The sequence below is a fragment of the Methylocystis sp. H4A genome, from assembly GCF_015709545.1.
Classification (GTDB): Bacteria; Pseudomonadota; Alphaproteobacteria; order Rhizobiales; family Beijerinckiaceae; genus Methylocystis; species Methylocystis silviterrae.
This window is the reverse complement of the sequence record NZ_JADNQY010000027.1, coordinates 263,213-319,608: the sequence shown is the minus strand read 5'-3', so window position 1 is coordinate 319,608 and position 56,396 is coordinate 263,213. Positions and strand designations below refer to the sequence as shown.

Sequence of the window (56,396 nt, the reverse complement as noted above, 5' to 3'; positions counted from 1 at the left end):
TCGCCGGCGGCGAACGCCGCCTCGATGATGGCGTCCTTGGAGAAGTAGCCTGACGTAAAGGGAAACCCGGTCAGCGCCAGCGTGCCGATCGTCATCATCGCAAAGGTGAAGGGTATGTCCTTGCGCAGCCCGCCCATGTTGCGCATGTCCTGCTCGTGATGCATCGCGTGGATGACCGAGCCCGCGCCCAGAAACAGCAGCGCCTTGAAGAAGGCATGCGTGAAGAGATGAAAGATGCCAAGCGAATAGGCGCCGACGCCTTCGGCGACGAACATATAACCTAGCTGCGAACAGGTCGAATAGGCGATCACGCGCTTGATGTCGTTTTGAACGAGACCGACCGTCGCGGCAAAAAAGGCGGTCACCGCGCCGATGATGGTCACGAATTCGAGAGTCGCGGGCGCATATTCAAAAATCGGCGAAAGGCGCGCCACCATGAAGACGCCGGCCGTCACCATCGTCGCAGCGTGAATGAGCGCCGAGACGGGCGTCGGGCCTTCCATCGCGTCCGGCAGCCAGGTGTGCAGCAGGAATTGCGCCGACTTGCCCATCGCGCCGATGAAGAGCAGGAAGGTGGCGAGCGTCAGCGCGTCGACATCCATGCCGAAGACATGGATCGTCTTGCCGGCAAGCCCCGGGACGGCGGCGAAGACCTCCTCAAAGCCAAGCGACTTCGTCAGCTGGAAGACGAGGAAAATCCCGAGCGCGAAGCCAAAATCGCCGACGCGGTTGACGACAAAGGCCTTGATCGCGGCGGCGTTGGCCGAGGGCTTTTGATACCAGAAGCCGATGAGCAGATAGGACGCGAGACCGACGCCCTCCCAGCCAAAAAACATCTGCACGAGATTGTCGGCCGTCACCAGCATCAGCATGGCGAAGGTGAACAGCGACAGATAAGCGAAGAAGCGCGGGCGATCCGGATCCTCGTGCATGTAGCCGATGGAATAGAGATGCACGAGGCTCGACACCGTGTTGACGACGACGAGCATCACCGCAGTCAGCGTGTCGACCCGCAGCGCCCAATCGACCTTGAGGTCGCCCACGGTCATCCAATTGCCGATGATCGGCGCATAGCCGTGATCGTGTCCGAGCGCGACGTCAAAGAAGACGATCCACGACAGCACGGCGCAGATCATCAAGAAGCCCGTCGTGACCAGCTCCGAGGCGCGCACCCCGATCCAAGGTCCGAGCGCGCCTGCGATCAGAAAGCCGACAAGCGGAAGAAAGACGATGGCGTAAATCATCGCTGGGGTCAGCCCTTCAAGGAATTGATGTCTTCGACGGCGATCGTGCCGCGGTTGCGATAGAAGGTAACGAGAATCGCGAGGCCGATCGCCGCCTCCGCCGCCGCGACGGTCAGCACGAAGAGCGCGAACACCTGACCCGTCAAATCGGCGAGCGACTGCGAGAACGCGACAAAGTTCAGATTGACCGCAAGCAGGATCAGCTCAACCGACATGAGAATGACGATGATGTTCTTGCGGTTGAGGATGATGCCGGCGACGCCGAGCGTGAACAGGACCGCCGCGACGACGAGGTAATGCGTAAGGCCGATGGTCAGCATGGATGTCCTCGTTAGACGCCGGTCCGAAACGGAACTTTCTTGATCTCGATCACATTTTCGCGCGTGCGCGCGTTCTGCTCGTCGATCTTCTGCCGCTTGATATTGGGCTTGTGATGGAGCGTCAGCACGATGGCGCCGATCATGGCGGTGAGCAGCACAAGCGCGGACGCCTGAAAGAAGATCACATATTTCGTATAGAGGATTTGGCCGAGCGCCGCAGTGTTGCTCATTTGCGGAATGATCGGATTGGCGGCGGCATCGGCGGCCGAGGGCGCCGAACTCCATCCGAGCGCAACGAAACCCAATTCCGCGAGGACGACGACGCCGACCCCGACGCCGATAGGAAGATATTTGGCGAAGCCCTGCTTCAGTTCGGCGAAGTCAACGTCGAGCATCATGACGACGAACAGGAACAGCACCGCGACCGCGCCGACATAGACGACGATCAGGATCATCGCCAGAAACTCCGCGCCGGCGAGCAGAAACAGCCCCGCGCCATTGCAGAAGGCGAGGATGAGAAAGAGCACCGAGTGCACCGGATTGCGCGCGAAGATCACGACGCCGGCCGAGGCGATCATGATCGTGGCGAATAGGTAGAAAAATACGGCCTGCACGTTCTTCGTCCTTACTGCGCCGATGCGGCGTGTTCGTTCGCGTCTCTTCGTGTTACCTGTACTGCGCGTCCATCGCGATGTTGCGCGCGATCTCGCGCTCCCAGCGGTCGCCGTTCTCGAGCAGACGCACCTTGTTGTAGTAAAGCTCCTCGCGCGTCTCGACCGAGAATTCCGAATTGGGCCCCTCGACGATGGCGTCGACCGGGCAGGCCTCCTGGCAGTAGCCGCAATAGATGCATTTGACCATGTCGATGTCGTAGCGCGTCGTGCGGCGGGTGCCGTCGTTGCGGCGCGGTCCGGCTTCGATGGTGATCGCCTGCGCTGGACAGATCGCCTCGCAGAGCTTGCAGGCGATGCAGCGCTCCTCGCCATTGGGGTAGCGGCGCAGCGCATGCTCGCCGCGGTAGCGCGGCGACTGCGGATTCTTTTCGTGCGGATAGTTGAGTGTCGCCTTCGGCTTGAAGAAGTAGCGCATCGACAGCAGGAATGCGCCGACGAATTCGGTGAGGAAGAGCGACTTGGCGGCTTGATCGAGTTTCATGACGGCCTCAACTGCCTGCCGGTCCCGCCGGCCAGAACTGCAGCACGGCGGCGACGATGACGACCATGGCGAGGGAGATCGGCAGGAAGACTTTCCAGCCCAGACGCATCAGCTGATCGTAGCGATAGCGCGGCACGAAAGCCTTCACCATGGCGAAGAAGAAGAAAAAGAAGCTCACCTTCAGCGTGAACCAGATCACGCCCGGGACGTAGGTGAACGGCGCGATTTTGATCGGCGGCAGCCAGCCGCCAAAGAACAGGATCGTCAGCAGCGCGCACATGGTGACGATCGCCACATATTCGGCGAGCATGAACAGAACGTAGGGCGTCGCGGAATATTCGATCATGAAGCCGGCGACGAGCTCCGACTCCGCCTCCACGAGATCGAACGGCGGGCGATTGGTCTCGGCGAGCGCCGACACGAAGAAGATGACGAACATCGGGAACAGGCGCAGCCAATACCAGCCGGCCATGCCGTAGGACGTGTCCTGCGCGTGGACGATATCGGTCAGATTGAGCGAGCCGGCGCAGAGCAGCACCGTGATGATGACGAAGCCGATCGAGACTTCATAGGACACCATCTGCGCCGCCGAGCGGAGCGCCGACAGGAACGGATATTTCGAGTTCGACGCCCAGCCGCCCATGATGACGCCATAGACGCCGAGCGAGGACAGCGCGAAAATGTAAAGGATCCCAACATTGATGTCGCCGACCGCCCAGCCGTCGGCGACCGGAATGACGGCCCATGCGGCGATCGAAAGCGTCGCCATGATGAAGGGCGCGAACAGGAAAACGCCCTTGTTGGCGACGTCCGGAATCACCGGCTCCTTGAGCGCGAACTTGAGAAAGTCCGCGAAGCTCTGCAGAAGCCCCCAGGGTCCGACGACATTCGGTCCGCGGCGCAGCTGCACCGCCGCCCAGATTTTGCGGTCCGCGAGGATCACATAGGCCACATAGATCAGCAACGCGACCGCGAGCAAAACGCTCTTCACGAGCGCGAGAACAAGCGGATATGCGATGAAGAAATCCGAAATGGCGCTCGCCCAACCGTCGCTCACGTCCAAAGCTCCTATTCCGCCGCCTGAGCAAGCCGGCCCTGCGCCAGCGCCGAACATTCCGCCATGATCGCCGACGCGCGGGCGATCGGATTTGTGAAGTAGAAGTTTTGGATCGCCGGCGCGAAGGAATCCTTCATCGCCACCGCCGGATGGTTGGCGAGAGCGACGACCTGCGCGGATTCGCCCGGCGCAATCTCATCCACTTCCGCGAAGTGCGGGTGGGACTCGATGAGCAGCCGGCGCAACGCCGCAAGAGAGTCGAAGGGTAGCGGATTGCCGATCGCGCCCGAGAGCGCGCGCAACACCGCCCAATCTTCTCGCGCTTCTCCTGGCGGGAAGACGACGCGGAAGGCGCGCTGCACGCGGCCTTCCGTATTGACGTAAAGCCCGGATTTTTCCGTATAGGCGGCGCCGGGCAGGATCACGTCGGCGCGATGCGCGCCGCGATCGCCATGCGTGCCGATGTAGACCACGAAAGCCCCGGGTTCGATGGCGATTTCATCGGCCCCGAGGTTGAAAATGAGATCGAGCGCGCCGGCCTTCGCCATGGCGCGCGCATCCAACCCGCCCGCGCCCGGCGCGAAGCCGAGATCGAGCGCGCCGACGCGCGCGGCGGCCGTATGCACGACCGAGAAGCCGTTCCAGCCGTCGCCGAGACCGCCGAGTTTCTGCGCGGCCTGAGCGGCGAGCGTGAGCGCCGCCTCGCCGTCGTCACGCGACAGAGCGCCCTGCCCGACGATGACGAGCAGCTTTTCAGCCGGCTTTGCGGAGCGGATGAACTGCAGAAGCGATTCCGGGCCGGCGCCGAGATAGTCATAGTCGTAGGTGAGATCGGCGCGCTCGCCGACAAGCGAGATCTTGAAGTCGCCTCTGAGCCAGCGCTTGCGGAGTCGCGCGTTGAGAACAGGCGCTTCCTTGCGCGGATTGGCGCCGATGATGAGCGCGGCGCCCGCCTGCTCGATCCCCGCGACCGTCGCATTGAAGAGATAAGAGGCCCGGCCGAATTTCGGATCGAGTTTGGCCCCGTCCTGGCGGCAATCGAGATTGGGCGTTCCAAGCTGCTCGGCAAGCAGCTTCAACGCGAAGGTCTCTTCGACCGCGGCGAGATCGCCGACAAGCGCGCCGATGCGCGACGCGGACGTCGCCTTCGTTTTGGCGGCGACGGCGGCGAGCGCCTCCTGCCAGGAGGCCGGACGCAGCCGACCGTTCTCGCGAATATAGGGGCGATCGAGGCGCTGCGTCTTCAGACCGTCGACGATCTGGCGCGCCTTGTCGGAGATCCACTCTTCATTCACGAGGTCGTTGATGCGCGGCAGAATGCGCATGACTTCACGGCCGCGCGAGTCGACGCGGATCGCCGAGCCAAGCGCATCCATGACGTCGATTGTCTCGGTCTTCTGATATTCCCAGGGTCGGCCACGGAAGCTTTGCGGCTTGGGCAGCAGCGCGCCAACCGGACAGAGATCCGCGACATTGCCCTGCAGCTCGGAGGTCATCGCGCTTTCGAGATAGGTGGTGATCTCCATATCTTCGCCGCGGCCGATTGCCCCCATGTCTCCGGTGCCGGCGACCTCCGCCGTGAAGCGGACGCAACGCGTGCAATGGATGCAGCGGTTCATCTCGGTCTTGACCAGGACGCCGATATATTTGTCCTCGACCGCGCGCTTGTTTTCATGAAAACGCGAGCTGTCGACGCCAAACACCAGCGCCTGATCCTGCAGATCGCATTCGCCGCCCTGATCGCAGATCGGGCAATCCAGCGGATGGTTGATCAGCAAGAACTCCATCACCCCTTCGCGCGCCTTCTTCACCATCGGCGATTTGGTGAGCACTTCCGGCGGCGCGCCGTTCGGACCGGGGCGCAAATCCTTCACCGACATGGCGCAGGAGGCCTGCGGCTTCGGCGGCCCGCCCTTCACCTCGACGAGGCACATGCGGCAGTTGCCGGCGATCGACAGGCGCTCGTGATAGCAAAAGCGCGGAATCTCGGCGCCGGCCTGCTCGCAGGCCTGCAGCAGCGTGAACTCTCCCGGCACGTCCACTTCGACGCCATCGACGAGAATCTTGGTCACTTCGCTCTCTCCGAAGTCTCGATAGGTTCGATCATCACTCGGCCGCCACGCGGATCGGATCGGGATGCGGATTGGCCGCATATTGATCGATGCGACGTTCGATCACGTCGCGGAAATGGATGATGAGCCCCTGGATGGGCCAGGCCGCGGCGTCGCCGAGCGCGCAGATCGTGTGGCCTTCGATCTGCTTTGACACATCGAACAGCATGTCGATTTCTTTCTTGTGCGCGCGGCCTTCGACCATGCGCTGCACGACCCGCCACATCCAGCCGGTGCCCTCGCGGCACGGCGTGCACTGGCCACAGCTCTCGTGCTTGTAAAAGTAAGAGAGGCGCGCGATGGCGCGGATGATGTCGGTGGACTTGTCCATGACGATCACCGCCGCCGTGCCAAGGCCGGACTTCAACGCCACCAGGCTGTCGAAATCCATCGGACAGTCGACGATCTCATGCGACGGCACGCAGCGCACCGATGAGCCGCCGGGAATGACCGCGAGCAGATTGTCCCAGCCGCCGCGCACGCCGCCGCAATGGGTCTCGATCAATTCGCGGAACGAGATCGACATCGCCTCTTCGACATTGCACGGCCGATTGACGTGGCCGGAAATCGAAAAGAGCTTGGTGCCGGCGTTGTTGGGTCTGCCGATGCCGGCGAACCAGGCTGCGCCGCGGCGCAGAATCGTCGGCGCGACGGCGATCGACTCGACGTTATTGACCGTCGTCGGGCAGCCATAGAGGCCGACATTGGCCGGGAAAGGCGGCTTTAAGCGCGGCATGCCCTTCTTGCCTTCGAGGCTTTCAAGCAGCGCCGTCTCCTCGCCGCAAATATAAGCGCCCGCGCCGTGATGGACGTAGAGATCGAACGGATAGCCGTGGACGTTGTTCTTGCCGATCAGCCGCGCGTCATAGGCTTCGTCAACGGCTTTCTGGAGCGCGATGCGCTCGGCGATGAACTCGCCCCGAATGTAAATGTAACAGGCATGCGCGCCCATGGCGAAGCTCGCGATGAGCGCGCCTTCGATCAGCGTATGCGGATCGTTGCGCATGATCTCGCGATCCTTGCACGTGCCGGGCTCCGACTCGTCGGCGTTGATGACGAGATAATGCGGCCGCTTGGGATCGATTTCCTTCGGCATGAAGGACCATTTCAGGCCCGTCGAAAACCCGGCGCCGCCGCGCCCGCGTAGACCCGACGCCTTGATCTCATTGATGATCGAGTCGCGGCCCTTGTCGAGCAGCGCCTTGGTGTTGTCCCACTGCCCGCGCGCGCGAGCGCCGGCGAGCGAACGATCGCCGATGCCGTAAAGGTTCGTGAATATGCGATCTGAATCAGCGAGCATCGGCGTTCCCCGCGCTTTCGTCGTGCGCGTCGTTTTGGTTCCGGCGTTCACAAGCTTTCAACTCGGACAACCCCGAGACGTCGGCGCTGTCGAGCGGCGGCGTCTGGACGCCGCCAATGAGGCGCACGAGCGACGCGCCTATGTCGCGCACAGCGTCGACCATCTCGCTGATCGTTTCGGCAATCATGCTCATCGCAACTATTTCCCTTCGCCGTAAAGCGAGGTCAGGCTCGTGAGCTTGCCGACCGGCTCCGAAGAGACGCGTCCGATCTGCGAGCCGGTCTTCACCGGTCGACCCGCGGCGAGATTGTCGAGAAGCTTCTCGAAATTCTCGGCCGTCAGATCCTCGTAATAGTCGTCGTTGATCTGCACCATCGGCGCGTTGCAGCATGCGCCGAGGCACTCGACCTCGAGCCAGGAAAACAGCCCGTCGTCGGTCACGCGCCGCTGAGGGCCCACCCGGCGATGCAGCACGTCAATGATCTCGTCCGAACCGGCGAGCAGGCACGGCGTCGTGCCGCAAAGCTGGATAAAATATTTGCCGACGGGCTCCAGATTGAACATCGAATAGAAGGTTGCGATTTCGAGCACGCGGATCTTCGCCATGCCGAGCGCATCCGCGACTTTTTCGATCGCCGCCTGCGACAACCAATTGTCATGCTGCTTTTGCGCCTGCCACAGCGCCGGCACGACCATCGAAGCCTGGCGGCCATCGGGATATTTGGCGATCTGCTTCTCGAGCCACGCCTTGTTTTCCGGCGTGAACTCGAAGCTCTCTGTCTGTTTTTCGGCGAGACGACGGACGGACATTAGCGATCGACCTCCCCGAACACGATATCGAGCGAACCCAGAATCGCCGAGACGTCGGCGAGCATGTGGTTCTTGCAGAGAAAATCCATGGCGGACAAATGCGCGAAGCCCGGCGCGCGAATCTTGCAGCGATACGGCTTGTCGCCGCCATCGGAGACAAGGTAGACGCCAAATTCGCCCTTGGGCGCCTCGACCGCGGCGTAGACTTCGCCCTGCGGCACGTGGAAGCCTTCGGTGAAGAGCTTGAAGTGATGGATCAAGGCTTCCATCGAGCGCTTCATCTCGCCACGCGAGGGCGGCGTGATCTTGTGATTGGGCGCCATCACCGGGCCGCGGTTTTCGGCGCGCATGAGCTTTTCGACGCATTGTTTCATGATCGAGGTCGACTGCCGCATCTCCTCCATGCGGATCACGGCGCGGTCATAGCAATCGCCATGCTTGCCGACCGGAATTTCGAACTCCATCTCCTCGTAGCATTCGTAGGGCTGCGCCTTGCGCAGATCCCAGGCGGCGCCCGAGCCGCGCACCATCACCCCCGAGAAGCCCCATTTCCAGGCGTCTTCCAGAGAGATGACGCCGATGTCGACGTTGCGCTGCTTGAAGATGCGGTTGCCGATGAAGAGTTCGTCGAGATCTTCGACGACCTTGAGGAACGGGTCGCAAAAGGCGCCGATATCCTCGACAAGCTGGTCGGGCAGGTCGCGCGCCACGCCGCCGGGCCGGAAATAATTGGCGTGCATGCGCGCGCCCGAGGCGCGCTCGTAGAACACCATCAGCTTTTCGCGCTCTTCATAGCCCCACAGCGGCGGGGTGAGCGCGCCGACGTCCATCGCCTGCGAAGTGACGTTGAGCAGATGCGACAAGAGGCGGCCGATTTCGGCGTAAAGAACGCGAATGAGCTGGCCGCGGCGCGGAACGTCGACGCCGAGCAAACGCTCGATGGCGAGGCAGAAGGCGTGCTCCTGGTTCATCGGCGCGCAATAGTCGAGCCGATCGAAATAGGGCACGTTCTGCAGATAGGTGCGCGACTCCATCAGCTTTTCGGTGCCGCGATGCAGGAAGCCCACATGCGGGTCGACGCGCTCGACGACCTCGCCGTCCAACTCCAGAATCAGGCGCAGCACGCCATGCGCCGCCGGATGCTGCGGTCCGAAGTTGATGTTGAAGTTACGTAGGCCCTGCGATTCGGGCTTCGCTGGCGCGGGGGTTTGATCGTTCATCTCGACGCGCTCACTTGCTCGCCTTCTCGTCGCCGGGAAGGTCGTAGTGCACGCCCTCCCACGGCGAAAGGAAATCGAAGTTGCGGTATTCCTGACTGAGCCGCACCGGCTCATAGACGACGCGCTTCTGCTCGTCGTCGTAGCGCACCTCGACGAAGCCCGTCATCGGGAAATCCTTGCGCAGCGGATGACCGTCGAAGCCGTAGTCGGTCATGATGCGGCGCAGATCGGGATGGCCGGAAAAGATCACGCCGAAGAGATCGTAAGTTTCGCGCTCGAACCAGTCCGCGCCGGGATAGAGCGTGACGAGCGAGGCGACAGGCGTTTCTTCCGACGCCGGCGTCTTGATGCGGATACGGCGATTGTATTTGGGCGAGAGCAGATGCGCGACGACCTCAAAGCGCTCGGCCCGCTGCGGGTAATCCGCCGCCGTCACGTCGATGAAGCACACGAAAAGACAGTCGGGGCTGTCGCGCAGATGGGCGGCGACCTCGAGCCAGCGGTCGCGCACGACGGTCAGCGTAAGTTCGCCATAGGCGACCTTCACCTCCGTCACCGCGCCGAGCAAGGCGCCGCTGATTTTAGCGCCGAGAGCTTCCAACTCAGCCGACATTCTAAATTCCTTGGCCTGCCGCTCTTCCCTCGTCCTTCGAGACGGCGACTGCGCCGCCTCCTCAAGATGAGGGAATTGCTTGACCCGACCTCATCCTGAGGAGCCCGCGCAAGCGGGCGTCTCGAAGGACGAGGGCGGACAACTCCTCAATTTCGCGTCGTTAGCGCTCGATCGTGCCCGTGCGCCGGATTTTTTTCTGCAACAGCAGCATGCCGTAGACGAGCGCCTCCGCCGAAGGCGGGCATCCCGGCACATAGATGTCGACCGGAATGATGCGATCGCAGCCGCGCACCACTGAATAGGAATAGTGATAGTAGCCGCCGCCGTTGGCGCAGGAGCCCATCGAGATCACGTAACGCGGCTCCGGCATCTGGTCGTAGACCTTGCGCATCGCCGGCGCCATTTTGTTCGTCAGGGTGCCGGCGATGATGATGCAGTCGGACTGACGCGGGCTCGCGCGCGGCGCAAAACCGAAGCGCTCCAGATCATAGCGCGGCATCGCCGCCTGGATCATCTCGACGGCGCAGCAGGCGAGACCGAACGTCATCCACATCAGCGAGCCGGTGCGCGCCCAATTGATGACGTCGTCCGTGGCGGTGACGAAAAACCCCTTGTCGGCGAGTTCGTCGTTGAGATGCAGAAAGAACGGGTCATCCGAGCCGACAGGCTTGCCGGTGCGCGGATCGATCAGTCCTTTGGCCTGCGGCGCGATCAGAGTCTGGCGCGCGCCTTCCTTCTCGATCAGTCCCATTCCAGAGCTCCCTTGCGCCACTCGTAGACGAAGCCGACGGTGAGCACGCCAAGGAAGGCCATCATCGACCAGAAGCCGAAGGCGCCCGCTTCCTTGAAGGCCACCGCCCAGGGAAAGAGAAAGGCCACTTCAAGATCGAAGACGATGAAAAGCAGAGAGACGAGATAGAAGCGCACGTCGAATTTCATGCGCGCGTCATTGAAGGGGTTGAAGCCGCATTCGTAGGCGGAGAGCTTTTCGGGGTCCGGCGCCTTGAACGCAAGCAGGAAGGGCGCAACGAGCAATGCGCCGGCAATCACGGCCGAAAGGGCGATGAAGATCACCAACGGCAGATATTGTTCGAGCAGCGGCATGAGTCTGGTCCGACTTCGGCGGGGCGAGGGCCGGTCGCGGGAGCGTTTCCTTGGCGTTATTCCTTAGAACGACTCCAGGCCGCGCGTTCCGTAACAAAGGCCATTGTGCAAAGCAAGAGAGGAAGCGCCCCGTCGGCAAATTGGCCGCAGCCTTTTGACGAGGCGCCTCTATATTGCGCGTCGCTCAGTCAGGAGTGGAATGGCGCGACACGGTCGCCGCGGCGTCGAACTCCTGAAAGCGCGCGGACCGTCTGGCCATCGCTTCGGCGTCTTCGCCCCAGGCGCGCATCTGCCAGTCTTCGTCAACGTTGGCCGCCTCCCAAGCCTTGCCGGCGTCTATTTCGTGTCGGGCGGCTGCTAGCGCAAGGACCGCGGAGCCTGATAGCGTCGTCATGACGTGCACCGCCGCGAGCCTGAGCGGCGCGCCGGCGCCCTCCCCCACATAATCGCGCACGGCGCGCGCAAACGCGTCGAGCGCCTCCTGCGGCTGTTCGATGAACATGACGCCTTCGGCGAGCGCGAGCTTGGCGCCGAGCGTGTCGCGCGCGAAGGCGACGAGCGGGTCCCAGGCCGCCGACTGAGCAGCCGCGAGGCTCTCCGGCTGGCCGGCGCGGTAGCAGATGAGGTCGGAGGCGGCATATTTGGCGACATCGGCTTCGACCTCGGCCATTTGCGCCGCCACGCCGTCGAGCGCGGTGTTCATAAGCTTGGTGAGCGGCATCGTCGCCGGATTGATCGTCTCGCCCTGCTTGGCCCATTCGGCGGCGATCGCTTCCGCCAGTGGCTGTGACGGCGCGACCAGTGGACGCCTTGCCGGCGTGTTGACCGGCCGACGGTCAAGGAAAATCCCGTAGCCGCCCTCGGCGGGCGCCGCGACAGCCTCCTTGTAGAAGCGCTTTGGCAAGGGACGCGCCGGTTCGCGCGCGGCCTTTACCGGATCGCGCTCCTCCGGCGAGACGAAAAAATCGGCGTCGAGGCCGGTCGGCTCCTTTGACATTTGTCATCCTTGCCAAGAGGCGCCTAAGGAAACGCCGCCCGCCGAGCTTTTCCCGGCCCCTTACGCGTCCGGCGCGTCCTCGATCGGATCATGACGCTTCACGTCGAAGCCGAAGAGTTCCCAGCTCTGCTGCATATGATCGGGCAGCGGCGCGGTCACGTCCAGCGTTCCGCCCCTTGGATGTGGCAGGACGAGCCGGCGGGCGAGGAGGTGGAGCTTGCGCTCGAGCCCCTCCGGCACCGCGCGCAGAGGATCACGACGGCGGACCTCGTCCTCCGGGCGATGGCCATATTTGGGGTCGCCGAAGATCGGGTGGCCGATCGCCTCCGCATGCGCGCGCAACTGATGCGTGCGTCCGGTGAGCGGCTTCATCGACAGCCAGGCGCAGCGCGGCGCGACCTTGTCGACGATCGCGTAATAGGTCAGCGAATGCTGCGCCTCGGCCTCGCCATGTTTGGCGACGCGCATTTTCTCGAGGTCTCTTGCGCCGCCTCTGGATTTTTCCATGCCGGCGCCTTTCGCCAGATAAAGCGAAATTCGGCCCTGCACGGGCTTCGGCACGCCTTCGACAAGCGCCCAATAGATCTTCTTTGCCTGCCGGGAGCGGAAAATCTCGCCGAGGTCGGCGGCCATCCGCCGGTTCTTGGCGACGAGCAGCACGCCGGAGGTGTCGCGGTCGAGGCGATGCACCAGCACGGGCCGCGTATCGCCCTTGGCAAGCGATTCCAGCATCCCGTCAATATGCCGCGTCTGACCTGAGCCGCCCTGCGTCGCCAGCCCATAGGGCTTGTTGAGGACGAGCACATCCTTGTCCTCGAACAGCGTCATGTCGGCGAGCGCCAGCGCGTCCTTCGGGTCGGCGCGCTTCACCGCCGGCGCCGTGGGCGCCTCGATCTTCAAAGGCGGCACCCGAATCTTTTGGCCTTCTTCGAGCCGCGTCGAGGTTTCGACGCGCTTGCCGTCGACCCGCACCTCGCCCTTGCGGCAGATTTTAGCGAGATGGGACAAAGCGAGCCCGGGATAACGTCGCTTGAACCAGCGATCGAGGCGCATCCCCGCCTCGTCCTCGGTGACGAGGGCGGTGGAGACGCCGCCCGCGGCGGCGGGCGGCTGCGAATCTGGACTGAGGGACATGGCCGCCTTATCCGCCAAAGCCGCCTCTGTGTCGATCACGATAGGGCGGCGCCGCTCGGCAATCCAGGCGCCACACAAAGCCGCACCCGCTCCGCCAAGGCTTGAAGCGCGCTGTTTCAGGCGCCTATGATGCCGAAGGATTTTAGGCGCATCGGCGGCGGAGCGCTTCACAAATGAATAATCTGACGACGCGCTCGAACCCCAGCGCGCCATTCGAAAAACGACCCCTGCTCAGGCCTCGCTGGCTGTATCCCGTCGCAACCGCTTCGGTCGTGGGGATATTTTTCGCGTTCTTCGCTTCAGGCGTTTACTGGCCGCAGTCGCTGGTCGTCGACCTTGGCGGCATAAATGCAGACCTCATTCCCGAAGGCGTTTCGCTCGAGGCGGGAGATCCGGCGCCCGAAGGCGATTCGCTTGACGATCCCTTGCCGATCGAAACGGCCTCCCTCACCGAGGAGGGGATGGACGAACTGATCTTTGACGAGCCGCCGCCGCCGCTGATCATGGAGCCCGATGCGGCGCCGACGCCCGCCAAAAAACAAAAGGCCGAGAAGAAAGAGAAGGTCGAGAAGCCGAAGAAGGTCGAACAAAAGGCCCGTGAGCGCCGAGAGGCCGTAAACGATGGCCGAGGCGCGGCTGAGAACGCCCGGCGCTACGGGCGACCCGGAGGCTCCGGCCAAGGGTCGGGATCGGCGCGCGTCGCCGGCCGTTTCGGATTGCCGGGAGGCAGCGGCGACGTTTCGGGCGCTTCGCAGGCGACCTGTCTTGCTCAAATCTACGCTTCAATTCGCGGACATACGCCCGCCGTGACGAGCCTTGGCCCCGGAACGGTCAATGTCACCTTCTATGTGAATTCCGGCGGCGGCATCTCAAGCATTTCCGCGTCTGGCGGAAGCCCCGCGCATGCGGCGCTGGCGCGGCGCATCGTCGCCTCTTCGCGCGGGCCAGGCAGCTGCGGAGCCGTGTTCGCGCGGCAGGGAATCACGTTTCAATAAGACTTAGGGCTTCACGAGCCTCAGGAGAGCGTTGCAATGGATTTTGCGCCCATGTCGCTTGCGCCCATGTCGCCCCTCGGCATGTTCCTTTATGCCGGACCTGTCAGTAAACTGGTCATGGCGCTGCTTCTCGCCGCGGCGGTCTGGACCTGGGTGCTCATCATCGACGGCGTCTTTGTTCTGCGGCGTCTCTCGAAGGCGCTGGATCGCGTGCGCGCCGGCGGCGACATTGGCGTCCTTTGGCCGATCGCCGAGGCCGCGCGCGAAGCGTCGCAAGCCGAATTGCCCAACGAAACCATTCATCAAAAGCGCGAACGAATCTTGCAGCACATGAACCGCGCCGCGCGCGAATTCATGCTCGACGCCGAAGGCGGGCTCCCGGTTCTGGCCATCGTCGCCTCGGCGGGACCCTTTGTCGGCCTATTCGGGACGGTTTGGGGCATTATGTCGAGCTTCTCGGGGATCGCGCAGACTCAAGACACGAGTCTTGCGGTCGTCGCCCCCGGCATCGCGGATGCGCTCGCCGCGACGGCCTATGGACTCGCCGCCGCCATTCCGGCCGCGATCGGCTATAACCGCATGGGCATGGCGTTCGGCGGTCTCAAAGAGAGAATGAGCCGCTACATCCTGACCTATGCGACGTCGATCGCTTAGAGCAGGTTCCGAAAAGGTTGACGGACTTTTTCGATGAGAACCTGCTCCAACATTTCGATTGTGAGCGATTCCTTATCGATCACATGATTCCATGTGATCGGGAAACACTCTAGCGGCGGAGACGCGCGCGCCATCTTGGCCGGCGGGACGTCCTCATCTAGAGTCGCATCGTTTCTGATTGAACGAGGGCCAGGATGAGCGATCGGTCGACCGAGCAGGCGGCGCTCGAAAGAGCCAATCTTGACGCCCGAATCGCCTTCGTGGCCGCGAGCTTTCTCCTGGCGTACGCCTTTGCGGCGCTTCTCGACCGCGTCGGCGCGCCGGAGCGCTTTGTCGGCGCGGCGCCGCCCTATTTCACCATCCTCGGCCTCGCCACGCTCGGCTTCCTTCTGCATTCGATGCGCGCGTCGGTCTATTACACCGCCGGCCGCGGACTGCCCGCCGCCTACGCCGGCTTCGCCAACGCCGCGGTCGTGCTCGCCCTGATGCTGCCGTTCGGCGCGCGGCTGGCGGGAGGCAGCTGGGCGATCGGCGCCGTCGGCGGCGTCTTCATCGGTCTCGCCGCGGCGGGGCTTTATGTCGGCCCACTGTTGCGCAAAACCGGCGTTTTTTCGATTTCCGAGCTTCTGTGCGCACGTTTTACAAGCGCCGCCACGCGCGTCGGCTTCATCGGCGCGGTGGCGCTATCTTCGACGCTGCTGGCCGCCGCCGGCGGCCTGATCGCGGTAAACGCGCTTGTCGAACTCACCGGCGCCAACCGGGGCTTCGCGGCGTTTCTGATCGCCGCGGCGAGCCTCATCATCGCTGGTCCGGGCGGACTTTCAGGCGTCATGTGGGCGGCGGCGGCCGCCGCCGGCGTGGCGACGCTGGGCTTCGGCTGGCCCATCGCCGCGCTCGGGCTCCATGACGCGCTGCCGAACGGGCTGATTTTTGGCGGCGCCGCTTCCACCGAGGCCGCCAAACTGCTGGAGAGCTGGGGGGTGACGCCGGCGCCCATGGGCCTTCCGGTCGAATTCGCCGCGACGCTCGCCGTGGCGCTGGGGATCGCGACGCTCGCGCCGGTGCTCGCGGCCTCGGTGGCGACCGGGGACGGACGAAGCGCACGGCGCGCCGGGGTCGCCGCCCTCTTCTGGACCGTCGTCATCGCCTTGCTGGCGGCGGCGGCGATCGCCGCTTCGGCGCTGTCGCTCGCCCGCGCCACGGCGGGACAGCCGCCCGAACGCCTGCCGCAAGCCATCTATCAGGCGAGCGAGCGCGGACTTGTCAGCGTCTGCGGCTATTACGTGCGCGGGCCGTCGGAGGCTCAGCGCGCCTGCGCGGCGAAAGGGTACGCGCCCGGCGCGCCGCTCGCGGCGGCGGAGATTCGCCCGATCGATGGCGACTTTTTGCTCGGCGCGCTGCCGCAGGCGGCGGAGCTCGGCGCGGCGTCTTCGGGGCTCATCGCCTCAGCGCTTGTCGCCATCGGCCTGGCGCTCGCCACGGCGGGCCTGCAAGCCTGCGCGACAGCCTTCGGCCATGACGCGCTCTACCGGCTGCGCGGCGAGATCGACCTGACGAGCCGGCGTCTCGCCGTCAACCGCGTCACGCTCGTGATCGTATCGACTCTGGCTTACGTGACCGCCGTCACCGGCGTCTTCACGCCAGGCGCGCTCGTCGCGGCGGCGCTCGCCGTGTCCGCGGCCTGCCTCGCGCCGTCGCTCGTCCTGGCGTTTTGGTCGCGCGCGGGCGATCGCGAAGCGCTCGTCGCGCTCTGCGGCGGCGCGGTGGGCCTATTCAGCGCCTTGGCCGCGGCGGGATCGCCCAATCGCATCGAAATCTATGCGCTCTGCGCGCTTGCGGGCATAACGCTTGGCGGCGGGCTTGGACTGTTGTCGGGACTGACCTCGAAAAGCGACAAGCCTGCGGCGCGCGCCTTCATTACCCGCATGTTGCGCGGCGACGCCCAGATGCTCCAGCCGGACAAGGGGGCATAGGACTCAAGGCTTTGTGCTGAAGAAGAGAATGTCCCAGATCGAAAGGACGATTCCATAATTGCTGTGTGATTTACGATCTCGGCGTCCAGTATGACGTGACCGAGCTTGTCCGTGCGGAAGCGGAAATCAACAGGCTGGGGCAGCGCCTGAAGGCGCTGGAGAAGGCGTAAGCCCCTATCCATCTCCTGCATTTCTGCTATAACGCCTCGGCACGCCCCGGTCCGCCGGGGCGGCTCCGTTTTCGCGCGACCCTGCTGGACGACATCCCGGCCTTGGCCGCGGAGCGCGGATCACCCCGGAAAAACAAGGACAATCCGATGTCGATCACGGCGGAGCGCAAGCAGTCGCTCATCAAGGAATATTCCACCAAGGCGAACGACACGGGCTCGCCCGAGGTGCAGGTGGCGATTCTCACCGAACGAATCACCAATCTGACCGAACACTTCAAGACGCATGCGAAAGACAATCACTCGCGTCGCGGGCTCCTGAAGCTCGTTTCCCAGCGCCGCCAGCTCCTCGACTATGTGAAGGTGCGGGACGAACCGCGCTACAAGAGCCTGATCGAGCGGCTCGGCATCCGCCGCTAACCAGCTGAGCGAAAGCGGCGCGACGATGCGCCGCTTTCCCCAAGATGGGCGTCCAGAGGGGCGCTCGACACGACCAACGCGTAAAGTCATGGCAGGATCGCCGGACGCTGCGTCGACGCTTTACCAAACACCGCTGCCGCAGCTTCTCGCCGTCTTGCTCATGACGAACCGCAGGTTCATCAGAGAAAGGCCAGCATGTTCCAGATTCACCGCGAAGAACTCGATTGGGCCGGGCGTAAGCTCGTGCTCGAGACCGGCAAGGTCGCCCGGCAGGCCGACGGCGCCGTGATGGCGAGTTGGGGCGAGACGACCGTGCTCGCGACAGTGGTTTCCGCCAAGACGGCCAAGCCCGGCCTGGACTTCTTCCCGCTCACCGTCAATTATCAGGAAAAAGCCTTCGCGGCGGGCCGCATTCCCGGCGGCTATTTCAAACGCGAGGGGCGCCCGTCGGAGCGCGAGACGCTCCTCTCCCGACTCATCGACCGGCCGATCCGTCCGCTGTTTCCCGACGGCTATCGCAACGAGACGCAGGTGGTCGTCACCGTGCTGTCGCATGATCTGGAAAACGATCCGGACGTTCTCGCAATTGTCGCGGTCTCGGCGGCGCTGACGCTCTCCGGGGTGCCCTTCATGGGGCCCATCGGCGGCGCGCGCGTCGGCTTGGTCAATGGCGCGCTGAAACTCAATCCGACAATCGAGGAAATGAAGCTTTCCGAGCTCGATCTCTTCGTCGCCGGCACGCAGGACGCCGTGCTGATGGTCGAGTCGGAAGCGAAAGAGCTGTCAGAAGAGACGATGCTCGAGGCCGTGATGACCGGCCATCGCGGCTTTCAGCCGGTGATCGACGCGATCATCCGCCTCGCCGAGCGCGCCGCCAAGGACCCCCGCGACCTCATCGTTCCCGACACCACGGATGTCGCGAGCGCCGTCGCCCAGATCGCCGAAGCCGAGCTGCGCGAAGCCTATAAGCACACTGTCAAGCAGGAGCGTTATGCCGCCGTCGACGCCGTGAAGGCGAAGGTGACCGCAGCGCTCTTCCCGGAAGGCGGCGAGTCCAAGTTCTCCAAGGAAGAAGTGGGTGCGGCCTTTAAGGAGCTTCAGGCCAAGGTCGTCCGCTGGAACATTCTCGACACGGGCATCCGCATTGACGGCCGCGACGTCAAGACCGTACGCCCGATCGTCGCCGAGGTCGGTGTTCTCCCGCGCACGCATGGCTCGGCGCTCTTCACGCGCGGCGAGACTCAGGCGCTTGTCGTCGCGACTCTCGGAACGGGCGAAGACGAGCAATATGTCGACTCGCTCGAAGGCACCTATAAGGAGCGCTTCCTGCTCCATTATAACTTCCCGCCCTATTCGGTCGGCGAGACCGGCCGTATGGGTTCGCCCGGCCGACGCGAGATCGGCCACGGCAAGCTCGCCTGGCGCGCCATCCGGCCGATGCTGCCGGCCCCCGCGGAGTTCCCCTACACGCTGCGCGTCGTTTCCGAGATCACCGAATCGAACGGCTCCTCGTCGATGGCCACTGTCTGCGGCACGTCGCTCGCATTGATGGACGCGGGCGTGCCGCTGAAGGCGCCGACCGCCGGCATCGCCATGGGCCTCATTCTCGAGGGCGAGCGCTTCGCGGTGCTCTCCGACATATTGGGCGACGAGGACCATCTCGGCGACATGGACTTCAAGGTGGCGGGCACGTCGAACGGCGTCACCTCGCTGCAGATGGACATCAAGATCGCCGGCATCACCGAAGAGATCATGCGCGTCGCTCTCGCCCAGGCGCGCGACGGCCGCCTGCATATCCTCGGCGAGATGGCGAAGGCGATCACGGCTTCGCGCGCCGAGCTTGGCGAATTCGCGCCGCGCATCGAGACGTTGAAGATTCCGACCGACAAGATCCGCGACGTGATTGGCACCGGCGGCAAGGTCATTCGCGAGATCGTCGAGAAGACCGGCGCCAAGATCAATATCGAGGACGACGGCACGGTGAAGGTCGCCTCCGCCGACGGCAATTCGATCAAGGCGGCGATCAACTGGATCAAGTCCATCGCCTCTGATCCCGAGGTCGGCTTGATCTACGAGGGCACGGTGGTGAAAACCGCGGACTTTGGCGCCTTCGTTAACTTCTTCGGCGCCAAGGACGGGCTCGTTCACATCTCGCAGCTCTCCAAGCAGCGCGTGAACAAGACGACCGACGTCGTGAAGGAAGGCGACCGCGTGAAGGTCAAACTTCTCGGCTTCGATGACCGCGGCAAGGTCCGCCTCTCGATGCGCGTCGTCGACCAGGAGACCGGCGAGGATCTCGAGGCCAAGGAAAAGGCTGAAGCCGCCGCGGCGAACGGCGCAGAATAGAACATTCATCGGGCGGCTTCTCGAAGCCGCCCGTTTTTCTTGGCGCGGAAACGGCCGAACGAATTCATGAATGTTATTTGCGCGGCCGCCGCGGACCGCGGATGTCCCTTCCCGGCCTCCTTGCCAAGCCCGCGGCGCGCCCTGTCTATAGGTTGAACGCAGCGACAGGGGCGGACATGAACGAGGAGTTGGAAACGGCGGCGCTCGTCGAACAGGATCAGAACCTTTCAATAGACATTTTTGTTCTCGCCAGGCTGGCCGTCACGCTTGCGTTTATTTCCGCCGCGATTCTGATTTCTGCGCCCTTTCTGCCGGCGCTCACCTGGGCGCTTGTGCTCGCGGTTGTGTTCATTGGGCCGCATCGCCTGCTGGAGCGCTTCCTGCCGCCTTCCGTCGCGGCCGGCGTCTCCATGCTGATCGTCGGGCTCGTCATCGTTGGACCGCTGCTGCTGATGATTGAACGGCTCGTCAGCGAGGCCGCCGCAGGCGTCGGCTACGTTCAGAAAACGGTGCAGCAAGGCGACTGGCAAACGATGCTCGACGCCCATCCTTGGCTCGGCAGCTTCCAAAGCTGGATCGCACGCAGATTCGATCTGCAAGCGACGTTCTCGCAGCTGGGCGCCTTCGTCACCAATGTCGCCACGAACTTTCTGCGCGCGTCTACCGGTCAGGTCATCACCACTGTTCTGGCCTTCTACCTCCTATTCTTTTTCCTGCGCGACCGCGCCGTGGCGCTGCAGACGCTCGCGCGACTGTCACCCTTCTCGAACATCGAAACAGGCAAGATCATCGTGCGCGTGCGCGATACGATCCATGCAATCCTCTTTGGCACGCTGGCGGTGTCGGCGCTGCAAGGCCTGCTTGGCGGATTGATGTTCTGGGTGCTGGATTTCAATTCGCCGGTGCTGTGGGGGTTGATCATGGGGCTTGTGTCGATCGTGCCGGCGCTCGGCTCTTTCCTCATCTGGATCCCGGCGACGATTTACCTTTTGATCGAGGACCGTTGGGTTGAAGCCATGATTCTTGGGCTGTGGGGCGGCGTGGTGATTTCCAGCATCGACAATCTGGTTCGGCCGCTGCTCATCGGCGATAGCATGCGCCTACATACGGTGCCCGCGTTCATCGCCATGCTCGGCGGCCTTCAATTGTTCGGCGCTTCGGGCATCGTCCTCGGCCCCATCGTCATGGCGCTCAGCCCGCTGTTGCTGGAATTCTGGAGACGTCGCGTCGGACCCGATCAGCCGGCTTAGAGCGCTTCCCGATCACATGGAATCATGTGATCGATAAGGAATCGCTCAAAATCAAAATGCTGGAGCAGGTTCTCATCGAAAAAGTCTGTCAACTTTTTCGGAACCTGCTTGCCTCGGCGCCGCCGGATCTACGCCAGCGCGCGTTGAAGCGCGTTCGCAAGCGCCGATTCATCGGCTTCGAGCACGCTGGCGTTCTGCGTATAGATCAGAAAGCAGCGCAGCCGCTTGCCAGGAAAGAGCGGCGCGACAGCGGCGCGATAAAGCGCGAGCTGGCGCAAATGCGCGTCTTCGAGCTTGGCGCGCGGCCGTCCCGTCTTGAATTCGGCGATGAGCGCCTCGGTCGCCGTTTCGGCGAGCCGGTCGATGCGGCCGGAGACGACGGCGCCGTTCTCGAGCGTCGCGACGACGTCGACCTCAGGAGTCGACTCTGCTCCAAAGAGCGGCGCCAGTCGCGGGTCGGCGAGGATCGCAAGCGCCGACTGCGCCAGCGCCTCTCGCCTGTCCTCGTCCAGAAAGCCGCCGCGCGCCGAAAGAAAACGCCGGGCGACGCTTTGCCGATGTTCCGTCGCGCAGGCCGGCAGATGCTGCAGCAGCGCATGGACGAGACGGCCGTGCAGCAGACGTTCCGCTTCGCCTCGACGCGCAGCGACGCCATCCGCGCCAATGGCGATGAGGTCTGCGCCGGCGAGCGCGCTCGAGGGATGCAGCGGCGGCGTCGGCGCGACTTCAGGCCACGCTTTGGTCTTGGCGAAGGCCGGAATGTCCACGGCGGCGGCCGGCGGCGCTTTTCTCGGAAGATCGAAGCGCGGCGGAATCGCGCCGCGGCGCAGAATCGTCGATGTCGCATCGAGCGGGTCGGGCACAATCTCGCAGTTCGGTTCGAGCGCATCACGAATGGCGTCGTACCAGCAGCCGTCAGCGCGCCCGCTCACGCCATGAGCGCCGCAAATATACAGCCGCTCCTCGGCGCGGGTCAGCGCGACATAGAGCAGGCGCTGGCTTTCCTCGCGCTCGCCGCGCCGATGCGCCTCGCGAGCTTGCTGAAGCGCGATCGGGTCGCTGTCCTTGCCGATCGACCAGAGGAGCGCCGCATCGTCAGCCTCGCCGGGCGCGTAGAGCTTCGGATCGTGCTTTCCGGCGGGCGCGCCGCAGGTGTCCGGCAAAAACACGATCTTCGCCTCCAGACCTTTCGCGGCATGAGCGGTCATCACCCGCACGGCGCCGCCGGCAGATTCCATATCGCGCTTGATGGAAAGATCGAGCGACTCGGCCATCGCCAGGAAGGCGGTCAGCGACGGCGGCTGTTCGCGTTCGAAACTCGCGGCGAGCTTTAAGAATTCGTCGATCGCGTCCTCGGCTTCGCCGCCCAGTCTCGCCATGAGCCGCGCGCGTCCGCCGTCAAGGCCGAGAACGCTGCTGTAAAAATCGAACGGCGCCAGACCGGCAGCGTCGCGTCGCAAGCGTCGCAGCCGCGCCGCGGCCTCCCGGCAGCGCGCGTCTTCGGACTGCTCAAGCGCTTCGATCAGTGACGCGCGGCGGCTTGGCGCGAGCGCGATGAGATCGTCGTCGTCGAAGCCGAAGAACGGCGACTTCAGGACGCTCGCCAGCGTCAGATCGTCTTGCGGCAACAGCGCCGCGCGTCCAAGCGCGACGAGATCGTGGACGGCGATGTGGTCGGCGAGATTGAGCCGGTCGGCGCCGGCTACGGGGACATGTTCGTTTTTTAAAGCGCGAATGATCGCCTCGAAGAGCGGACCACGCTTGCGCACGAGAATCAATATATCGCCGGGTTCGACAGGGCGCAGCGCGCCGCCGTCTTCGACGCATTCGCCGTTCTGAGGCGCAAGCAGCGCCCTGACCTTGCGCGCCAGTCTTTCCGCGAGACGCTCATTGGGGTCGCTCGCGTCGACATAGTCGAGCGGCAGGCGCCAATCGCTCGGGTCCTGCGCTTTATCCGCGCCGATCGGCTCCCAGATTTCGATGAGCGCCGCGACGTCGGATTTCCACGCCTCGTGCCTTGGCGCCGGCTCCTGCGGATCGCAGCACAGGCCGAGGCGATTCTCTTCAATCGCGAAAATGTCGTCGACCGCTTGCAGCACGCCGGGCGAAGAGCGGAAGGATTGCGTGAGCCTCACCTCTTCGAAACGGCGTTCGACGCCTTCAAATCTTCGGCGAAACTCGCGCCGCATCTCGTCGAATCTTTCCGGCGCCGCGCCTTGAAAGGAAAAGATCGATTGCTTTTCGTCGCCGACCGCAAAAAAACTGCGCGGCGGACCGCCCTTGGCTTCGCGCGCGCTGGCGCCTTCACAAAATTCGTCAGCGATCGCCGCCAATATGTCCCACTGCGCCGAACTCGTATCCTGCGCCTCATCGAGCAGGATGTGGTCAATCTGCGCGTCGAGCTTATAGAGCACCCAGGATGGGCTCGAACGATGGAGCAGGCGGCGCGCGCCCTCGATCAAATCGTCATAGTCGAGTAGTCCCCGACGTCTCTTGGCATGCTCATATTCACTTAAGATGGCGTCACCGAGAACATGCAGCGCCAGCGAGCGTTCGGCCGCGGCCGCGGCCTTGCGCTTTTCGATGAGCGTGACGAGTCTGTCGCGCTCGGCCTCCATGCGCGCGAGGAGCTGCGGTTCGCGCTTGGCGAGCGGGCCGGTGATGATTTTTGTTTTTCCCAGGCCGCGCGGATCGCCATCTGTCTTGAAGAAGGCTGCGAGATAGCTCTCGATACAGTCCGGATGCGGAGCAAGCGCGGCGGCGGAGTCAAGCGAGTCGGCGAGTTTGCCGTCGTTGGTCGAACCACCGCGCAGCATCTTGGCGAGCGTCGGCCACGCGGACGGCGGCTCCCCTTCCTCAATGATCGCCGCTTCGATGCGCGCCAGCGTTTCATCTGTCGTCAAACCAAGCGCGGCAAAGACACGCGCCTCGTAGTCGTCCTGCTCGCGCATGCGCGCGATTTCTTGACGGTGATGCAGCAATTCCTCGCAGAGCGCGTCAAATCCCGCAGCCGTCGTCTCGCGGGCGACAAGCTCCAGCGCTTTTCGCAGCGATCCATTGTCTCGCGTGGCGGCCTCGAGCGCGCGCCGGCGCGCCGCGTCCATCAGCTCGGCGCGCTCCAGATCGTCAACGACGCGGAAGGATGCCGGAACATTGGCTTCGAAAGGAAAGATATGCAGCAGCTTTTCGCAGAAGGCGTGGATGGTCTGGATCTTGAGGCCGCCGGGCGTTTCGACGGCGCGCGCAAAAAGCCGCCGGGCGAAGTCAAGATCAATGCGCGATTCAACGGTCGCGCCCATCTGAGCGATTGCATTGGCCAGCGCCGCATCGTCGAGCGTCGCCCAGCGCGCGAGCGCCTCGAAAACGCGCGAGCCCATATTGGCGGCGGCCGCCTTTGTATAAGTGAGGCAGAGAATCTGCGATGGCCGCGCGCCGGCAAGCAGCAGCCGCAAAACGCGCTGCGCGAGCACATGGGTTTTCCCGGAGCCGGCATGCGCCGACACCCAGGCGGACGTGAACGGATCTGACGCCGTTTGCTGGCGCCGGATCGTCAAGGCGCCGACGGGACGTTCGCTCATGCCGTCTCTCCCCCGCCGCGCATCCATTCCTTGACGCGCGCCAGATGGTCATAATCGCCGATATCGCTCATAAAAGCTGGATGCGGCCGCGACGCATAAGGCGTCGATTCACTGGAAAACTGCGACAGCAGCTCTTCGAGCTGCGCGCGATGCGCCGCGACGACGTCGGCGAAGCGCGTGTCTTTCCATTCGAGCCAGTGAGTCTCGCCGCCCTTTCGCAATCCGATATAGGCGGCGCCGGAAACCGGCCGCGGGCCGATTTTTTCGAAAGCGCCGGCCTCGATCATCGCCGCCTCCAACGTCAGCTGCGGCGACCAGCCGGCCTTGACCTGCTTTTTCGACGGCGGCGCGCCCGTCTTGTAGTCGAAGACATATGCCTGACCCTCTCGATCCACCTCGATGCGATCGGCGATCGCTGTCAGGCGAAAGGTCGTTCCGTCGGTGAGCGCGAGCGCGATCTCGCCGCGCGTTTCGACATGGATGTCGCAGTCCAAAGCGCGTCGCTCCTGTTCGAAGCTGAACGCATGATCGAGCCCCGCTGCGATGCGCGGCCATTGGAAACTCACGAAAGCCGGATCGGCCATGAAGCCATCGAGTTTCTCGCGCGCGAGATCGCGGAGAACGTCGCGGGCGCCAGAGGGAAGCGCCCCGCGCGAATGGCGCGCGACGAACGCCGCAAGCGCTTCATGTATCGCGACGCCGATTTCTCGCGCGCCGGCCTCCGCGCCGATCGGCGGCAGCGGCGTGAGTTTGAGAATATATTCGGCGAAGATCGCGTAAGGGTCGCGCCGCAGGCGCTCGACGCGGGTGACGCTCAAGCGTCGCGGGCGCAACGCCGCCGGTGGGCGCGGCTGCGGCCGTTCGATCGCAATCGTCGTTTCCGGGCGATCGAGCGCGGCGGCGATCGCAAGCATCGCGTCGCCGCGCTTCCAGCATTCGTCAAACGCGTCGCCGGCGAGCGCCGAAAGACGCGCGATGAAGCGGGAAGGAACGGTTGGCGCGCCATTACGCTTGATCGCGCAGCTCAGCACGACGCGCTCCGCGCCTAAAGCCATGATGAAGTCATGCGCGCTTTGGCCGATGCGTCGCTCCGGCGCCATTAAGCCGAGTTGGGCGCGCATCGAGCGATTGAGAAAAGCGCCGGTGTCCGTCTGCGGCGGCCATACGCCTTCGTCCAGTCCGGCGAGCAGGATGAGGTCGGCCTCGATGAGCCGCGCTTCCAAAGGGCCGAGGATCTTCAAGCGCGGATGGGCGCGTCTTGGGCCGCGCAGCATCGTCTCGGCGGCGACGCGGTCGAAGAGCGCCGCGTAGTTTTGCGCGTCAAAGCCTGCCGGCGCTTCAGCGTGCGCGAGCCGATCGAGGAGTTCGAACAGCGCCGACGCGCCCTCTTCATCAGCTTCGTCGGCGCCGGCGATCACGGCTTCAAGCGCGCCGCTGTGTGCGCGCGCGCGGTCCGACAGCGACGCCGTTGGCGTCAGCGCGGCGAAGGGCGCGAAAGCGGCGTCAATACGCGCAAGCGCGTCTTCGATCGCGCGCCACTCCTCATCGCTGATGCGGCGCGCCGCAGGATGCGCATGTGGCGCGCGCGCCACTTCGCGCGCCGGCGGGACCCGCGCCGCCCAGCCGCCGTCAGGCTGCGCGAATGTGCGCAGCACGCCGATCTCGATCAGCGACGCGAGCGATGCGACGCGCGCGCGTGAGAGTCCGAGCCCGGTCAGCGGATGGGCGAGCAGCGCGGCGACGTTCACGGCGCCGGCGCGATCCGATCCGATCGTCGCGACGAGCCGCGCCAGCGCGCCGATGGATGTTCTTGCGAGCGGCATGCCGCCAGAATCGTCGATCTCAATGTCGAAGCGTCGCAACTCGGCGGCGACGCGCCGCGCGACGAGTCGGTCCGGCGTAACGAGCGCCGCCGTGCGGCCGGGCGTCTCCAGCGCCTCGCGCATGAAGAGCGCGAGCGTCAAAGCTTCGAGTCGCTCGTCTGGCGCTTGCAGCGCGATGACGCCGTCGAGCGCCTGTGCGAAGCCGCCGCTCTGCGCGGCCTGATAATCGCGCCATGCCGACGTCGCGTCAGCCGGCGCCATCGCTTGCGAGACAAACGCGCGGCGCGCTGCGAGCGTCGGGGTCAAGCGCGCAAGTTCCCGCGGCTCGTCGCGCGCCGCGCCCATGGCGGCGAGCAGGCGTTTCAACATCATCTGCGGATGGGTGAAGGTCGGCTCTCGGCTTTGGTCCGTCCAACCCACGCTCGCCCAGACGTCCGTGCTCATGACCTGATCGAGGCCCGGCAGGACCACGGCTCCATTTTCGAGCCCGGCGATGGCGGCGAGCAGCCGCGTGGTCGTCGGCTGCGCGCCGGTGGAGCCGAGCGCGATCACAGGCGCGGTCGGCGGCGTGCGGGCGAGTTCCGCGATCTGCGCTTCAATGAGGCGTTTCTGGTAAGCGCTGGCGTCGATCCGTCCGCGGTCCGCGAGTATTTGCGGCCATTCGCGCAAGGCGATCTGCAGAAATTTCGTCGTGATCGCCCAGAAATTGCTGTAGGCGTCGTCGCTCAAAGTATCGAACCTGTCGACTGAAACATCTTCGATGTGCAATTCGTCGATGAGGGCGCCGAGCTCGGCTGCGAGCGCATAGGCGGCCGATGGCGTCGATGCGACGAGAAGCGGTTCGCTCTCATGCAGATTGGGCGCGCCGCTTGTATCGACCGAGATGAGCGCGCGCCCAATCGCTTGCGCCCAGTGCAGAATGAGCTGCGACAGCAACAAGCGTCGTTCCAGCTCTTCGATCGGCGCGGCGAGGGACGCATCAATCTCGACGTCAAAGTCTCCGGTAAACAGAGCGGCGTTCTCGCGCTCCTCCAGAGCGCCGAGCGGCAGGATGCGCGGCAGCAGCGTCGCGCGCCGATCCAGCGCTTGCGCGAATTCGGCCGCGAGCGCCCGCGCCGCGCGCTGGGTCGGCACATAGATCGTGGCGCGCGCCATCGTCAGCGGCGGCGTATCGCGCGAGAGGGCGGGAACAATCTCGCCGTCGAGCAAGGCCGAAACGAACGTTTTCAGAAACGGCGCGCCAGGCGCAATGGTGAAAAGATTGCGGCGACGAGCGAGCATCGCGCTCAGCCCCGGCGCAGAGCGATCGCACGCTCGGCGTCTGCAATAGCTGCGACCGTGCCGACGTGAAGCCAAAGACCGCTGGAGACGACTCCATAGAGCCGTCCCTTGCGCGCGGCCTCGAAGAAGAAGGGCGCGAGCTTGAAGACATCATCCGCGACGCCGGCGAAGAGCTGCGGCTTCATGAGTCCGACGCCGGTATACACAAAAGGTTTCCGGCCGTCGCGGCGAATAATGCGCCCTTCAGCGTCCAGATCGAAATCGCCGCCCCAATCGACTCCGACGCTTCCCGATGTCGGCGCGAGCAGCAGCGCCGCGTCCATCATTTCGGGGTCGAAGGCTTCGGCGAGCGCAAGAATGTTGGAGCGCGCGGCGTCGATCCAGAACGCGTCGGTATTGCAAACGTAAAATGGATCGTCTCCGATCAAGGGAAGCGCTTTCTTGATCCCGCCGCCTTGATCCAGCAGCAGCGGGCGTTCGTCAGAAATGACGACTCGCGGTCGGACGCGGCTCGCGAGATGCGTTTCGATCTGATCGGCGAGATGATGGACGTTGACGATCGCCCGTTCGACGCCAGCGCTTTCGAATTCATCGAGCGCGCGGTCGATCAGCGTGCGGCCGGCGACGGAAACGAGCGGTTTCGGCGTCTTCTCGGTGATCGGCCGCATGCGCGCGCCAAGGCCGGCGGCGAACACCATGGCGACGCTCGGCGCAGGCGCGAGCGCTCGGCTCTCAGGCGTCGCGAAACAAGCCGGGGATGTTGGCCTCATACCACGCCCTGACATCGGCCAGCGCCGGATGGCGGAGGCTCTTTTTAAGATAGGATTCAACGCGCGGCAGATGCGCGAGATATTGCGGCTTGCCGTCGCGCTGATCCAGCCGCGCGAAAATCCCCAGGATCTTTGTCGCGCGCTGCGCCGCCAGGATCGCATAAGCCTTGGCGAAAGCGGCCATGTCGAATGCGGCGTCGGCGTCGCGGCGCAGTTTGGCGTAATGGGCGAGGAGCTTCAACTCCAAATCGTCGGGCACGTCGACGCGGGCGTCCTGCCCTAGCGAAGCGACGTCATAGGCGGGATGGCCGAGCACACAGTCCTGGAAATCGAGGATGCCGATCCGCGCCAGCCCATTGCGCTGCGCGAGCCACAAAAGATTGGGAGAATGATAGTCTCTCATAGTCCATGTCGGCGTCCAAGTCGGCGCGGCGCTCGCGACATCAACAAGCGCCTGGCGCCAAAGATTGAGAAAGATGGCCTTGGCGCCGGACGAGACCGACGTCTTCTGGCGCGTGAGATACCAGTCGACGAGCAATTCCACTTCGATCAGCAACGCGTCGAGGTCATAGGGCGGGATGCGGTAATCGCCGCCGCCTTCGACCGCGATCACATCCGGCAGGCGCTGCGCGTGAAGATAGGCGAGCGCGCCCGCCGCTTCGAGATAGCGCTCGACGATCGGGCCGCTCCCGTCAACGACGCCTTCGCCGCCAAGATCCTCGATGATCAGTAGGCCGGCGTCGACATCTTTGGCGTAGACTTCCGGAGCCGAGAGCCCCAGGCCGCGCAGCCCCTGAGACATGGCGACGAAAGGAACGACGTTTTCGGCGAGGCGCGCGATGGCGCTGTAGGATTTGCCGAAACGGATCGGCGGTCCGTCCGGCCGCGCCGGCGAGATCATCAGAATCGCGCGCTGTCCATTTTCCTTTTCGAGCCGCTCATAGGCGCGCGTCGAAGCGTCGCCCTGCAGGAAGCGGCGCGCGGCGTGGGCCCAGCCCGCCTTTCGCAGAAGTTCGCGCAGCGCCTTGAAGGACGCGAGGCGCGACACGAAGCCGCCATAGCCGGAAATGGTGAGCCGACGCGCCTCGCGATTATCCCCATCGACGAAACTCAGTCGCACTTCGAGACGATCGGGCGAGAGCGCTTCGCGCGCACGTTCGGCCCATTCGACGAGCACGATCGCGTCGTCCGTCGCCTCCTCCCAGCCTAATCCCTCAAGCTCCGCCGTTTTCTCCAGCCGATAGAAGTCGGCGTGGACGACGCGATTGCCTGCGCCCTCGTAGACTTGCATCAGCGTGAAGGTCGGGCTCGGCGCCTCGAGCCGCGGGTCTTCGACCAAAGCGCGGATCATCGCGCGCGCGAACGTGGTCTTGCCGGCGCCGAGATCGCCCGAAAGCATGACGGCGTCGCCGATGCGTACGAGCGTCGAAAGTTCTTGCGCCAGTTCGATCGTCTCGGCCTCGCTGGCGACATCGAGGCGCCAGACCGCTTTCGGCGCGGACTCCTCGCTCATTCGGCGCCCCCAGCGCTCGCCGCGAGGAGACGCGCCTCTTCATGCGCGGCATGCGCCGGAAAGATGCAGGTTACGGTCGTGCCTTCACCAGGGGCGGAATCAATCAAGACCCTGCCGCCATGAAGCTCCATCAAGGCGCGCACGATGGAAAGGCCGAGCCCGACGCCGCGGTGGCGGGAACCGGCAGTGTGCGACTCAAAGCGATCGAAGATGCGTTCGAGAATTTCCGGCGAAATGCCGCGGCCGCGATCGGTGACTTTGAAGACGATTTCGGTCTCGCGCCGCAACACGGCAAGCGTCACCGTCTGTCCCGGACGCGAGAAGCCGATGGCGTTCGAAAGAAGATTGAACAGGATCTGGCGCACGCGTTTGGCGTCGCCGCGGAACCTTCCGACATCGTCCATTGCGACGATCTGCACGTCGATCGAATTTTCGGCGAGCCGATCCTGCACGCCTTCGATCGCGGCGCGCATCGTCGCCTCGACGTCGACCTCGGAAACTTCAAGCTCCAGCGCATCTTCGTCGATGGTCGCCAGATCGAGAATATCGTCGACGATGGCGAGCAGCGCCGCGGAGGATTTGTTGACATAGCCAAGATATTCGCGCTGGCGCGGATTGAGCGGGCCGGTCGAGTCCTCTCCGAGGAGATGCACGAAGCCGTTGATGTTGTTGAGCGGCGAGCGCAGCTCATAACTGACGTGATGGATGAAGTCATTGCGCAGCTTTTCGGCGGCGAGCAGCGCCTTGTTGCGGTCCGTCAGCGCGCGCTCGACATTCACGTCGGCGGAAACGTCGACGAAGGTGAGGAGCGCCGCGCCGTCGAGCAACGACTGCGCCGTGCAATCCAAGACGACGCCATCGCTGCGTTCGATGCGCCGGGTGAAGCCTTCGCGCAGTTCATTGAGACCGGTGACAAAGCCCTGCAACGCCCCCCATGTCTCCTCTGTGGCATGCAGCGCGCAGCATTTCGCGGCGAGCGCGTCGAAGCGCGGCCGCTTCGTAAGCTCCTCGGGATCGAGCCGCCACAGATGGGCGAAGGCGGGATTGCTGAACTTCAAACGCCCGTCGGAACCGAAAACCGCCACGCCCTCGTGCAGCGTCTCGAGCGTTTCGCTCTGCATGCGGGCAAGCGCGTTGAAACGCGTCTGGAGATCGTAAGCCTTAGTGGCGTCGTCATAAAGATAGGTGACGCCGCCTTTGGGATTGGGATGCGCGACGACGTCGATAATACGACCATCCGGCAAATGCCATGTGTGACGAATGGGCTCCGGCGAGCGATAGGCTTCGAACAGCCGCTCCTTCCAGGCCCTGTAATCCGACTCAACGGGCACGCGCTGCTCGGCGCGCAGACGGTCGAGAATCTGTCCGTCGGTCGGCCGTTGTTCGAGGAACCTTGGGTCAAGCTGCCACAGCTTGGCGTAAGCGTCGTTGCTGTACATCAGGCGCCGCGTGCGATCGAAGCTCGCGACCGCCGTCGGCAGCTGATCGAGCGTGCGCACATGCGATTGCATCTGCTGTTCAAGATCGGCGCGCACCGTCTCAACCTCATGACGATCGATCGCGATGGCGGCGGCGGCGCCCGCGGCGGAGGCCTGTGTGACGTCGAGCCGATGGCGCTCGCCCGCGACGACGGCGTTGACGCGCTCGCGCCAGACGCTGTTTTTGGCGCGCGCGTCCTCGGCGGCGCTGCGGGCCGACTGGTCGAGCAACTCCAGTTTGCGGGCGAGGGCGTCCTCGGGATTCTTCGCTTCGACCGCCTGCGCATAAGCGTCGTTGACGAAGACGAGTTCGCCCGCGTCGTCGCGTATCCAAAATGGCGCGGGCAGCGCCTGAAGCATCGCGCGCAGACCGGAGAGTTCAGATTGCGCCGACGCGTAGCGCTCGCGAAGGCCGATCAGCTCCAACCGGTCGCCGGAGACTTCACGGATACGCAACACGACGCTGCCGCCAACCGCTCGGCCGTCGGCGTCAAAATGCCGACCGGCGACGCCGGCAAGCGCCAAGCGGAAGCTTTCGCCGCTCGTTCGCAGACGGTCGACGGCGCTTTCGAGCGCCTGAGCGTCTTTGGGCGCAAGCCAGGCGCCAAAGCTCAATATGCGGCGCGGCGCAGCGACAGCCCCGGTCATGATCAGAGATGAAGAATGGATATCGGGCTCGGCGTCGGGCGCCGTCCAGGCGACGAAGATCTGCGGCTCGGAGGCGAGGAAGGTTTTTGCCCGCCCCAGTTGGGCGCGAGCGTCGTCGAGTTCGACGCTCAACGCGGCTTCGCGGCGACGCCAGGCGGCGCGTTCGCGCACATGCGTCGTGACGATGGCCGCGGCGAAAATCGCCAGTCCGCCGCTAAAGGCGAAGCTGACGATCTGCGGATCGATCGCCAGATCCTCGAGGAAGCCTGCCGCGCGCGCCGGCGTCGACTCGAGCCATAAAAGCAAGGACCCGAGGGAAGCGCCGACAAAGGGAGGAGCGCCAGAGTGGTTGATCGCGCGCCGCCGTCTCGTCATTGCGAGGACGACTCCGCTTGCAAGCGATCGAATTGGCGCGTCATGAAAGCCGGTCTCCACGGTCAATTGCGGGTGCTCATCACAACAACGCCGTAAACGGTTCTTGCAGAACGCGGACGCAGCCTGCCGGGCGCAGGATGCGGATCGGCTCCGACGACAGGAAGACGGAGGGCTCCGTCGGTGGCCCGCCGCGCCGCACACGAATCAACCCCAATCTAAAGCGCAATTACTCAAAACGGAATCGGCGTTTCGGCGCGTAAGCCGGGGCCTCTCAAAAGACGGCCTCGCTCCAGGCAAGGAGCGAGGCCGCAAATCGACGAATACCTGAACCGGGTCAGTAGCGGTAATGGTCCGGCTTGAACGGGCCGTTCTTTGGCAGGTTCAGATATTTGGCCTGCTCATCGGTCATCTGCGTCAGCTTCACACCGATCTTGTCGAGATGCAGCGAGGCGACCTTCTCGTCCAGATGCTTGGGCAGCGTGTAGACGCCGACCGGATACTGGCCCTGCTTGGTCCACAGCTCGATCTGCGCCAGCGTCTGATTGGTGAAGGACGCCGACATCACGAAAGACGGGTGGCCCGTCGCGCAGCCGAGGTTCACGAGGCGGCCTTCGGCGAGCAGCAGGATGCGCTTGCCGTCCGCGAACTCGATCTCGTCGACCTGCGGCTTCACATTGTGCCACTTCAGGTTCTTCAGGCCGGCGACCTGAATCTCCGAGTCGAAATGGCCGATGTTGCAGACGATGGCGCGGTCCTTCATGACGCGCATATGGTCGACGGTGATGACGTCGACATTGCCCGTCGCCGTGCAGAAGATGTCGCCGCGCGGCGCGGCGTCTTCCATCGTCGTGACTTCATAACCTTCCATCGCCGCCTGCAGGGCGCAGATCGGGTCGATTTCGGTGACCAGCACGCGGCAACCGGCGTTGCGCAGCGAAGCGGCCGAGCCTTTGCCCACGTCGCCATAGCCGGCGATGACGGCGACCTTGCCAGCCATCATCACGTCAGTGGCGCGGCGCACGCCATCGACGAGCGACTCGCGGCAGCCATAGAGATTGTCGAATTTCGACTTGGTGACCGAGTCGTTAACGTTGATCGCCGGCCAGAGCAGCTTGCCCTCCTTGTGCATGACATAGAGGCGATGCACGCCGGTGGTCGTCTCTTCGGTGACGCCTTTGATCGCCTCGGCGTTGCGCTTGTAGAAGCCCGGATTGGCCTTCAGGCGCTTCTTGATCGAGGCGTAGAGAACCTCTTCTTCTTCATTGGAGGCGGTTTCGAGGAAGGCGACGTCGCCCTGCTCGGCGCGCAGGCCAAGGTGGATGAGCAGCGTCGCGTCGCCGCCGTCGTCGAGGATCATGTTCGGGCAGCCGCCGTCGCCCCATTCGAAGATCTTGTGGGTGTAGTCCCAGTAGTCCTCGAGGCTCTCGCCCTTCTTGGCGAAGACCGGCGTGCCCGTCGCGGCGATGGCGGCGGCGGCGTGATCCTGCGTCGAATAGATGTTGCAGGAGGCCCAGCGCACATCGGCGCCGAGCGCCTTCAAAGTCTCGATCAGCACCGCCGTCTGGATGGTCATATGGAGCGAACCCGCGACGCGCGCGCCTTTGAGCGGCTGCGACGGGCCATATTCGGCGCGGGTCGCCATCAGGCCCGGCATTTCCGTCTCGGCGATGGCGATTTCCTTGCGGCCCCATTCGGCCAGCGAAAGGTCGGTGACGGCGAAATCGTTAAAGTGATGTGCGGTCATGCGAAATCCTTCTGTTTCTCGTGCGCGCTCGGCCGCGGCTGTCATTCCCGACGCTTCGCCTGGGCGAAGCGGTGGCGAATCCGAGCAAAGCCTTCCTTTGGCGATCCTTCGGCGAGCGAAGCGATCGGCAATCCACAGCAACGCCAGCATTTCTACGTCGGCGCTGGATTCCCGGACAGGCCTGCGGCCTGCATGGAATGACGCGCCAAGCGAACGGCTCAACCGAATTCCCGCCGCTGGTCCAGCCCAGCGGCTCGGAGCCAGCCTATAGCAGGGGCGGCCGAGAAAGGCAATAAAGATATAAACATTTCTTTATGTCTATCACTGCAGAGGCCGAGTCGTCGCAACAAAACGAAACGAGCGCGCCAAAATCTCGACACAGCCGTGCGGAACCCTAGGTTTGGAACTCGCCGCTGGCTCGAAGCCGCGAGTGGATGAACTCCCGACCTTGAACGAACCCGCATCAAGCGCCGCCGATAGGCGATGGATCCTCATTGTAGAGGACGACGAGGATATTCGATCGCTCTTATCGAAATATCTCGGCGACAACGGGTTTGAGGTGATGCTTGCCCGTGACGGCAGACAGATGGACGAGGTTCTCGCGAGCGCGCAGGTCGATCTCATCGTGCTCGACGTCAACCTTCCCGATGAGGATGGATTTTCCATCTGCATGCGCTTGCGGAACTCGGGAAGCCCCCCATTGATCATGCTGACCGCGCGCGGCGAAGAAACGGACCGGATACTCGGCATCGAACTCGGGGCCGACGATTATCTGGTCAAACCCTTCGTTCCGCGTGAACTGCTGGCGCGTATCGGGGCCGTCCTCCGGCGGACCGCCCCGGATCTTGAGTCGTCCCAGAACATTAGCGCCTATAGGTTTTCTGGATTCCTCCTGGACTCTTCCACACGGCGCCTGTTGGGCCCGACCGGCGTAAGGGTGATTCTGACCAGCGCGGAATTCGACCTGTTGCTGACGCTCTGCCGTAATCCCGGAAAAATATTCTCGCGCGACGAGCTGAAGGCGTCGTCCACGACCGAGCGGAGCGTCGACATCCTGATCAGCCGGCTTCGTCAAAAGATCGAGAATGACCCGCGAGACCCGACGCTCATTCAGACGGTCCGCTCGATGGGCTACACGTTCACGGCGAAAGTCAGCATTCATTGAAAACGTCCGCGCTCCGAAACATCAATGTGCAGCTGGGACTTCTCCTCCTCCTATGCGTCGGCCTGTTCCACGCGGCGGTGACGACCATCCTTTTCCTGTCAGAACCCGCTCCCGGCCACCCTCGCGACCTGAGCGCCTCCATTGTCGTGGCGACTTTGACGGCGTTGGACGCCGCTTCCGCAGCGGAAAGGCCAGCAATCGCCACAGCCTTTAACGCAAATCTTCCGGGGTTTCACGTCGCGCTCTCAGAGCCGGGAGTCGCCGCGCGCAACGGGGGACAGCCAGTTTATTTCCGGTCTCGCCTTCCCTCCGGAGTCGAGATCGAAGCCCGCGACGGCGACAAGCGATTTAGCGGGTCGTTGCATGACGGTCAGCAATTCCTGCTCGACGCTCCGACCCGGCCTCCCCGATTTCCTGGGTTCGCGATGATTCCCGTCGGCTTCGTCGCGATTAGTTTGTTCGTCTTCTCCTTATGGGCCGCGCTGTCGCTGACGCGTCCCCTGACGAATTTCGTGAACGCCGTCGAATCCTTCGGCCTCGACAGTGTTCCGGCGCAGCTCGCCGAGACAGGACCCGAAGAGGTCCGCAAGGCGACGCGGGCCTTCAATCGCATGCAGCGTCGTATCGCCGAGATGGCCTCTCAGCGAACGCGGATGTTGACGTCGGTCAGCCACGATCTTCGGACCCCAATCACGCGCATGCGTCTGCGCGCCGAATACATTGAAAGCAGCGAAACGAAAGCGAAACTGCTGCGGGACCTCGACCAGATGGAGGCGATGGTCGGCGGCTGCCTGGACTACCTGCGCGGTGGTTTACAGCAGGAAGTCGTGGCGCTGGATCTGGCGAGCCTGCTGCAGGCGATTGTCGATCAGTTCGTCGATGTGGGCGCCAATGCGCGCTACGACGGAATCGATCACGTCAATGTTTTGGGCAGTCCGGACAATCTCGAACGCGCATTCTCCAATCTTATAGACAATGCGGTGAAATACGGGGAGAGCCCTGAAATCCGGCTGCTGGAAAGCGATGACGCAGCGGTCGTCGAGATCGCCGACAGGGGTCCGGGAATCCCCCAGGAAAAAAGGGATTTGATGCTGGAACCCTTCGAGCGAGGGGACGTAGGCGCGTCCGCGAACGCAAACGCTGGCTTCGGGCTAGGCTTGGCGATCGCCCGCGGGATCGTGGAAGCTCACGGTGGACGCCTCACATTGGATGAGCGGACCGGCGGCGGCCTGATCGCCAGGGTGTCGCTGGCCAAAGCTGAACTCGAAACAAAACGAAACAAACTGAGCAAATAAATGTCTCCAGGCAATCCGACCTTGAAGACCCAAAGGGGGTCATCGGGATGTCGATACACCAATCAGCTCCGGGCCGCGCCGCGCTATCGGGAAAAACCGTCGCAGTCGTGCATCCTGCATGGCATTCCTGCGGAACGCACCAGGTCATCGCTAGTCAAATAAAGGCCTATAAGAAACTTGGAGCGCGCGTGCTCTCCGTTGCGCTTATGGACGATGTCACGCCCTCGATCGGCCGCGGCGAGCGCTGGAAGAACTACCGTTTGCATAGTCAGGACCTCGCCGACGACGAGAGATATGAATCATCCGCCACGATCGCGGACCTCTTCAAGACAGCGCTCCTAAAGGACGGTTGGTGGCCCTTGATCCATGGCGACCACGCAACCTGGCTCGTGGAGCTCGTGAAGCGCGCGCCTCTGCCCGAAGCGCTCGATACGGGCGCCATTGACCTGATCCACGCCAACCATTTCTTCGTAATGCCCTTCGTCGAAAGACTGCGCGAAAGGCGCCGCATTCCCGTCGTGCTAGACACTCACGACATTCAGGCGCGGCAGTACGAGCTACGCAATCGCGCTGGGTTTAGCATCCCGCCGCAGGTTCGCTACAACAGCATGCTCGCGATCGAACTCCAATGGATCGAGCGCGCCGACCTATGCATTCACTTGAATTCGGAAGAGTATGCGACGTTCGGCGAGCTGCTGCCTCAATCTCGTCACAAACTGATCTATCCGTCGATAGCCCCCGTGGCTCCCCCCCCCAATGGCGATCAGGCTATTTTTGTCGCTGGCGACAACGCCGCCAACTACATCAGCGTCCGATGGTTTCTGAAATATATTGTGCCGCATGTTCCTGAAATGTCGATTTCGATTTTTGGCGACATCGCCGATGGCGTGAAAAGGCGTGACAGGCCGTTGTATGAAAAACATCGCAATCTTTTCCGCGGCAGGATAGCCGATAAAGACGCCGCCTACGCCGACGCAGCTATCATTCTCCTCCCAACAAGAGAAGGGCACGGCCTTTCAATCAAGACCGTGGAAGCTCTGTCCAGCGGACTTCCGGTCATCGCGACGTCGAAGGCGTTCAGGGGCATGGAGATCGATCCGTCACGGCTTCGCAACGTCTATATTGCGAATGACGCCAGCGAATTCGCCGCCGCCATGATCAAGTGTCGCGCCATGAGCGAACGAAGCGTTCCGGTGGCGAGCGATACGCGCGCGCTATACGAAGAGAGATACTCATTGGAAGGCTTTGCGCGTCGGCTCGGGGACGTCGCATGCAAGTTGATGGTGGACGATCCCCGTACGCCGTTGGATGCTGGATACAGAAAAACAGCGACCGGCGCCTCGACTGATCCCGCTCGGCGCCATTCGCCAGCTGATTGATCAAGCCGCGCGACTTGCCGGCGAAACGCCGATCAGCCGCCCAAATCTACATCCCTGAAACCAATCGCTGGACCGCTCGAAAGCGCGCGTCCGCGCTTTCGAGATCGATTTGCGCTTCCTGTGATCGTCGAAAATGGTGAACTTCTTTCCTGGACCATCCTTCGCTCCCGCGCTCGGTCAAGTTCAGGGAAGGCGACAGATTGTGCTCCTCGACGCGCGAGTTCGGGCGATCTATCGTCGCCGTGGCGAGCTGAACGACGAACACTGCCGAGACGGGTCATAAGCAGCAGATTGGCCGGATCGGCGACCCTCCAGCCTACCCTTCCCGCTCCCCATGATCTATACGGATCGCAGCGCAACTCCGCCCCCGGTAACCCGCCGCCATGTTCTCCGCCCTGAAAAACTTCATCAACGACCTCACCGGCGAGGCCGAGCGGCCCAAGGCCTTTGAGGCCGCGGACTATCAGCTCGCCGCCGCCGCCCTTCTCGTCCATATCGCCTCGGTCGACGGCGAATTCGACGATAAGGAAAGGGCGCGCATTCATCAGCTCGTTGAGGCGCGCTTCGGCCTTCAAGGCGACGCGGCGGCCGAATTGATCGACTCCGCGCAGGAGAGCGAGCGCGACGCCGTCGACCTCTATCGCTTTACGAGCGTGCTGAAGCGCCGGCTCGATGAGGACGGGCGCCGGCAGATCGTCGGCATGCTCTGGGACATGGCGCATGCCGACGGCGCCGTTCACGAATTCGAGGAGAATGTGGTCTGGCGCGTCGCCGAATTGCTCGGCGTTTCGACGCGCGAGCGCGTCGAGCTGCGCCGCGAGTTCCGCGACGCCGCCGCGCCGACCCCAACCGGCCCCTGGTCGCCGAGCAAGGATGGCGGCCAGTGACGCGCCCCGTCGCGGTCATCACCGGCGCGTCCGACGGCATCGGCGCGGCGCTTGCCCGCATCTTCGCCGCCAACGGCCATGAGCTCGCGCTCGTCGCCCGTCGCGGCGACCGGCTGGAGGCGCTAGCCGACGAAATCGCCGCCAATGGCGGCGTCCGCCCACTCCCCATCGAACTCGATCTTACAACTGAGGACGCCGCTGAGACGCTGTCGGAACTCCTGGGCGAGGCGGGCCTCACGCCGCGCTTCCTGGTCAACAACGCCGGATTTGGCCTCTTGGGCCGCGCGATCGAGCTCGACGCCGCCGAGCAGCTCGCGATCGTCGATCTCAACATGCGCGCGCTCACCGCGCTGACCTTGCGCTTTCTGCCGCCGATCGTCGCGGCGAAGGGCGGCGTCCTCAACGTCGCCTCGGTCGCGGCCTTCATGCCGGGACCGGGCTTTGCCGTCTATTACGCCACCAAGGCCTATGTGCGCTCCTTCAGCGAAGCGCTGTCGCAGGAATTGAAGCCGCTGGGGGTGAAGGTGGCCTGCCTGTGTCCCGGTCCGGTGCAGACCGGCTTCCAGTCGCGCGCCGGCTTGGATTTTTCGGGTGTGATGGGCGCGATGAAGCCCGCGATGCTGCCGGCGGCGGAAGTCGCGCGTCAGGGCTACGCGGGTCTGATGGCCGGCAAGCGCGTGATCGTTCCCGGCTGGATCAACCGCATGTTCGTTTGGACCTCGGCGGTAACGCCGCGTGCGCTGTTGCTGCCGCTGCTCGCGTCCGCCCAGCGGCGGCGCTGATCAACGCTGGCGAAATCTGTCCGGCCACGGCAAAGGCGCGGCTCTGCTGGCCGCCCTCTGTTTACCTAGCCAGTCTTAATAATATCGACTGCAGATTTCAGTGGGTCGGTTGGAACTGTGAAAAACCCCTGGAATGGCCGATCGAGCTCCACCAGCAGAAAGATTGCCCCGGAGACGCATATGGACGCCGTAACAAGCCCAAGCGCCGCTGTCCAATGATGGTGCGAAATGACACCGAAATTAAAGAAAACCGTCACGAGCAGAGCGATCAGGAATATGACCACCTCGAGCGGTATATTGGCGTTCAAGTCGTTATATATTTTCCATCTTATGCCGGAAATTTCTTGCGTTAAATTAAGCGCGGCCGTCTTCGCCCATGATTTTTTCTCATCTTTCGCTTCTAAAGTGAGCACTGCTTCGCGAAATGAATCGATCTTGGCTTTTTTAAAGGGGATTATCCCCTTGACGCAAGTATGAGGTTATGGCATAGTTCCCGTCATTGGAGCTATGCAGATGACGACTCGTAAGCGCACCCGCCCATCGAAAGCCGGACAACGCGAAAGCAGTGTCCAAGCGTTTTCAGTCCGCGATTTTTTCGCGACATTCCCGAACGATGACGCCTGCCTTATCCGCGTTATGGAAGTCCGCTACGGCCTTCGCCACGTCTGCGGCAAATGCGGCGTCGAGAGCAGTTTTCATAAGATCACGGGCCGCCGCGCCTTCGCCTGCGCCGCTTGTGGCGATCATGTCTATCCGTGCGCGGGGACGATCTTTCAAGACAGCCGGACGCCGCTGCAAACGTGGTTTTACGCGATCTACCTCTTTATCGCGACGCGCCACGGCGTGAGCGGTAAGGAACTGCAACGGACGCTCGGCGTCACCTATAAGACCGCGTGGCGCATCGGCCAGCAAATCCGCGACCTGATGACGAAGACCGATGGCTTCGAAATGCTCAAAGGCCACGTCGAACTTGACGAAGCCTATGTGGGCGGCAAGCGTTCCGGCAAGCGCGGTCGCGGCGCTGAGGGCAAGACGATTGTCATGGGTCTCAAAGAGCGCGGCGGCAAGATCACGACGCAGGTAATTGAGAACGTGAAGCAAGAGACGCTGCGCGGCGTCGTTCTTGAGAATGTCGAGAAGGGCGCGACGGTTTCGACGGACGAACTATACAGCTACGGCTTACTAACCGGCGACGGTTACAAGCATGGCGCGGTGAAGCACGGCGCGAAGGAATGGGCTTATTACGACTATCGCCACGACGCGACGCATCACACGAACAATGTCGAGAGCTTCTGGAAACTGTTTAAGAAGTCGGTCGCTTCAACTCACATTCATATCAGCGCGAAGCACATGGACCGCTACCTTGGCGAGTTTTCTTTCCGTTCGAACCACCGCCAGATGCGGAACGCGATGTTCGATCTTCTGATAGCGGCGCTTTAACGAGCGCCGCCGCCAAGTCATCGAACGCTGCGCGATCGATAGGCCCGACGCCCCGAGCTTCCTCTTGATTGATGAACACGTCTAACTGGCTTGTGGCAATCGCCTCAGCTAGAGTAATTCGCGTCATTCCGCGGCTTCGCGATAAACCGGTGGGTTCTTAAGAAGCCTGCCCACAGACCACTTCTGCCGGCTCTGCCGTTCCCGCAGAATCGCCTTCATTTCCATTGACGTCGAGATCGCGTCTCGCCTCAGCGATGCGATTTCTGATGGTGTCAAATGACGGGGCTGCTCGAAGATGCCCTGCTTCGCCTTCTGTGAGACAATCAATTCCATAACCGAACTCCTCCCTCCACCACTCGCTCAACTGAGGATGTTTCTTCCTGAGTTGATACAATGTGCCTGGGCTCAGGCTTATGTCGTAGCTTCGGCCAACGCCGTTCAGCGCCAAAACGGACATCAGAACAACAGTGCCGCCGTGCTCTTCGATAAACCCTCGGAGGTTTGCCAACGTGCCACCAGCTGTGCACGTATCGTCGATTATAACGTATTCTGCGTTCTTTTCAACGTAACCGTCAAATGCTGGCGGCGACGCGAACCGATGGTAAATGGACGGCGCATGGCTGTGGTTTGCAACGGACGCTTGGACAATACCGGGGTCCGTGTCCAACCCCAAAACCCCGGCCAGAACCTCTCCGTAAGCCATTGGTATTTTGTTCCGCCCCGTAAGCTCTTCGGCGTGAACGGCAACAATCCTTGGCTTTTTGCCGGCAAGAACGCTCTTTATCGAAATCATTGCGGAGTCATCTATGCAATCAATAACTAGAGATATTGCTGAATCGCTGCTCGCTCCGCGCTTCGCGGGCGAGTAGCAAGCGTTATTCTTCATTGTCCAATAGGACGTCTGAGCAATTACGCTCGGGAATCGTGCTGGCCAAGGCGACCGTGCAACTTTCTTGCTCATGCAAATCACCTGAGGGAAGGGGGCGAATCGTTCCACCCCCTATTTCTATCAAAAAGTGAAACTCAGTTGTCTTGGCCAACCACGCGTATGTGTTCGAACGTGCTCAAGACGCCCAAGCCGCGTGCGGTCGTAGGCCCTGACAGGGACGCGCGAGTTATCCATCGCTGCACCTGCTGCGTTGTTCCCCTTGAAAACGGCAGCAGGACGTGCGACTCTTAGGTGCTAACTGGAGCTCGCGCCCGGCCACCTAAAAGCGGTTCGGGTTTGCCGCTTTTGATGGGAATGGTGGGGTAGGCCCTTGCGGGCCTACGGTAACGTCCGGGCTATGAACCACATAGCGCACCTCCTTCCTCATCAGTCGGTGTTGGAGGCCTTCCCCGCCAAGAGAATTCGCCTTCAACACATGAAGCTCTTTGACGCCCGCTCAAAAGGCGGGCGTTACTTTTTCCCCATGGCGAGAAGCTTCTGATAGCCCTCGAACCATTTCGATTGAATCTCTGGTGACCAATTCGGGTCGAACTCCGGGAATTTTGCGAGCAATTGACTGGCAACTCCGCGCTCGGCCCCGTCTCTACCGTTTTGCTCGTCCCTACGTTGCTGCTCTTGTGGTTGCTGCGCCGCTCGCGCGGGGGCCTGCCGCGTCTTCCGTTTCGACCCGTTGCCACCTGATGACGCGCGCGGTTTCGCCCCTTTGGTCAGGAATGGGCTTAGATGAACCCCCGCTTCTGTGGCTGCGTTCAAAAAGAACCGAACCCCTTTGCTCAAGGTTTCGCCCTCGCATGGGTAGGCCTTCTTGAAAGCCTCGCCAAACTCAGACGGGGACACGGACGCAAGAGGAAGGACAAACATCTGAGGGTATGAAGACCCCAAAACGGTATAGAGTGCCCCCTGCCATTCGTCAGTGCCATACGCTGCAACCAGACTCTTAAGGGCGTCTGTCGGACGCCCATCATCTTCCATCAGCTTAAGGAATTTGAGGGCAGTCATTAGTTGACCCTGCACCGCTCCCGAAAAGCTCCTGAGGAGGCTTTTGTCGATACGGTTAGGGACGACATGCTCCTTCAAAGGAGCGATGAAGGTCTTGAGCGTCTGGTATGCTATGTATGGCGCGGCTACCCGGCCCCTCGTCTGCGTGTCTTCGAAAGACATCGATGCCTCCTACCGTCGTGGAAGCGATATAACACCAACATACCGTATGCGCAACTCGCGGCACACCTGAGGCCGTAAAAAATGTTGACGGTATAACCTGCGCGGTTTCCTGTTGCAAAAACAGGAGGTTGACCATGTCTCGCAATGTTTTGGTCCGCGCTTTTGCTGCGGAGCCGGTGGCTATGATGGCTGTGGGTATGGAGCGCGGCCTTGTCTATGTGGCGAATCCGAATTCCGCCGAAAGGCTCAAAATGGGTCTGACTGAGGCGGTAGGCGTCCCGGAAGAAGATGTTTTTGACTTCGACGCGGACATATACCGCGAGTTTAAAAAACGATGGGAATTAGGGGAAAGGGATTTTTGGAGGTGAGGGGCTCAGACCCATCAACTTGTCTCAAGGGGATAATCCCCTTTTTAAAAGCCTCCTTTTGATCGATGTTATTGCCGCTTGCGACCTGCAATAGATCAATCTGACCCTGCAGAGTGCGCATGATTTTTGTTCTCGCTTCGTCGGCTTCGTCGCCAAACAAATCCAACACGCGATGCAACAAAACAACCTTGGACGCTTGCGTTCTGACCTCGTCAACCTTCTTATCAAAATTGTTTTTTGCCGTTACCAATAAAAAGCCGAGACATACTGCAAGCAATGAAGCAATCATGTTTCTCACGGCTTTGAATTGATCCCTTGATATTCCATCAAGCCAGCTCTCTTTCAGTCGTAGTGTAACAGAGAATCCAAATATACCTGCAAGCAATGTTGCAAAAAAAGTGACTATAGCTATATCAACGCTATTCACGAGGATTTTCCTCCGCAGGATCCTACCCGGCAAGGACGCCTTTTGCAGGAGACGCCCAGACCTTCGCCTGGCCGGAGCGACCCCCGACCGCCGGGAAATGATAAAATCCTACCCCCATATGACTGTTCGAAAACAAAAAAGCGAGCCTCGCGGCCCGCTTTCATTTCCTCACATGTCGGAGCGGTTATTCCTCGACGGCTTTCGGCTTCAGCACCTGACGGCCGCGATACATGCCGGACTTGAGGTCGACGTGATGCGGCCGGCGCAGTTCGCCGGAATCCTTGTCCTCGATATAGGTCGGCGCCTTGAGGGCGTCGGCGGAGCGGCGAAAGCCTCGCTTCATCGGCGACGTTTTTCTTTTCGGAACGGCCATTTATTCTCTCTCTAAACGAAGGCCGCGGACGGGAGCGCCGCGCGGCGGAAACTGGCGTTGGGCCTATACGCGAAATCTCGCCCCATGGCTACCCCGGCGATGGGCTTTTACCAGGGCGATCGGTCGCTGCGGCTTTCCGCCTATTGGACGGCGGCCGGCGGGACGGGAGCGCTCGCCGCCTTGTCATAGGCGTTCTTTTCGCCGCCCGACAGCATCGCCGGATCTTCCTCGATGAGCTGCTTTCCGCCGCGATCGTCGGCCGGCCGCGCGGCGACCGGCGCCGCCGCCAGGCCGGTCTGATGCGCGAGCCAGCTTCGCCAGTGATCGGCCGAGCCATTGAACGTGTTCTGGTCTACCGCGCCGGTGATGCCCGGCACGCGCCCGTCCGAGCGATACTGCCAGAACGTCCAGTTGCGGTCGCCGTAGCGAACTTTGGGATGGTATTTCGTCGAGCGGACCCAGATCGGATATTCGGATAGCGCATCGGAGTGCAGGATCGCCTGATAGAAGTCGACCGAGGAATAGATGATCGGCTTCTTGCCGTAATGGCGCTCCATCTGCGTGAGCATGTCCTTCATGTCGCGCAGCACTTCCTCGCGGTAGAGCGTGCGTTTGCAGGTTCCCGACGTCGGCGTCGCCTCGACATCGAGCACCGGCGGCAGCGCGTCGGGCTCATTCGGCACGACGCTGGCGAAATTGCCAATCTCTTCATGCGGCCGGCGGCACCAGTAAACGAAGTGATAGGCGCCGCGCGGCACGCCGGCGGCCTTCGCCGCCGCCCAATTGTAGGCGAATTTCGAGTCGACCCGGTCGCCGCCTTCCGTGGCCTTGATGAAGGCGAAGGAGACGCCCGAGTCCTTCACCTGCTCCCAGTCGATATTCCCCTGATATTTCGAGACGTCGATGCCATGGACAGCGAATTCGGCGCTGCGCGTCGCCGGGAATTTGTGCAGATCGGTCTCCGGCACGGCGTAGGCGAGAAAGCTCGGGTCGCGCTTGGGATTGATCAGCGGCGCGCTGGTCTGGAACCGCGGCCGGCGCGAGAAGCTCGGATCATAGGAGCTGCCGCAGCCCGCGAGCGTCGCCGCGAATGCAGCGCACACGAGGGCCGAGGAAAGCAGGGAAAAACATTTCAACGAGCGCATTTCTCCAAATTATCCCCGCAGGCGGTAACGGAGCGTAAACGCGCCGACGCGCCTCAGCCCAAATGGAACCACAAACTGGCTATTGTAAGGAAAGAGCTGTAGCCGACGACGTCAGTGATCGTCGTCACAAAGGGCCCCGAGGAGACCGCGGGGTCGAATTTCAGCCGGTCGAAAACGAGCGGCACCACAACGCCACCGAGCGCGCCGGCGACCAGATTCGTGAACATCGCCAAACCGATAACCGGTCCAAGGCCGACATTTTGAAACCAAGTCGCGGCGACGATCCCGGTCAGCAGGCCGAAGGCCGCGCCATTGACGGCGCCGATCGCCAATTCGCGGAAAATAATGCGTAGAGCGTTGGCGCTGGTGAGTTCCCTGGTCGCGAGCGCCCGCACCGCGACCGTCATAGTCTGGGTCGCGGAGCTTCCACCCTGCCCCGCGACGATCGGCCCGAGCACGGCGAGCGCCACCATCTGTTCGAGCTGCGCCTGGAAGCTCTTGAGCACGGAGGAGGTGATGAAAACGGTAATCATATAGATGAAAAGCCAGGTGAAGCGGCTCCGAACGATCCACCAGAAATTGTCGGTCAGCTCTTCTTCGGGGTTCACGCCGCCAAGCGCCAGGATTTCGTCCGAGGCCTGCTCCTGGATGACGTCGACGATATCGTCGATGGTGAGAACGCCGACGAGCCGTTCGGATCCATCGACAACCGGGACGGAAACGAGGTTGTAGCGCTCGAAGAGCCGCGCCGCCTCGGCGCCGTCCTCGGTCGCCTTCACCCGCCGCCGGTCCTCCTGCATGATTTCATCGAGCCGCACGCTTGGCTTGGCCCGCACCAGAGCGTCGAGGAAAACGGTTCCGAGCAGACGGTAGCCGGGATCGACGACGAAGACTTCGAAGAAGTTCTCGGGCAGATTCTCTTCGCCGCACTCTCGAAAAAAATCGAGCACGCGCCCCGCCGTCCAGAAGGGGGGCGCGGCGACAAAAGTCGTCTGCATCAGGCGCCCGGCGGAATCCTCGGGATAGTCCAGCGAGCGGCGCAGGACGATCCGCTCTTGCGCTGGGAGCGCATCGAGGACCTCCGCCTGTTCTTTCGGCTCCAGACCTTCGAGAATGGCGACGGCGTCGTCGCTTTCGAGTTCGCGCACGCCCTCGATGAGAGTCTCGACCGGGAGCTCCTCGAGGATGTCCTCGCGGGTCGCTTCGCCGACCTCCATCAGGGCCGTAAAATCGAAGTCCGCGCCCATCAGCTCAACGAGGCGCGGTCGCGCCTCATGGCTTAAGAGCTCCAGCAGAGCGCCAAGGTCCGCCTCATGCAAGTCGCCGACAAGCTCGTGAACGCGCTCCGCGTCGCCCAGGACGATCGCGCCTTCGACATCCAGAACGAATTCCCGGCTGAGAGACGCCTCTCCGCCGTCGCGGAAGTCCTCGGCGGGGGTCGCCGTATCTTCATGATCGAGCGGCATAGGCGGTCCCGCGCTATATTATGGTCGCGCTCTTAACCCGGGGGCGCGAGAAATCAAACCGGCAAGCCGTCATGACCGCCATTTTTCTACTGCTGAAAAGATCTGAAGCGCCCGTCGCCGCTCCCCTCCTGCGGTTCAGGCTCATGCTGCTGGCGGCTTTATCGGCTGCCGGCGTTCTTAACGCACTGCCCTACGCCGCCGCCGTGGAACGGACCTGCGGACCCGACGCGCTTGGCGTGTCGCGCGTCATCGAAGTCGACCGCTCCAAGGGAACGGCGGTCGGCCTGCAAAGCTATCCGCGCACGCTCGATTTGCGCGATCATGAGGTGGTGCTGACGTTCGATGACGGACCGGCGTCTCCCACGCCGCAAGTGCTCGACGCGCTCGCCAAGGAATGCGCGCGCGTGACCTTCTTTCTGATCGGCCGGAATGCGGAAAGCCTGCCCGCTCTGGTGAAGCGCGCCGCCGCGGACGGCCACACCATCGCTCACCATTCCTACAGCCATCCGGACAAGACCCTGAGGCTCATGAGCGAGGACGCCGCCAAGGCCGACATCGACAAAGGGATCACCGCCGTGAACAAGGCGCTCGGCGCAGCGGCCGCGCCCTTCTTCCGCTTTCCCGGCTTCGCCGATACGCCCGCGCTCGTCGCCGACCTCACGTCGCGCGGCTACACAATCTTCGGCTCGGATTTGTGGGCTTCGGACTGGTCGCATATGACGCCCAAGGCCGAACTCGATCTCGTGCTGTCGCGGCTTGAAAAGAACCGCAAAGGCATCGTGCTCTTCCATGATTCGCAGGCGATCACCGCGCAGATGCTGCCCGAATTCCTGCGCGAACTGAAAAAGCGCGGCTATTCGCTTGTCCACATGGTTCCGGGCGACGCGCCGACCCCGATCGTCGCCGCCGGTCCCGACTGGACCTCGACGACAGAGCCGATCATCGCCAAAACGCTTGGGCCAAAGGCCAGGCAGGCGCCGCAGGCCAACGAGCATGAGCATGAGCATGGCGGCGCGCAAGAGGCGCCGAAATCCGGCGAGCCTTAGAGCGTCCGCCTGCAACGCTCAGGTGCTCCCAGATCTACTGAAACCGGAAGCGTTGACGGAGCGCTACAAGCGCCTTTGCGCCGCCAGCGGATCTCAAAGCCTGAAGTCGAGGCGAATATAGTTTGCCAGGTCGGCCGAGACGTTGAGCCGCTGAAAGAAGGACTGCGGATCGAACCCGGAGGCTTCTTGGCGAGCCCTGGCGGCCGCCCGAGCGGCCTCGTAAGCGGCTTCGCTCTCCCACTCCACGAAGGTCACGATGTTGTAGCGGCCCGGACCTGACACCTTCTCCAATACGTAATTCTGCCGGCGCCCCGCTGCTTGATCGAGCGCGGCGTGAGATGCCTTCAGCTTCTCGATGAAGACATCGTGGGAAATGGCGGGAACGTCGAACTTGTCGATCCGGAATAGAGGTGAGTCAGCCATTGGAACTCCTTCCAGCACAGCCCGAACCATCGAGCAGAGAGCTCCAGTTTGACAATATGTTGCCATCATGGCAAGTGCTCGATCATGGAAGACAAGGCGAAAGCGGCGTCGTTCGGCGAGTTGATCCTTGAGATCTTCCGCGTGAACGGCCGCCTCCTGGCAAGCGGTGACAGGCTTGTTGCAGGGCTCAATTTGACGAGTGCAAGGTGGCAGATTCTCGGGGCTGTGGCTCGTGCACCGGGAGGGGAAACTGTGTCAGGCGTGGCGAGAGCCATAGGCCTTCAGCGCCAGGGCGTGCAGCGCATCGTGAACGAACTCGTCCGCGAAAACCTGCTTGCCTTGAGCCCCAACCCGCACCACCGCCGCGCCTCGCTGGTTTCGCTGACGAATGAAGGACGAGCCCGCTACGAGGCCGCAATGCGGCTACGCGAGCCGTGGGCGCGAGAGCTAGCATCGACCATCTCCGACGAACGCGTGGCCACGGCTGCGAGTGTCCTGGTCGAGATCCGGGGCAGGCTGGAAGCCTCGCTCAATGAAGCCAAGGCGCGCATCGTCGACGATGGCGAGGACGTCGCATGAACGCAATAGCGAACCTAAGGCTGCGCGAGGCGGCGCTTAGCCGCGATCGCAGATATAGGTGCTCTTTGAACCCCAGCAGGATCCGCTCTTGTATACGTTTCCGAGATTTTTGCCGCCAAGCGCCGCAGACCAGGTTTTTCCCTTGGCGGGAGAAAGCGTCAGCGTCTGACCGGAATATTGAAAAATCACCGCGCCGCCTTTTCGCGAGATCTGACAGGCGCCGCTGTTGAGCACGCGTCCCGAAATCCTGACGTAGCATTTGCCAGTTCGCGCTTCGGACGCAGGCGGTTCCTGCTCAGCCGCGACGTTCGCCGCCGCTGACGCCTCATCTTCCGCCCCGCGGCGCGCCGATCTGCGCTTTCCCGCGATGCCGTCGGTGAGAAATTCCGGCTCGAGTTCGAGGTTGGCGATGGATGACGCGAGAGGATTCGACGCTTGGGCGCCCGGCGCCGAACCTGCGCCGTCCTGCGCCGATGCGGCGGCGCGTTCCGGCGTCGATGTCGGCGCCACCGGTCCGGCGATGATCGAAGGCGGCTGTTCCTGCGATCGCAAATTGGCGGCCGGCGCCCCCGAACCCGCTTGGCTCGGCGCCCCGCGCGGCGCGGGAGGCGCTATTTTTTGAGGCGTCATCGAATCTGCGGGATCGCCATTCTGCGGAAGCTCTCCCCAGAACGCGGAGCCGACGACGATCGCAGTGCCGACGACGACAAGCGCCGCGGCGCCAATGTAGAAGAACCGCTCGACCCTTTCGAAGTTGCGATCGGACGCCGTTGCGTAGGACGGGCGGCGCGAACCCGCCGGCCGCGGCGACGCCGCGCGCCAATCGCCTTCGATATCATGCCAGGCGTAGCGGGCGCGCGTCTCGATAGTGTCGGCCTTTGGCGGCGGCCTGCGGTCTCTTAACGACACAGCCATGCTTCCCTCTCCGGGCGCCGTCGAACGAAAAGAGCGGCGTCGAACGCCTCGCGTCTGCGCACAAGGCGCGCGGCGCGCTCATTTGCGAAGATCGAGCAGGCGGCTTGCACTGACCAAGCGCCAGCGCGACCATATTACCTTGGGGAATGTGGCTGATGTTTGCCCGCTGCGGCGCCGCAATCGGCCGCGCGAACTCGGGGCGCTTTTGTGGCGCTAACCTTGGTGCGGCCGAGACGCAGGCCTCAGTTCTCGGCTGTCTAAGCTATTGGTAGTTTTCGTAGAACGCTTGCAGCAGGTTAGCCCCTTACACAGAAACTTGCTCAATCGGACCCTTGGCGGTCAAGCAGCGAAGCCGCTCCCTAAGAATTCGCTCAGGAATGCAGCAGAGTGCATAGATTAAACGAATGAATAATATTCATTCTTTCTAATTTTCAATTGATCGGGCTGCGCTCATATTACGTCCATGCGCTTGGCGCGGCGAGATTACGCCAGTTTGCCGAAGCGACTGAAAGGATCGAGACAATGTCCCGCTTGCTTGCCCTGACCACCGTGCTTGCCAGCGCGCTGGCCTTCAGCGCGCCTGCCGCCGCCTTCCACCTCTTCGACGACGTCGGCGACAATCGGAGCCTGAATTGCGAAATGAAGGCGAAAGATCGTTACGCCGCCGCCTGCGATCCGGCGCGCCGCGCCGGCGCCCCGGTGAAGCGTCAGGGCTATAACTGGCCGGATCAGCGTTATTACGGCCATCACGGCATGATGTTTGACTGAGCGTTCGCGCGCGACTGCAACAAAGAAACGGAAGTGGCGGGCGCCGATGACCCGCCCCTTCGACTTACTAAGTCTCTGCTGAAAAGCCGATGGCTATTGGTGCGGCCGAGAGGACTCGAACCTCCACTGGTTGCCCAACTAGCACCTCAAGCTAGCGCGTCTACCAATTCCGCCACGGCCGCAAGGACGCTCCGCTTAACGCGAAGCGCCGGCGCGCTGCGTCTAACAAATCGGCTCCCAGATGACAAGCGGGCCGACGCTTAGGACCTCGGTTTGGTGTAAAGTGACGCGATGAGCCAAGCCGCCTGCCCTTCTGCGCCCGCCGCTGACACGGCGATGCGCGCGCCCGCAGGCGCGCCGCCGGTCGAATGGCGCGTCAGCGACGATCTCGTCCCCTATGAGGCGGCGGTGTCCTTCATGGAGGCGCGCGCCGCGGCGATCGCCTCGGGCGAGGCGCGCGAATGCGTCTGGCTGCTGGAACATCCGCCGATCTATACCGGCGGCTCCTCGGCGAAAGAGCAGGATCTGCTCGAGGCGCGCTTTCCCGTCTATCGCACCGGACGCGGCGGGCAGTTCACCTATCACGGGCCCAAGCAGCGCGTCGCTTACCTCATGCTCGATCTTTCGCGACGCCAACGCGACGTGCGCGCCTTCGTCTGCGCGCTTGAATCATGGATCATCGCGACGCTCGCCGATTTCGGCGTTACGGGCGAGCGGCGCGCCGGGCGCGTCGGCGTCTGGGTCGAGCGGCCCGAGAAGGCCAGAGGATCGGGCGGCGAAATGGCGGAAGACAAGATCGCCGCCATCGGCGTTCGCCTGCGGCAATGGGTGAGCTTCCACGGGATCGCGCTCAATGTCGCGCCGGATCTGACGCATTTTTCCGGCATCGCGCCCTGCGGCGTGCGCGACGCCCATCTTGGCGTCACGAGCCTTGAGGATTTGGGCGTTCGTGCCGACATGCGCGCCGTCGACGCCGCGCTGCGCAGGAATTTCGAGGTGATCTTCGGTGCGACGGTGGACGTCTAGGACGCGGCGGGGGCGCACGCCTCGCGCGCCGCAAGCGCGGCGAAGAGCGCATCGTCTTCATTGACGCCGGCGTTGCCCGTCGTCAGCAGCTTCTCGCCATAGAAGATCGAATTGGCGCCGGCGACGAGACAGAGAATTTGCGCTTCACGCGACAGCGACGAGCGGCCGGCAGAGAGCCGCACCCGCGCCTTCGGCATCACGATGCGCGTCGTCGCGATCATGCGCACGAGATCGAGCGGGTCGATCTGCGCGCGCCCGGCGAGCGGCGTGCCTTCGACGGCGACCAGCGCGTTGATCGGCACGCTTTCCGGATGCGGATCGAAAGACGCCAACGTCTGCAACATGCCGGCGCGATCTTTCACGCTTTCGCCCATGCCGATGATGCCGCCGCAGCACATCTCGAGCCCCGCGCCGCGCACGGCCTTGAGCGTGTCGAGACGATCCTGATAGCTGCGCGTGGTGATGATCTCGTTGTAGAATTCCGGGCCGGTGTCGAGATTATGGTTGTAGGCGGTGAGCCCCGCGTCGACGAGGCGCTTCGCTTGCGACTCATTGATCATGCCGAGCGTGACGCAGGCCTCCATGCCGAGCGCGCGCACGCCGCGCACCATGTCGAGCACGGCGTCGAAGCGCTTGCCCTCGGGCGCGGAGCGCCAGGCGGCGCCCATGCAGAAGCGATCCGCGCCGGCCTCTCTGGCGGTCTTTGCGGCGCCGAGCACGTCCGCCGTCTCCATGAGATCGACGCGGTCGAGCTTCACTTCGCGGTGATGCGCCGATTGCGGGCAATAAGAGCAGTCTTCCGGACAGCCGCCGGTCTTGATCGACAGCAGCGCCGCCTTCTGCACGTCATTGACGTCGTGAAAGCGGCGATGAACGGCGTTCGCCTGCGCGACGAGATCGAGCAGCGGCTGATCATGGATGGCGACGATCTCTTCAACGCGCCAGTCGTAGCGTAAGGAGAAGTCCGTGGGCGCGTTCACGCCGGACCTCCGGCGTCGCGGCTTTGCGAACGATGCTGGGAGCGCGCGGCGAGTTTGCGCTGCGGCGCCTCAGACGTCTCCTCGGCGCGCGTCGCGCTCTTGCGCCCGCCGCGCAGAGCGGCATAAGCGACGAAAAGCGCCATCACGACGTCGAACGCCGCATTGGCGACCACGAAGGGCGCGGGGGCGAATTGCGAGGCGGCGCCGATATAGTGAAAGTAAATCGCGTAGAGCGGATGCAGCGCGAGGCCTGCGACGACCCACCACGGCGAGCCGATGATCGACATGCCGGCGAGCGTGCCGAAGACGGCGACGCCGGTCATTTCGACGCCGACCCAGGGGCCGGGCTCCTCAGCGCGAAAGGCGAAGCCGACGTAGAGGAAGCACAGCGCAATCAGCGCATAGGCGGCGATCCGCTGGACGGCCGCGCCCGACCATTTGCAGAATGCAAGCAGGCCCAAGGCGAAGACCAGGCCGACCCCGGCGAAGATAAGAATTTCGGTTGTGTCGAGCATGGCTTTGACCATTAGCGCCGCGAAGTGCGGAGATTAGGCGGGTCGCATCGTCGCCGACGTCTATAAGGGGCGACGTCGCCTCGAACAAGTGCCGCGTCGAAAAGGCGCCCGAAGCCTGCTATAGCTGGCAGAGAGGCGCCTTGAGGCGCGGAAAGTTTAAAGGTCGCGACAGATCATGCAGCTCGAGGCGCAGGCGCAGGAAAATCTCGTTACGACCGCTGCGGCGGCGGGCGCCGATCCCGAAGCCTTGAAGGGCGACGAATCGCTCATCGAGGACATTCGCCTTCTCGGGCGCCTGCTCGGCGACGCGGTTCGTGAACATGAAGGGACCACGGCGTTCGAGCGCATCGAGACGATCCGGCGGCTCTCCGTCGCCGCGAGTCGCAACGGGGACGCCGAGGCCGACAGGAATCTCGACGCGCTGCTGCGTGCGCTGACGGCGGAAGAGGCGCGCACCGTGATCCGCGCCTTCAGCTATTTCTCGCATCTTGCGAACATCGCAGAAGATTTGCATCCGCTGCAGCAGCGCGCTCGCGCCCAGGCGAGCGGCGCCTTCACCGGCGCGCCGAGCCTCGCCACGACCTTCGCGCGTCTGCGCAAGGCCGCCGTCGGCGCCGGCAAGATCGCCCAGGCGCTGGCGCGCGGGTGGATTTCGCCGGTGCTGACCGCGCATCCGACGGAAGTGCGCCGCAAGAGCCTGCTCGACGCCGAACACGCGATCTTCAAACTGCTCGCCGCGCGCGAGCATATGCGCGGCAAGGCCGAGCGCGCGCAAAACGAGATGCAGCTTCGCGCCCGCGTCTCGCAGCTCTGGCAGACTGAGCTGTTGCGTCATTCGCGTTTGACCGTGCGCGATGAAATCGAGAACACGCTGAGTTATTATCGCAGCACATTTCTGCGCGAGATCCCGCGCCTTTACGCGGACATCGAACAGCGTCTCGACGGACTGCGCGTGCCGCCGTTCCTGCGCATGGGCGCTTGGGTCGGCGGCGACCGCGACGGCAATCCGAATGTGACGGCGGAGTCGCTTTCGACCGCCCTACGCATGCAGTGTGAAACCGTGCTGCGCTTCTATCTCATCGAAGTGCATGAGCTCGGCGCGGAACTTTCGATGTCGCGGCGTTACGCCGGCTGCACCAAGGCGCTCGAAGCGCTTGCGGCCCGCTCGGGCGACGACAATCCGCATCGGGACGACGAGCCCTATCGCCGCGCGCTCATCGGCGTCTATTCGCGCCTCGCCGGCACGCTGGAGAAGCTGACCGGCGGCCAGGCGGCGCGCCACGCCGTGGCGCCTGGCGAGCCCTACGCCAATTCCTGGGCGCTGCTCGCCGATCTCGTCACCATCGATGAGTCGCTGCGGGTGCATCACAGCGAAGTCATCGCCACGCAGCGGCTCGAGCCGCTGATCCGCGCCGTCGAAGTCTTCGGCTTTCACCTTGCGACGCTCGATTTGCGGCAGAGCTCCGACCGCCACGAAGAAACCATCTCCGAGCTTCTCGGAGCCGCCCGGGTCGTCGACGATTACACCACGCTCCCGGAAGCCGAGAAGCAGCAGTTGCTGCTGAGGCTGCTCGGCGATCCGCGGCCGGTGCGCCTGCCGGGCGCGACATACAGCGACCGCGCCACGAGCGAATTGACGATCATGGAGCGCGCGCTCGAGATGCGACGGCTCTATGGCGATGAAGCGATCCGCCATTACATCATCAGCCACACTGAAACGGTCAGCGATCTTCTCGAAGTGCTGCTGCTGCAGAAGGAATGCGGCTTGATGCGCGGCACGCTCGATCCGCGCGACGCTCAGCGCGTCATCGCCGATCTCATCATCGTGCCGCTTTTTGAGACGATCGAGGATTTGCGCAACGCCGCGCCGATCATGCAGGAGTTCTATGCGCTCCCTGGCATCCTCAAGCTCGTCGTCAATTCCGGCGGGCAGCAGGACGTCATGCTCGGCTATTCCGACTCCAACAAGGACGGCGGCATCCTAACGAGCATCTGGGAGCTTTACCGCGCCTCGACCGCGCTTGCGGAGTTTTTCGCCTCGGCGCCGAACGTCGCGCTGCGGCTTTTCCATGGGCGCGGCGGAACCGTCGGACGCGGCGGCGGACCGAGCTACGACGCCATTCTGGCGCAGCCACCCGGCACGGTGAACGGGCAGATCCGCCTGACCGAGCAGGGCGAAGTCATCGCGGCGAAATACGCCAATCCGCAGATCGGCCACGTCAATCTGGAACTGCTCGTCGCCGCGACGCTGGAAGCGACGCTGCTTTCCGCGCACAAGACTCCGGCGCCGGAGTTCTTGGAGGCTGCTGAAGAATTATCGCAGGCCGGCATGGCCGCCTATCGCGGACTGGTTTATGGCACCGAAGGCTTCGTCGATTTCTTCTTTTCGTCGACGCCGATTTCGGAAATCGCCTCGCTCAATATCGGCTCGCGCCCCGCCTCGCGCAAACCTTCGCGCCGCATTGAAGATTTGCGCGCGATCCCGTGGAGCTTTTCCTGGGCGCAGGCGCGCGTCGCGCTGCCGGGCTGGTACGGCTTTGGTTCGGCGATCGCGCATTTCATTGAAGAGGACGAGAAAGCGCGGCTCGCGCTCTTGCGCCGGATGAGCGAGGAATGGCCGTTCTTTCGCGCGCTGCTCTCGAACATCGACATGATCCTCTCCAAGACCGACATGTCGATCGCGCATCATTATGCCGGTCTCGTCGAGGACAAGGCGCTTGCCGCGCGCATTTTCGGCATGATCGAAGCGGAGCATGGGCGCGCGAATGACGCGCTCGAAAAACTTCTCGGCTCCAAGGAGCGGCTCGCGGACAATCCGACGCTCGCGCGATCGCTCCGGCACCGCTTCCCCTATATCGCGCCGCTCAACTATCTGCAGGTCGAATTGATCCGCCGCCATCGCGCAGGCGAGCGCGGCGAGGACATTCGCGAAGGCATCCTGATGTCGATCAACGGCATTGCGGCGGGCTTGCGCAATACGGGTTAACCCAGTCGCGCAGAGCGCTACGGCGCGTTCGGGATATCCTGCAATGCCGTCAAGCGGACAGGAATCCCTCAATCTGCGCGCAAAATTGCTCCGGCGCTTCGTCGGCGACGAAGTGGCCGCTGTCGTCCACGATCACAGACCTTAAATTCGTCGCCTGTGGTCGGAGCGCGTCCGCGAGCCTTTCGCCAACGCTGTGTCGCCCGGCGATCGCCAACACCGGCATGTCGAGCTTGCGGCCCTT

At 63.1% G+C, this 56,396-nt stretch carries 51 protein-coding genes and 1 tRNA gene (2 of these 52 running past the window's edge); 18 read left to right on the top strand and 34 right to left on the bottom strand.

Annotated elements, in window-relative coordinates; genetic code table 11:
- From nuoL to IYW40_RS16130, 15 genes are all read right to left on the bottom strand, one after another.
- A protein-coding gene (gene nuoL, locus IYW40_RS16200; protein WP_196401324.1) for an NADH-quinone oxidoreductase subunit L crosses the window boundary here: on the bottom strand, positions 1-1,244 show its 5' portion. It extends 778 nt beyond the left edge of the window; 1,244 of the gene's 2,022 nt are visible here — the first part of the coding sequence; the start codon lies at positions 1,242-1,244; the stop codon falls past the left edge of the window.
- A gap of 8 nt (positions 1,245-1,252) precedes the next feature.
- A complete protein-coding gene (gene nuoK / locus IYW40_RS16195; protein ID WP_026222741.1) occupies positions 1,253-1,561 on the bottom strand; it encodes an NADH-quinone oxidoreductase subunit NuoK in 309 nt (102 codons plus the stop codon).
- 14 nt (positions 1,562-1,575) lie between these two features.
- A complete protein-coding gene (locus tag IYW40_RS16190; protein ID WP_196401323.1) occupies positions 1,576-2,178 on the bottom strand; it encodes an NADH-quinone oxidoreductase subunit J in 603 nt (200 codons plus the stop codon).
- Positions 2,179-2,230: 52 nt separating this feature from the next.
- Positions 2,231-2,719: an NADH-quinone oxidoreductase subunit NuoI gene (gene nuoI / locus IYW40_RS16185; protein WP_175093235.1), complete on the bottom strand. Its 489-nt coding sequence runs from the start codon at positions 2,717-2,719 to the stop codon at positions 2,231-2,233.
- Positions 2,720-2,726: 7 nt separating this feature from the next.
- Entirely contained in the window at positions 2,727-3,752 is a 1,026-nt protein-coding gene (nuoH, locus tag IYW40_RS16180) for an NADH-quinone oxidoreductase subunit NuoH (protein ID WP_196401434.1), read from the bottom strand.
- Positions 3,753-3,787: 35 nt separating this feature from the next.
- Positions 3,788-5,848 carry an NADH-quinone oxidoreductase subunit NuoG gene (gene nuoG, locus IYW40_RS16175; protein ID WP_196401322.1) on the bottom strand — a complete coding sequence of 687 codons (2,061 nt, stop codon included), beginning with the start codon at positions 5,846-5,848 and terminating at the stop codon, positions 3,788-3,790.
- 34 nt (positions 5,849-5,882) lie between these two features.
- Entirely contained in the window at positions 5,883-7,187 is a 1,305-nt protein-coding gene (nuoF, locus tag IYW40_RS16170; RefSeq protein ID WP_196401321.1) for an NADH-quinone oxidoreductase subunit NuoF, read from the bottom strand.
- Entirely contained in the window at positions 7,177-7,380 is a 204-nt protein-coding gene (locus IYW40_RS16165) for a hypothetical protein (protein ID WP_196401320.1), read from the bottom strand. The genes nuoF and IYW40_RS16165 overlap by 11 nt, the downstream gene beginning before the upstream one ends.
- 5 nt (positions 7,381-7,385) lie before the next feature.
- Positions 7,386-7,997 carry an NADH-quinone oxidoreductase subunit NuoE gene (nuoE, locus tag IYW40_RS16160; protein ID WP_196401319.1) on the bottom strand — a complete coding sequence of 204 codons (612 nt, stop codon included), beginning with the start codon at positions 7,995-7,997 and terminating at the stop codon, positions 7,386-7,388.
- Entirely contained in the window at positions 7,997-9,217 is a 1,221-nt protein-coding gene (locus IYW40_RS16155) for an NADH-quinone oxidoreductase subunit D (RefSeq protein ID WP_196401318.1), read from the bottom strand. The genes nuoE and IYW40_RS16155 overlap by 1 nt, the downstream gene beginning before the upstream one ends.
- Positions 9,218-9,227: 10 nt before the next feature.
- Positions 9,228-9,830: an NADH-quinone oxidoreductase subunit C gene (locus IYW40_RS16150; RefSeq protein ID WP_175093229.1), complete on the bottom strand. Its 603-nt coding sequence runs from the start codon at positions 9,828-9,830 to the stop codon at positions 9,228-9,230.
- A gap of 160 nt (positions 9,831-9,990) precedes the next feature.
- Positions 9,991-10,581, bottom strand: a complete 591-nt coding sequence (locus tag IYW40_RS16145) for an NADH-quinone oxidoreductase subunit B (RefSeq protein WP_123177181.1) — start codon at positions 10,579-10,581, stop codon at positions 9,991-9,993.
- Entirely contained in the window at positions 10,572-10,934 is a 363-nt protein-coding gene (locus IYW40_RS16140) for an NADH-quinone oxidoreductase subunit A (protein WP_014891230.1), read from the bottom strand. Before IYW40_RS16140 ends, IYW40_RS16145 begins: the two co-directional genes overlap by 10 nt.
- A gap of 184 nt (positions 10,935-11,118) precedes the next feature.
- Positions 11,119-11,931 (bottom strand): ATP12 family protein, encoded by an 813-nt coding sequence (locus IYW40_RS16135; protein WP_196401317.1) that lies wholly within the window; start codon positions 11,929-11,931, stop codon positions 11,119-11,121.
- Between the two features lie 60 nt (positions 11,932-11,991).
- On the bottom strand, positions 11,992-13,065 hold the full coding sequence (locus IYW40_RS16130) for an RluA family pseudouridine synthase (protein ID WP_196401316.1): 1,074 nt from the start codon (positions 13,063-13,065) through the stop codon (positions 11,992-11,994).
- A gap of 173 nt (positions 13,066-13,238) precedes the next feature.
- Here IYW40_RS16130 and IYW40_RS16125 point away from each other — a divergent pair, with 173 nt between their 5' ends.
- From IYW40_RS16125 to IYW40_RS16095, 6 genes are all read left to right on the top strand, one after another.
- Positions 13,239-14,060, top strand: coding sequence for a hypothetical protein (locus IYW40_RS16125; RefSeq protein ID WP_196401315.1), 822 nt, complete (start codon positions 13,239-13,241; stop codon positions 14,058-14,060).
- 36 nt (positions 14,061-14,096) lie between these two features.
- Positions 14,097-14,714 carry a MotA/TolQ/ExbB proton channel family protein gene (locus IYW40_RS16120; RefSeq protein WP_196401314.1) on the top strand — a complete coding sequence of 206 codons (618 nt, stop codon included), beginning with the start codon at positions 14,097-14,099 and terminating at the stop codon, positions 14,712-14,714.
- 194 nt (positions 14,715-14,908) lie between these two features.
- Positions 14,909-16,687 carry a sodium:solute symporter gene (locus tag IYW40_RS16115; protein ID WP_196401313.1) on the top strand — a complete coding sequence of 593 codons (1,779 nt, stop codon included), beginning with the start codon at positions 14,909-14,911 and terminating at the stop codon, positions 16,685-16,687.
- Positions 16,688-17,004: 317 nt separating this feature from the next.
- A complete protein-coding gene (gene rpsO / locus IYW40_RS16105; RefSeq protein ID WP_018406993.1) occupies positions 17,005-17,274 on the top strand; it encodes a 30S ribosomal protein S15 in 270 nt (89 codons plus the stop codon).
- A gap of 195 nt (positions 17,275-17,469) precedes the next feature.
- Complete coding sequence (gene pnp, locus IYW40_RS16100) at positions 17,470-19,620, top strand: polyribonucleotide nucleotidyltransferase (RefSeq protein ID WP_196401312.1); 2,151 nt, start codon at positions 17,470-17,472, stop codon at positions 19,618-19,620.
- 176 nt (positions 19,621-19,796) lie between these two features.
- Positions 19,797-20,870, top strand: a complete 1,074-nt coding sequence (locus IYW40_RS16095; RefSeq protein WP_196401311.1) for an AI-2E family transporter — start codon at positions 19,797-19,799, stop codon at positions 20,868-20,870.
- 128 nt (positions 20,871-20,998) lie between these two features.
- Here IYW40_RS16095 and addA read toward each other — a convergent pair whose 3' ends face one another.
- From addA to ahcY, 6 genes are all read right to left on the bottom strand, one after another.
- On the bottom strand, positions 20,999-24,448 hold the full coding sequence (gene addA, locus IYW40_RS16090) for a double-strand break repair helicase AddA (RefSeq protein ID WP_196401310.1): 3,450 nt from the start codon (positions 24,446-24,448) through the stop codon (positions 20,999-21,001).
- On the bottom strand, positions 24,445-27,552 hold the full coding sequence (gene addB, locus IYW40_RS16085; protein ID WP_196401309.1) for a double-strand break repair protein AddB: 3,108 nt from the start codon (positions 27,550-27,552) through the stop codon (positions 24,445-24,447). Before addB ends, addA begins: the two co-directional genes overlap by 4 nt.
- A 5-nt stretch (positions 27,553-27,557) precedes the next feature.
- Positions 27,558-28,250 (bottom strand): nucleotidyltransferase family protein, encoded by a 693-nt coding sequence (locus IYW40_RS16080; RefSeq protein ID WP_196401308.1) that lies wholly within the window; start codon positions 28,248-28,250, stop codon positions 27,558-27,560.
- 34 nt (positions 28,251-28,284) lie between these two features.
- Positions 28,285-29,835 (bottom strand): tRNA (adenosine(37)-N6)-threonylcarbamoyltransferase complex ATPase subunit type 1 TsaE, encoded by a 1,551-nt coding sequence (gene tsaE, locus IYW40_RS16075; protein WP_196401307.1) that lies wholly within the window; start codon positions 29,833-29,835, stop codon positions 28,285-28,287.
- Positions 29,832-32,336, bottom strand: a complete 2,505-nt coding sequence (locus IYW40_RS16070) for an ATP-binding protein (protein ID WP_246720850.1) — start codon at positions 32,334-32,336, stop codon at positions 29,832-29,834. Before IYW40_RS16070 ends, tsaE begins: the two co-directional genes overlap by 4 nt.
- A gap of 334 nt (positions 32,337-32,670) precedes the next feature.
- Positions 32,671-34,080: an adenosylhomocysteinase gene (ahcY, locus tag IYW40_RS16065; protein ID WP_196401306.1), complete on the bottom strand. Its 1,410-nt coding sequence runs from the start codon at positions 34,078-34,080 to the stop codon at positions 32,671-32,673.
- A gap of 448 nt (positions 34,081-34,528) precedes the next feature.
- Here ahcY and IYW40_RS16060 point away from each other — a divergent pair, with 448 nt between their 5' ends.
- The 5 genes from IYW40_RS16060 to IYW40_RS16040 all read left to right on the top strand — a co-directional run bounded on the left by IYW40_RS16060 (position 34,529) and on the right by IYW40_RS16040 (position 39,588).
- Positions 34,529-35,245 carry a response regulator gene (locus IYW40_RS16060; protein WP_210327318.1) on the top strand — a complete coding sequence of 239 codons (717 nt, stop codon included), beginning with the start codon at positions 34,529-34,531 and terminating at the stop codon, positions 35,243-35,245.
- Positions 35,246-35,604: 359 nt separating this feature from the next.
- Positions 35,605-36,540, top strand: coding sequence for an ATP-binding protein (locus tag IYW40_RS16055; RefSeq protein WP_246720849.1), 936 nt, complete (start codon positions 35,605-35,607; stop codon positions 36,538-36,540).
- A 608-nt stretch (positions 36,541-37,148) separates the two neighbouring features.
- Positions 37,149-37,919, top strand: coding sequence for a glycosyltransferase (locus IYW40_RS16050; protein WP_246720848.1), 771 nt, complete (start codon positions 37,149-37,151; stop codon positions 37,917-37,919).
- Positions 37,920-38,302: 383 nt separating this feature from the next.
- Positions 38,303-38,806 (top strand): TerB family tellurite resistance protein, encoded by a 504-nt coding sequence (locus IYW40_RS16045; RefSeq protein ID WP_196401303.1) that lies wholly within the window; start codon positions 38,303-38,305, stop codon positions 38,804-38,806.
- Positions 38,803-39,588 (top strand): SDR family oxidoreductase, encoded by a 786-nt coding sequence (locus IYW40_RS16040; RefSeq protein ID WP_196401302.1) that lies wholly within the window; start codon positions 38,803-38,805, stop codon positions 39,586-39,588. Before IYW40_RS16045 ends, IYW40_RS16040 begins: the two co-directional genes overlap by 4 nt.
- A 65-nt stretch (positions 39,589-39,653) precedes the next feature.
- On the opposite strand, the gene IYW40_RS16035 is transcribed toward IYW40_RS16040, so the two are convergent.
- Entirely contained in the window at positions 39,654-40,001 is a 348-nt protein-coding gene (locus IYW40_RS16035; RefSeq protein WP_246720847.1) for a hypothetical protein, read from the bottom strand.
- A gap of 100 nt (positions 40,002-40,101) precedes the next feature.
- On the opposite strand from IYW40_RS16035, the gene IYW40_RS16030 reads away from it, so the two are divergent.
- Positions 40,102-41,028, top strand: coding sequence for an IS1595 family transposase (locus tag IYW40_RS16030; RefSeq protein WP_196401301.1), 927 nt, complete (start codon positions 40,102-40,104; stop codon positions 41,026-41,028).
- A 157-nt stretch (positions 41,029-41,185) separates the two neighbouring features.
- On the opposite strand, the gene IYW40_RS16025 is transcribed toward IYW40_RS16030, so the two are convergent.
- On the bottom strand, positions 41,186-41,989 hold the full coding sequence (locus IYW40_RS16025; protein ID WP_196401300.1) for a phosphoribosyltransferase: 804 nt from the start codon (positions 41,987-41,989) through the stop codon (positions 41,186-41,188).
- Positions 41,990-42,427: 438 nt separating this feature from the next.
- Positions 42,428-43,138, bottom strand: a complete 711-nt coding sequence (locus tag IYW40_RS16020) for a DUF5343 domain-containing protein (RefSeq protein WP_196401299.1) — start codon at positions 43,136-43,138, stop codon at positions 42,428-42,430.
- Positions 43,139-43,272: 134 nt separating this feature from the next.
- Here IYW40_RS16020 and IYW40_RS16015 point away from each other — a divergent pair, with 134 nt between their 5' ends.
- Positions 43,273-43,506 carry a hypothetical protein gene (locus tag IYW40_RS16015; RefSeq protein ID WP_196401298.1) on the top strand — a complete coding sequence of 78 codons (234 nt, stop codon included), beginning with the start codon at positions 43,273-43,275 and terminating at the stop codon, positions 43,504-43,506.
- Here the strand turns inward: IYW40_RS16015 and IYW40_RS21925 are convergent.
- The 4 genes from IYW40_RS21925 to mgtE all read right to left on the bottom strand — a co-directional run bounded on the left by IYW40_RS21925 (position 43,463) and on the right by mgtE (position 46,917).
- Complete coding sequence (locus IYW40_RS21925) at positions 43,463-43,933, bottom strand: hypothetical protein (RefSeq protein WP_246720846.1); 471 nt, start codon at positions 43,931-43,933, stop codon at positions 43,463-43,465. The two genes, IYW40_RS16015 and IYW40_RS21925, sit on opposite strands and share 44 nt — an antisense overlap.
- A 184-nt stretch (positions 43,934-44,117) precedes the next feature.
- Complete coding sequence (gene rpmF, locus IYW40_RS16005) at positions 44,118-44,306, bottom strand: 50S ribosomal protein L32 (protein WP_196401297.1); 189 nt, start codon at positions 44,304-44,306, stop codon at positions 44,118-44,120.
- 140 nt (positions 44,307-44,446) lie between these two features.
- Positions 44,447-45,451 (bottom strand): GH25 family lysozyme, encoded by a 1,005-nt coding sequence (locus tag IYW40_RS16000; protein ID WP_196401296.1) that lies wholly within the window; start codon positions 45,449-45,451, stop codon positions 44,447-44,449.
- A 53-nt stretch (positions 45,452-45,504) separates the two neighbouring features.
- Positions 45,505-46,917 (bottom strand): magnesium transporter, encoded by a 1,413-nt coding sequence (gene mgtE, locus IYW40_RS15995; protein WP_196401295.1) that lies wholly within the window; start codon positions 46,915-46,917, stop codon positions 45,505-45,507.
- A 71-nt stretch (positions 46,918-46,988) separates the two neighbouring features.
- Between mgtE and IYW40_RS15990 the strand changes: the two genes are divergently transcribed.
- Positions 46,989-47,963, top strand: a complete 975-nt coding sequence (locus IYW40_RS15990) for a polysaccharide deacetylase family protein (RefSeq protein WP_246720845.1) — start codon at positions 46,989-46,991, stop codon at positions 47,961-47,963.
- Positions 47,964-48,056: 93 nt separating this feature from the next.
- Here the strand turns inward: IYW40_RS15990 and IYW40_RS15985 are convergent, their stop codons facing one another.
- Positions 48,057-48,386 carry an antibiotic biosynthesis monooxygenase gene (locus tag IYW40_RS15985; RefSeq protein ID WP_196401293.1) on the bottom strand — a complete coding sequence of 110 codons (330 nt, stop codon included), beginning with the start codon at positions 48,384-48,386 and terminating at the stop codon, positions 48,057-48,059.
- An 84-nt stretch (positions 48,387-48,470) separates the two neighbouring features.
- On the opposite strand from IYW40_RS15985, the gene IYW40_RS15980 reads away from it, so the two are divergent.
- Positions 48,471-48,965, top strand: coding sequence for a MarR family transcriptional regulator (locus IYW40_RS15980; protein ID WP_196401292.1), 495 nt, complete (start codon positions 48,471-48,473; stop codon positions 48,963-48,965).
- A 36-nt stretch (positions 48,966-49,001) separates the two neighbouring features.
- On the opposite strand, the gene IYW40_RS15975 is transcribed toward IYW40_RS15980, so the two are convergent.
- A complete protein-coding gene (locus IYW40_RS15975) occupies positions 49,002-49,880 on the bottom strand; it encodes a hypothetical protein (RefSeq protein WP_196401291.1) in 879 nt (292 codons plus the stop codon).
- Between the two features lie 522 nt (positions 49,881-50,402).
- Between IYW40_RS15975 and IYW40_RS15970 the strand changes: the two genes are divergently transcribed.
- On the top strand, positions 50,403-50,648 hold the full coding sequence (locus tag IYW40_RS15970; RefSeq protein WP_196401290.1) for a hypothetical protein: 246 nt from the start codon (positions 50,403-50,405) through the stop codon (positions 50,646-50,648).
- Between the two features lie 97 nt (positions 50,649-50,745).
- Here the strand turns inward: IYW40_RS15970 and IYW40_RS15965 are convergent.
- Positions 50,746-50,830, bottom strand: a tRNA-Leu gene (locus IYW40_RS15965).
- 154 nt (positions 50,831-50,984) lie between these two features.
- Here IYW40_RS15965 and lipB point away from each other — a divergent pair.
- On the top strand, positions 50,985-51,674 hold the full coding sequence (lipB, locus tag IYW40_RS15960) for a lipoyl(octanoyl) transferase LipB (protein ID WP_196401289.1): 690 nt from the start codon (positions 50,985-50,987) through the stop codon (positions 51,672-51,674).
- Here the strand turns inward: lipB and bioB are convergent.
- Both bioB and IYW40_RS15950 read right to left on the bottom strand, forming a co-directional pair.
- Positions 51,671-52,654, bottom strand: coding sequence for a biotin synthase BioB (gene bioB / locus IYW40_RS15955; protein ID WP_196401288.1), 984 nt, complete (start codon positions 52,652-52,654; stop codon positions 51,671-51,673). The genes lipB and bioB overlap by 4 nt on opposite strands.
- Positions 52,651-53,181: a PTS sugar transporter subunit IIA gene (locus IYW40_RS15950; RefSeq protein ID WP_196401287.1), complete on the bottom strand. Its 531-nt coding sequence runs from the start codon at positions 53,179-53,181 to the stop codon at positions 52,651-52,653. Before IYW40_RS15950 ends, bioB begins: the two co-directional genes overlap by 4 nt.
- Before the next feature lie 163 nt (positions 53,182-53,344).
- Between IYW40_RS15950 and ppc the strand changes: the two genes are divergently transcribed.
- Positions 53,345-56,155 (top strand): phosphoenolpyruvate carboxylase, encoded by a 2,811-nt coding sequence (gene ppc, locus IYW40_RS15945; RefSeq protein ID WP_196401286.1) that lies wholly within the window; start codon positions 53,345-53,347, stop codon positions 56,153-56,155.
- Between the two features lie 49 nt (positions 56,156-56,204).
- Here ppc and IYW40_RS15940 read toward each other — a convergent pair whose 3' ends face one another.
- Positions 56,205-56,396, bottom strand: partial view of an alpha/beta hydrolase gene (locus tag IYW40_RS15940; RefSeq protein ID WP_196401285.1) — the 3' portion only. 774 nt of this gene lie beyond the right edge of the window; only the last 192 of its 966 coding nucleotides appear in the window; the start codon falls outside the window, past its right edge — the gene reads right to left on this strand; its stop codon occupies positions 56,205-56,207.

What these genes read in the sequence shown, in the direction of transcription:
- nuoI (WP_175093235.1), bottom strand. Translation starts at nt 2,719, where the DNA reads ATGAAACTCGATCAAGCCGCCAAGTCGCTCTTCCTCACCGAATTCGTC.
- nuoF (WP_196401321.1), bottom strand. Translation starts at nt 7,187, where the DNA reads ATGCTCGCTGATTCAGATCGCATATTCACGAACCTTTACGGCATCGGC.
- IYW40_RS16165 (WP_196401320.1), bottom strand. Translation starts at nt 7,380, where the DNA reads ATGAGCATGATTGCCGAAACGATCAGCGAGATGGTCGACGCTGTGCGC.
- nuoE (WP_196401319.1), bottom strand. Translation starts at nt 7,997, where the DNA reads ATGTCCGTCCGTCGTCTCGCCGAAAAACAGACAGAGAGCTTCGAGTTC.
- IYW40_RS16155 (WP_196401318.1), bottom strand. Translation starts at nt 9,217, where the DNA reads ATGAACGATCAAACCCCCGCGCCAGCGAAGCCCGAATCGCAGGGCCTA.
- IYW40_RS16150 (WP_175093229.1), bottom strand. Translation starts at nt 9,830, where the DNA reads ATGTCGGCTGAGTTGGAAGCTCTCGGCGCTAAAATCAGCGGCGCCTTG.
- IYW40_RS16145 (WP_123177181.1), bottom strand. Translation starts at nt 10,581, where the DNA reads ATGGGACTGATCGAGAAGGAAGGCGCGCGCCAGACTCTGATCGCGCCG.
- IYW40_RS16140 (WP_014891230.1), bottom strand. Translation starts at nt 10,934, where the DNA reads ATGCCGCTGCTCGAACAATATCTGCCGTTGGTGATCTTCATCGCCCTT.
- IYW40_RS16135 (WP_196401317.1), bottom strand. Translation starts at nt 11,931, where the DNA reads ATGTCAAAGGAGCCGACCGGCCTCGACGCCGATTTTTTCGTCTCGCCG.
- IYW40_RS16130 (WP_196401316.1), bottom strand. Translation starts at nt 13,065, where the DNA reads ATGTCCCTCAGTCCAGATTCGCAGCCGCCCGCCGCCGCGGGCGGCGTC.
- IYW40_RS16125 (WP_196401315.1), top strand. Translation starts at nt 13,239, where the DNA reads ATGAATAATCTGACGACGCGCTCGAACCCCAGCGCGCCATTCGAAAAA.
- IYW40_RS16120 (WP_196401314.1), top strand. Translation starts at nt 14,097, where the DNA reads ATGGATTTTGCGCCCATGTCGCTTGCGCCCATGTCGCCCCTCGGCATG.
- IYW40_RS16115 (WP_196401313.1), top strand. Translation starts at nt 14,909, where the DNA reads ATGAGCGATCGGTCGACCGAGCAGGCGGCGCTCGAAAGAGCCAATCTT.
- rpsO (WP_018406993.1), top strand. Translation starts at nt 17,005, where the DNA reads ATGTCGATCACGGCGGAGCGCAAGCAGTCGCTCATCAAGGAATATTCC.
- pnp (WP_196401312.1), top strand. Translation starts at nt 17,470, where the DNA reads ATGTTCCAGATTCACCGCGAAGAACTCGATTGGGCCGGGCGTAAGCTC.
- IYW40_RS16095 (WP_196401311.1), top strand. Translation starts at nt 19,797, where the DNA reads ATGAACGAGGAGTTGGAAACGGCGGCGCTCGTCGAACAGGATCAGAAC.
- addA (WP_196401310.1), bottom strand. Translation starts at nt 24,448, where the DNA reads ATGAGCGAACGTCCCGTCGGCGCCTTGACGATCCGGCGCCAGCAAACG.
- addB (WP_196401309.1), bottom strand. Translation starts at nt 27,552, where the DNA reads ATGCTCGCTCGTCGCCGCAATCTTTTCACCATTGCGCCTGGCGCGCCG.
- IYW40_RS16080 (WP_196401308.1), bottom strand. Translation starts at nt 28,250, where the DNA reads ATGGTGTTCGCCGCCGGCCTTGGCGCGCGCATGCGGCCGATCACCGAG.
- tsaE (WP_196401307.1), bottom strand. Translation starts at nt 29,835, where the DNA reads ATGAGCGAGGAGTCCGCGCCGAAAGCGGTCTGGCGCCTCGATGTCGCC.
- IYW40_RS16070 (WP_246720850.1), bottom strand. Translation starts at nt 32,336, where the DNA reads ATGACGAGACGGCGGCGCGCGATCAACCACTCTGGCGCTCCTCCCTTT.
- ahcY (WP_196401306.1), bottom strand. Translation starts at nt 34,080, where the DNA reads ATGACCGCACATCACTTTAACGATTTCGCCGTCACCGACCTTTCGCTG.
- IYW40_RS16050 (WP_246720848.1), top strand. Translation starts at nt 37,149, where the DNA reads ATGCTCGCGATCGAACTCCAATGGATCGAGCGCGCCGACCTATGCATT.
- IYW40_RS16045 (WP_196401303.1), top strand. Translation starts at nt 38,303, where the DNA reads ATGTTCTCCGCCCTGAAAAACTTCATCAACGACCTCACCGGCGAGGCC.
- IYW40_RS16030 (WP_196401301.1), top strand. Translation starts at nt 40,102, where the DNA reads ATGACGACTCGTAAGCGCACCCGCCCATCGAAAGCCGGACAACGCGAA.
- IYW40_RS16025 (WP_196401300.1), bottom strand. Translation starts at nt 41,989, where the DNA reads ATGAGCAAGAAAGTTGCACGGTCGCCTTGGCCAGCACGATTCCCGAGC.
- IYW40_RS16020 (WP_196401299.1), bottom strand. Translation starts at nt 43,138, where the DNA reads ATGTCTTTCGAAGACACGCAGACGAGGGGCCGGGTAGCCGCGCCATAC.
- IYW40_RS16015 (WP_196401298.1), top strand. Translation starts at nt 43,273, where the DNA reads ATGTCTCGCAATGTTTTGGTCCGCGCTTTTGCTGCGGAGCCGGTGGCT.
- rpmF (WP_196401297.1), bottom strand. Translation starts at nt 44,306, where the DNA reads ATGGCCGTTCCGAAAAGAAAAACGTCGCCGATGAAGCGAGGCTTTCGC.
- IYW40_RS16000 (WP_196401296.1), bottom strand. Translation starts at nt 45,451, where the DNA reads ATGCGCTCGTTGAAATGTTTTTCCCTGCTTTCCTCGGCCCTCGTGTGC.
- mgtE (WP_196401295.1), bottom strand. Translation starts at nt 46,917, where the DNA reads ATGCCGCTCGATCATGAAGATACGGCGACCCCCGCCGAGGACTTCCGC.
- IYW40_RS15990 (WP_246720845.1), top strand. Translation starts at nt 46,989, where the DNA reads ATGACCGCCATTTTTCTACTGCTGAAAAGATCTGAAGCGCCCGTCGCC.
- IYW40_RS15985 (WP_196401293.1), bottom strand. Translation starts at nt 48,386, where the DNA reads ATGGCTGACTCACCTCTATTCCGGATCGACAAGTTCGACGTTCCCGCC.
- IYW40_RS15980 (WP_196401292.1), top strand. Translation starts at nt 48,471, where the DNA reads ATGGAAGACAAGGCGAAAGCGGCGTCGTTCGGCGAGTTGATCCTTGAG.
- IYW40_RS15975 (WP_196401291.1), bottom strand. Translation starts at nt 49,880, where the DNA reads ATGGCTGTGTCGTTAAGAGACCGCAGGCCGCCGCCAAAGGCCGACACT.
- IYW40_RS15970 (WP_196401290.1), top strand. Translation starts at nt 50,403, where the DNA reads ATGTCCCGCTTGCTTGCCCTGACCACCGTGCTTGCCAGCGCGCTGGCC.
- lipB (WP_196401289.1), top strand. Translation starts at nt 50,985, where the DNA reads ATGCGCGCGCCCGCAGGCGCGCCGCCGGTCGAATGGCGCGTCAGCGAC.
- IYW40_RS15950 (WP_196401287.1), bottom strand. Translation starts at nt 53,181, where the DNA reads ATGGTCAAAGCCATGCTCGACACAACCGAAATTCTTATCTTCGCCGGG.
- ppc (WP_196401286.1), top strand. Translation starts at nt 53,345, where the DNA reads ATGCAGCTCGAGGCGCAGGCGCAGGAAAATCTCGTTACGACCGCTGCG.